54 protein-coding genes and 1 pseudogene (2 of these 55 cut by a window edge) are annotated in these 55,914 nt (G+C 64.8%); 29 read left to right on the forward strand and 26 right to left on the reverse strand.

From position 1 onward, the window contains the following. Positions 1–25: the end of a 2-dehydropantoate 2-reductase gene (panE, locus tag BJ6T_RS24480; RefSeq protein WP_014495168.1), read on the forward strand. Its footprint begins 905 nt before the window's first position; only the last 25 of its 930 coding nucleotides appear in the window; the start codon falls outside the window, past its left edge; it ends in the stop codon at positions 23–25. Here the strand turns inward: panE and recG are convergent. Further along, on the reverse strand, positions 22–2,130 hold the full coding sequence (gene recG, locus BJ6T_RS24485) for an ATP-dependent DNA helicase RecG (protein ID WP_014495169.1): 2,109 nt from the start codon (positions 2,128–2,130) through the stop codon (positions 22–24). The genes panE and recG overlap by 4 nt on opposite strands. Positions 2,131–2,316: 186 nt before the next feature. On the opposite strand from recG, the gene BJ6T_RS24490 reads away from it, so the two are divergent. The 3 genes from BJ6T_RS24490 (at position 2,317) to BJ6T_RS24500 (ending at position 7,549) form a co-directional block, all read left to right on the forward strand. Further along, positions 2,317–2,607, forward strand: a complete 291-nt coding sequence (locus BJ6T_RS24490; protein WP_014495170.1) for an FAD assembly factor SdhE — start codon at positions 2,317–2,319, stop codon at positions 2,605–2,607. Next, positions 2,604–6,122, forward strand: a complete 3,519-nt coding sequence (mfd, locus tag BJ6T_RS24495) for a transcription-repair coupling factor (protein WP_014495171.1) — start codon at positions 2,604–2,606, stop codon at positions 6,120–6,122. Before BJ6T_RS24490 ends, mfd begins: the two co-directional genes overlap by 4 nt. A 296-nt stretch (positions 6,123–6,418) precedes the next feature. Next, the gene (locus BJ6T_RS24500; RefSeq protein WP_014495172.1) at positions 6,419–7,549 is read left to right on the forward strand and encodes an acyl-CoA desaturase; all 1,131 of its coding nucleotides are present in this window, start codon (positions 6,419–6,421) and stop codon (positions 7,547–7,549) included. A gap of 121 nt (positions 7,550–7,670) precedes the next feature. Here the strand turns inward: BJ6T_RS24500 and BJ6T_RS24505 are convergent, their stop codons facing one another. From BJ6T_RS24505 to BJ6T_RS24515, 3 genes are all read right to left on the reverse strand, one after another. Next, positions 7,671–8,894, reverse strand: a complete 1,224-nt coding sequence (locus BJ6T_RS24505; RefSeq protein ID WP_014495173.1) for a hypothetical protein — start codon at positions 8,892–8,894, stop codon at positions 7,671–7,673. A gap of 84 nt (positions 8,895–8,978) precedes the next feature. Further along, the gene (locus BJ6T_RS24510; RefSeq protein ID WP_014495174.1) at positions 8,979–10,481 is read right to left on the reverse strand and encodes a class I adenylate-forming enzyme family protein; all 1,503 of its coding nucleotides are present in this window, start codon (positions 10,479–10,481) and stop codon (positions 8,979–8,981) included. 4 nt (positions 10,482–10,485) lie between these two features. Then, positions 10,486–12,333 (reverse strand): extracellular solute-binding protein, encoded by a 1,848-nt coding sequence (locus BJ6T_RS24515; protein WP_014495175.1) that lies wholly within the window; start codon positions 12,331–12,333, stop codon positions 10,486–10,488. A gap of 272 nt (positions 12,334–12,605) precedes the next feature. Here BJ6T_RS24515 and BJ6T_RS24520 point away from each other — a divergent pair, with 272 nt between their 5' ends. Continuing rightward, positions 12,606–13,427: an invasion associated locus B family protein gene (locus tag BJ6T_RS24520; protein ID WP_014495176.1), complete on the forward strand. Its 822-nt coding sequence runs from the start codon at positions 12,606–12,608 to the stop codon at positions 13,425–13,427. Between the two features lie 91 nt (positions 13,428–13,518). Here BJ6T_RS24520 and hspQ read toward each other — a convergent pair whose 3' ends face one another. Then, positions 13,519–13,851: a heat shock protein HspQ gene (hspQ, locus tag BJ6T_RS24525; RefSeq protein WP_014495177.1), complete on the reverse strand. Its 333-nt coding sequence runs from the start codon at positions 13,849–13,851 to the stop codon at positions 13,519–13,521. 106 nt (positions 13,852–13,957) lie between these two features. Between hspQ and BJ6T_RS24530 the strand changes: the two genes are divergently transcribed. Continuing rightward, positions 13,958–14,911: an AEC family transporter gene (locus tag BJ6T_RS24530; protein WP_014495178.1), complete on the forward strand. Its 954-nt coding sequence runs from the start codon at positions 13,958–13,960 to the stop codon at positions 14,909–14,911. Between the two features lie 6 nt (positions 14,912–14,917). On the opposite strand, the gene BJ6T_RS24535 is transcribed toward BJ6T_RS24530, so the two are convergent. Next, the gene (locus BJ6T_RS24535) at positions 14,918–16,102 is read right to left on the reverse strand and encodes a UbiH/UbiF family hydroxylase (RefSeq protein WP_028169498.1); all 1,185 of its coding nucleotides are present in this window, start codon (positions 16,100–16,102) and stop codon (positions 14,918–14,920) included. Positions 16,103–16,189: 87 nt separating this feature from the next. On the opposite strand from BJ6T_RS24535, the gene pcsA reads away from it, so the two are divergent. From pcsA to BJ6T_RS24550, 3 genes are all read left to right on the forward strand, one after another. Continuing rightward, positions 16,190–16,957, forward strand: a complete 768-nt coding sequence (pcsA, locus tag BJ6T_RS24540) for a phosphatidylcholine synthase (RefSeq protein ID WP_028169499.1) — start codon at positions 16,190–16,192, stop codon at positions 16,955–16,957. Beyond that, on the forward strand, positions 16,954–17,688 hold the full coding sequence (locus BJ6T_RS24545) for a TerC family protein (RefSeq protein ID WP_028169500.1): 735 nt from the start codon (positions 16,954–16,956) through the stop codon (positions 17,686–17,688). The genes pcsA and BJ6T_RS24545 overlap by 4 nt, the downstream gene beginning before the upstream one ends. A 75-nt stretch (positions 17,689–17,763) precedes the next feature. Continuing rightward, positions 17,764–18,738, forward strand: a complete 975-nt coding sequence (locus BJ6T_RS24550) for a quinone oxidoreductase family protein (protein ID WP_014495182.1) — start codon at positions 17,764–17,766, stop codon at positions 18,736–18,738. 57 nt (positions 18,739–18,795) lie between these two features. Here BJ6T_RS24550 and BJ6T_RS24555 read toward each other — a convergent pair whose 3' ends face one another. The 4 genes from BJ6T_RS24555 to BJ6T_RS47395 form a co-directional block, all read right to left on the reverse strand. Beyond that, positions 18,796–19,986: an acetylornithine transaminase gene (locus tag BJ6T_RS24555; protein ID WP_014495183.1), complete on the reverse strand. Its 1,191-nt coding sequence runs from the start codon at positions 19,984–19,986 to the stop codon at positions 18,796–18,798. A gap of 251 nt (positions 19,987–20,237) precedes the next feature. Next, positions 20,238–21,341, reverse strand: coding sequence for an acyltransferase family protein (locus BJ6T_RS24560; RefSeq protein WP_014495184.1), 1,104 nt, complete (start codon positions 21,339–21,341; stop codon positions 20,238–20,240). After that, a complete protein-coding gene (locus tag BJ6T_RS47390) occupies positions 21,338–22,399 on the reverse strand; it encodes an SGNH/GDSL hydrolase family protein (protein WP_014495185.1) in 1,062 nt (353 codons plus the stop codon). The genes BJ6T_RS24560 and BJ6T_RS47390 overlap by 4 nt, the downstream gene beginning before the upstream one ends. Position 22,400: 1 nt before the next feature. Then, on the reverse strand, positions 22,401–22,565 hold the full coding sequence (locus BJ6T_RS47395) for a hypothetical protein (protein ID WP_014495186.1): 165 nt from the start codon (positions 22,563–22,565) through the stop codon (positions 22,401–22,403). A gap of 346 nt (positions 22,566–22,911) precedes the next feature. Between BJ6T_RS47395 and BJ6T_RS24570 the strand changes: the two genes are divergently transcribed. The 4 genes and pseudogenes from BJ6T_RS24570 to BJ6T_RS49185 all read left to right on the forward strand — a co-directional run. Further along, positions 22,912–23,868, forward strand: a complete 957-nt coding sequence (locus BJ6T_RS24570) for a hypothetical protein (protein ID WP_014495187.1) — start codon at positions 22,912–22,914, stop codon at positions 23,866–23,868. Between the two features lie 156 nt (positions 23,869–24,024). Further along, the gene (locus tag BJ6T_RS24575) at positions 24,025–24,456 is read left to right on the forward strand and encodes a MerR family transcriptional regulator (protein ID WP_014495188.1); all 432 of its coding nucleotides are present in this window, start codon (positions 24,025–24,027) and stop codon (positions 24,454–24,456) included. Continuing rightward, a complete protein-coding gene (locus BJ6T_RS24580) occupies positions 24,389–24,808 on the forward strand; it encodes a carboxymuconolactone decarboxylase family protein (RefSeq protein ID WP_014495189.1) in 420 nt (139 codons plus the stop codon). The genes BJ6T_RS24575 and BJ6T_RS24580 overlap by 68 nt, the downstream gene beginning before the upstream one ends. Then, positions 24,805–24,930 (forward strand): annotated as a pseudogene (locus BJ6T_RS49185) (hypothetical protein); the annotation flags it as partial. The gene BJ6T_RS24580 and the pseudogene BJ6T_RS49185, both read left to right, overlap by 4 nt. A 99-nt stretch (positions 24,931–25,029) precedes the next feature. On the opposite strand, the gene rimO reads toward BJ6T_RS49185, so the two are convergent. After that, positions 25,030–26,349 (reverse strand): 30S ribosomal protein S12 methylthiotransferase RimO, encoded by a 1,320-nt coding sequence (gene rimO, locus BJ6T_RS24585; protein WP_014495190.1) that lies wholly within the window; start codon positions 26,347–26,349, stop codon positions 25,030–25,032. 217 nt (positions 26,350–26,566) lie between these two features. On the opposite strand from rimO, the gene BJ6T_RS24590 reads away from it, so the two are divergent. From BJ6T_RS24590 to BJ6T_RS45880, 6 genes are all read left to right on the forward strand, one after another. Beyond that, on the forward strand, positions 26,567–27,130 hold the full coding sequence (locus tag BJ6T_RS24590) for a hypothetical protein (RefSeq protein WP_014495191.1): 564 nt from the start codon (positions 26,567–26,569) through the stop codon (positions 27,128–27,130). Positions 27,131–27,363: 233 nt separating this feature from the next. Next, positions 27,364–27,954: an ANTAR domain-containing response regulator gene (locus BJ6T_RS24595; RefSeq protein ID WP_014495192.1), complete on the forward strand. Its 591-nt coding sequence runs from the start codon at positions 27,364–27,366 to the stop codon at positions 27,952–27,954. Continuing rightward, positions 27,951–29,114, forward strand: coding sequence for a CmpA/NrtA family ABC transporter substrate-binding protein (locus BJ6T_RS24600; protein ID WP_014495193.1), 1,164 nt, complete (start codon positions 27,951–27,953; stop codon positions 29,112–29,114). The genes BJ6T_RS24595 and BJ6T_RS24600 overlap by 4 nt, the downstream gene beginning before the upstream one ends. A 333-nt stretch (positions 29,115–29,447) precedes the next feature. Beyond that, positions 29,448–31,229 (forward strand): NirA family protein, encoded by a 1,782-nt coding sequence (locus tag BJ6T_RS24605; protein WP_014495194.1) that lies wholly within the window; start codon positions 29,448–29,450, stop codon positions 31,227–31,229. After that, a complete protein-coding gene (locus tag BJ6T_RS24610) occupies positions 31,226–32,833 on the forward strand; it encodes a sulfite reductase subunit alpha (RefSeq protein WP_014495195.1) in 1,608 nt (535 codons plus the stop codon). Before BJ6T_RS24605 ends, BJ6T_RS24610 begins: the two co-directional genes overlap by 4 nt. A 331-nt stretch (positions 32,834–33,164) precedes the next feature. Then, entirely contained in the window at positions 33,165–33,317 is a 153-nt protein-coding gene (locus tag BJ6T_RS45880) for a hypothetical protein (protein ID WP_014495196.1), read from the forward strand. On the opposite strand, the gene BJ6T_RS24615 is transcribed toward BJ6T_RS45880, so the two are convergent. The 3 genes from BJ6T_RS24615 to pxpB are packed head-to-tail and all read right to left on the reverse strand — an operon-like array spanning position 33,318 to position 35,886. Next, a complete protein-coding gene (locus BJ6T_RS24615) occupies positions 33,318–34,088 on the reverse strand; it encodes a LamB/YcsF family protein (RefSeq protein WP_014495197.1) in 771 nt (256 codons plus the stop codon). It lies immediately after the preceding gene. Between the two features lie 32 nt (positions 34,089–34,120). Continuing rightward, a complete protein-coding gene (locus tag BJ6T_RS24620) occupies positions 34,121–35,158 on the reverse strand; it encodes a 5-oxoprolinase subunit C family protein (protein WP_014495198.1) in 1,038 nt (345 codons plus the stop codon). Next, on the reverse strand, positions 35,155–35,886 hold the full coding sequence (gene pxpB, locus BJ6T_RS24625; RefSeq protein ID WP_014495199.1) for a 5-oxoprolinase subunit PxpB: 732 nt from the start codon (positions 35,884–35,886) through the stop codon (positions 35,155–35,157). The genes BJ6T_RS24620 and pxpB overlap by 4 nt, the downstream gene beginning before the upstream one ends. 258 nt (positions 35,887–36,144) lie before the next feature. Between pxpB and BJ6T_RS24630 the strand changes: the two genes are divergently transcribed. Both BJ6T_RS24630 and BJ6T_RS24635 read left to right on the forward strand, forming a co-directional pair. Then, on the forward strand, positions 36,145–36,843 hold the full coding sequence (locus BJ6T_RS24630; protein WP_014495200.1) for a ribonuclease activity regulator RraA: 699 nt from the start codon (positions 36,145–36,147) through the stop codon (positions 36,841–36,843). Positions 36,844–36,861: 18 nt separating this feature from the next. Continuing rightward, the gene (locus BJ6T_RS24635; protein ID WP_014495201.1) at positions 36,862–37,266 is read left to right on the forward strand and encodes a (R)-mandelonitrile lyase; all 405 of its coding nucleotides are present in this window, start codon (positions 36,862–36,864) and stop codon (positions 37,264–37,266) included. A 139-nt stretch (positions 37,267–37,405) separates the two neighbouring features. Here the strand turns inward: BJ6T_RS24635 and BJ6T_RS24640 are convergent, their stop codons facing one another. The 3 genes from BJ6T_RS24640 to BJ6T_RS24650 form a co-directional block, all read right to left on the reverse strand. Beyond that, complete coding sequence (locus BJ6T_RS24640) at positions 37,406–37,762, reverse strand: hypothetical protein (protein WP_028169502.1); 357 nt, start codon at positions 37,760–37,762, stop codon at positions 37,406–37,408. 185 nt (positions 37,763–37,947) lie between these two features. Then, entirely contained in the window at positions 37,948–38,841 is an 894-nt protein-coding gene (locus BJ6T_RS24645; protein ID WP_014495203.1) for a DUF2147 domain-containing protein, read from the reverse strand. A gap of 265 nt (positions 38,842–39,106) precedes the next feature. Next, positions 39,107–39,889 (reverse strand): transporter substrate-binding domain-containing protein, encoded by a 783-nt coding sequence (locus BJ6T_RS24650; protein ID WP_028169504.1) that lies wholly within the window; start codon positions 39,887–39,889, stop codon positions 39,107–39,109. Positions 39,890–40,002: 113 nt separating this feature from the next. Here BJ6T_RS24650 and BJ6T_RS24655 point away from each other — a divergent pair, with 113 nt between their 5' ends. Further along, positions 40,003–40,506 (forward strand): DUF1993 domain-containing protein, encoded by a 504-nt coding sequence (locus BJ6T_RS24655; protein WP_028169505.1) that lies wholly within the window; start codon positions 40,003–40,005, stop codon positions 40,504–40,506. Here BJ6T_RS24655 and BJ6T_RS47400 read toward each other — a convergent pair. The 6 genes from BJ6T_RS47400 to BJ6T_RS24685 form a co-directional block, all read right to left on the reverse strand. Continuing rightward, a complete protein-coding gene (locus BJ6T_RS47400; RefSeq protein ID WP_014495206.1) occupies positions 40,503–41,012 on the reverse strand; it encodes a hypothetical protein in 510 nt (169 codons plus the stop codon). The two genes, BJ6T_RS24655 and BJ6T_RS47400, sit on opposite strands and share 4 nt — an antisense overlap. 168 nt (positions 41,013–41,180) lie before the next feature. Further along, entirely contained in the window at positions 41,181–42,170 is a 990-nt protein-coding gene (locus BJ6T_RS24665; protein ID WP_014495207.1) for a hydroxyacid dehydrogenase, read from the reverse strand. A 34-nt stretch (positions 42,171–42,204) separates the two neighbouring features. After that, on the reverse strand, positions 42,205–43,305 hold the full coding sequence (locus BJ6T_RS24670; protein ID WP_014495208.1) for an ABC transporter ATP-binding protein: 1,101 nt from the start codon (positions 43,303–43,305) through the stop codon (positions 42,205–42,207). 20 nt (positions 43,306–43,325) lie between these two features. Next, positions 43,326–44,237 (reverse strand): carbohydrate ABC transporter permease, encoded by a 912-nt coding sequence (locus tag BJ6T_RS24675; protein ID WP_014495209.1) that lies wholly within the window; start codon positions 44,235–44,237, stop codon positions 43,326–43,328. After that, positions 44,237–45,175 carry a carbohydrate ABC transporter permease gene (locus BJ6T_RS24680; RefSeq protein ID WP_014495210.1) on the reverse strand — a complete coding sequence of 313 codons (939 nt, stop codon included), beginning with the start codon at positions 45,173–45,175 and terminating at the stop codon, positions 44,237–44,239. Before BJ6T_RS24680 ends, BJ6T_RS24675 begins: the two co-directional genes overlap by 1 nt. A 131-nt stretch (positions 45,176–45,306) precedes the next feature. Beyond that, complete coding sequence (locus tag BJ6T_RS24685; protein ID WP_014495211.1) at positions 45,307–46,647, reverse strand: ABC transporter substrate-binding protein; 1,341 nt, start codon at positions 46,645–46,647, stop codon at positions 45,307–45,309. Between the two features lie 484 nt (positions 46,648–47,131). On the opposite strand from BJ6T_RS24685, the gene BJ6T_RS24690 reads away from it, so the two are divergent. Both BJ6T_RS24690 and BJ6T_RS24695 read left to right on the forward strand, forming a co-directional pair. Further along, positions 47,132–47,944, forward strand: coding sequence for a Spy/CpxP family protein refolding chaperone (locus BJ6T_RS24690; protein WP_014495212.1), 813 nt, complete (start codon positions 47,132–47,134; stop codon positions 47,942–47,944). A gap of 111 nt (positions 47,945–48,055) precedes the next feature. After that, positions 48,056–48,433 carry a response regulator gene (locus BJ6T_RS24695; protein ID WP_014495213.1) on the forward strand — a complete coding sequence of 126 codons (378 nt, stop codon included), beginning with the start codon at positions 48,056–48,058 and terminating at the stop codon, positions 48,431–48,433. A 79-nt stretch (positions 48,434–48,512) separates the two neighbouring features. On the opposite strand, the gene BJ6T_RS47405 is transcribed toward BJ6T_RS24695, so the two are convergent. From BJ6T_RS47405 to glk, 3 genes are all read right to left on the reverse strand, one after another. Beyond that, complete coding sequence (locus BJ6T_RS47405; RefSeq protein WP_167541703.1) at positions 48,513–48,668, reverse strand: hypothetical protein; 156 nt, start codon at positions 48,666–48,668, stop codon at positions 48,513–48,515. 145 nt (positions 48,669–48,813) lie between these two features. Further along, entirely contained in the window at positions 48,814–49,017 is a 204-nt protein-coding gene (locus BJ6T_RS24700; RefSeq protein WP_014495215.1) for a hypothetical protein, read from the reverse strand. Between the two features lie 151 nt (positions 49,018–49,168). After that, positions 49,169–50,155, reverse strand: a complete 987-nt coding sequence (gene glk / locus BJ6T_RS24705) for a glucokinase (RefSeq protein ID WP_014495216.1) — start codon at positions 50,153–50,155, stop codon at positions 49,169–49,171. Between the two features lie 257 nt (positions 50,156–50,412). Between glk and pncA the strand changes: the two genes are divergently transcribed. The 5 genes from pncA to BJ6T_RS24730 all read left to right on the forward strand — a co-directional run. Continuing rightward, the gene (pncA, locus tag BJ6T_RS24710) at positions 50,413–51,039 is read left to right on the forward strand and encodes a bifunctional nicotinamidase/pyrazinamidase (protein WP_039229379.1); all 627 of its coding nucleotides are present in this window, start codon (positions 50,413–50,415) and stop codon (positions 51,037–51,039) included. A gap of 16 nt (positions 51,040–51,055) precedes the next feature. Continuing rightward, a complete protein-coding gene (locus tag BJ6T_RS24715; protein WP_014495218.1) occupies positions 51,056–52,171 on the forward strand; it encodes an alpha/beta fold hydrolase in 1,116 nt (371 codons plus the stop codon). A gap of 151 nt (positions 52,172–52,322) precedes the next feature. After that, positions 52,323–54,356 carry an NAD(+) synthase gene (locus tag BJ6T_RS24720; RefSeq protein ID WP_014495219.1) on the forward strand — a complete coding sequence of 678 codons (2,034 nt, stop codon included), beginning with the start codon at positions 52,323–52,325 and terminating at the stop codon, positions 54,354–54,356. Positions 54,357–54,830: 474 nt separating this feature from the next. Then, positions 54,831–55,646, forward strand: a complete 816-nt coding sequence (locus tag BJ6T_RS24725; RefSeq protein WP_014495220.1) for a sugar phosphate isomerase/epimerase family protein — start codon at positions 54,831–54,833, stop codon at positions 55,644–55,646. A 30-nt stretch (positions 55,647–55,676) separates the two neighbouring features. Next, a protein-coding gene (locus tag BJ6T_RS24730) for an ABC transporter substrate-binding protein (protein ID WP_014495221.1) crosses the window boundary here: on the forward strand, positions 55,677–55,914 show its 5' portion. It continues 1,400 nt past the right edge of the window; only the first 238 of its 1,638 coding nucleotides appear in the window; the start codon lies at positions 55,677–55,679; its stop codon lies off the right edge, out of view.

Genomic DNA, 55,914 nt, shown 5'->3' on the forward strand with positions numbered 1-55,914 from the left:
CGGGCGCCGAAGAGCAGCAGGCTAACCTGCCCCGATCAGCGGGATCGCTTCGTCCCGCTCATAGAGATACAGCAGGCACCGCAGCGCCTCGCCGCGCTCGCCCTTCAGCTTCGGATCGTCCTTCAGGATCCGCAGCGCCTCGTCTCTGGCCTGGGTGATGAGCTGGCCGTGCACCTCCGACCGCGCGATGCGGTAGCCGGGCAAGCCGCTCTGGCGGACGCCCAGCACGTCGCCTTCGCCGCGCAGCTTCAAATCCTCCTCGGCGATGCGGAAGCCGTCGGTGGTCTCGCGGATGACCTTCAGCCGTGCCTTGGACATTTCGCCGAGCGGCTCCGAGTAGAGAAGGAGGCAGGTCGAGGCTTCCGAGCCGCGCCCGATGCGGCCGCGCAGCTGGTGCAGCTGGGCCAAGCCAAACCGTTCGGCGTTCTCGATCACCATGATGGTCGCGGCCGGCACGTCGACGCCGACCTCGACAACGGTGGTCGCAACCAGAAGGCCGATCTCGTGGGCTGCGAACTGGCCCATCACGCGGTCCTTCTCGGTGCCCTTCATCTGGCCGTGGACGAGGCCGACGCGGTCGCCGAAGCGCTTTTGCAGGCTCTCGAAGCGCTTGGTCGCATTGGTCAGGTGCTCGGTGCCTTCGGCCTCGGATTCCTCGACCAGCGGGCAGATCCAGTAGACCAGCTTGCCCGCCTGCAACGCGCGGCCGATGCTATCGGTGACCTCGTCGAGGCGGCTCATCGAGATGGTGCGGGTCTCGATCGGCTGGCGGCCGGCGGGCTTTTCGCGGAGCTCGCTGATGTCCATGTCGCCGAAATAGGTCAGCACCAGCGTGCGCGGGATCGGCGTCGCGCTCAGCACCAGCACGTCGACGGCGGCGCCCTTCGAGGTCAGCGCGAGGCGTTCGCGCACGCCGAAACGATGCTGCTCGTCGACGACGGCCAGGGCGAGATCGTTGAAGATCACGTCGTCCTGGATCAGCGCGTGGGTGCCGACGAGGAGATTGATCTCGCCGGCTTCGAGTTGCGCCAACAGCTCGCGCCGCTCCTTGCCCTTCTCGCGGCCGGTGAGGATGGCCACGCGCAGCCCTGCGCGCTCCGCGAGCGGGGCGATGGTCTTGATGTGCTGCCGCGCCAAGATTTCCGTCGGCGCCATCAGCGCGGCTTGCTTGCCGACTTCGGCGACGGCGGCGGCCGCCAGCAGCGCCACGACGGTCTTGCCCGAGCCGACATCGCCCTGAAGCAGGCGCAGCATGCGCACGGGCTGTTTCAGATCCTCGGCGATGGCGGCCGCGGCGTTGCGCTGGGACGGGGTCAGGGCATAGGGCAGGGCGTCGATGATCTTGTTGCGCAAGTGGCCGTCGCCGGCATTGCGGACGCCGGCGGGACGGCGCAATTGCGCGCGGATCAGGGCCAGCGCGAGCTGGCCGGCCAACAGCTCGTCGAAGGCGAGGCGCGACCAGTAGGGCTTTTCGGGTAGGATGTCGGTGAGCTCGACCGGTTGATGCACGCGGCTGAGCGCCTCGGTGACCGTCGGAAAACTGCAGCGGCGCATCACCTCCGGGCTGATCCATTCCGGCAAAGCGGGCAGCTTCTGCAGCGCTTGGGCGACCGCGCGTCGCAGCGAGCCGAGCGCCAGACCCGTGGTCAGCGGATAGACCGGGTCGATGCCGGAGAGTTTTGCGATCGCCTCCTCGTCGAGCACGCGGTCGGGATGCACGATCTGCGGGATGCCGTCATACATCTGGAGCGTGCCCGAGACGTAGCGCTTCTCGCCAACAGGCAGCAGTTTTTCGACGTAGCCGGGCTTGGCGCGGAAGAAGGTCAGCACGACGTCGCCGGTGTCGTCGCTTGCGTAGACGAGATAGGGCGCGCGAGCGTTGCGCGGCGGAGGCGGGCGATGGCGATCGATGGTGACCTCCAGCGTCACCATGGTTCCCTGGACCGCGTCGCGGATCTTTGGCCGCGCGCGGCGGTCGATGACCTGGCTCGGCAAATGCAGCAGCAGGTCAACCAGGCGCGGCGTCTCATTGCGGCTGAGCAGGTACTGCAGCAGCTTGTCCTGCTTCGGGCCGACGCCGGGCAGGCTGGTCACGGGAGCAAACAGCGGATTGAGCAGGCTGGGGCGCATGGATGCGAATCTAGGATCGTTTTGGCCCCTCATGCCGGGCTTTGTGCCGGGCATCCACGGCTTTTTTCGTGGCGCTCGCGCGGGCAGCGGGCCATGCCAAATCGAGGGCTGACAGGGGCGGTCCGAGTGGCTATATCACCCCGGCCCGGCACGTCCGGGCTTTCTGCGTTTGACTGGATCTGAGACATGACGGGAACGACACGATCGAGCAACGGGCTGGACGATCGCCGCAAGCGGCTTCTGTTCCGCTGCTGGCACCGCGGCACGCGCGAGATGGACCTGATCCTGGGCCGCTTCGCGGATGCCGAGATCGGCAATCTGACCGACGCGGAGCTGTCCGAGCTCGAGACCCTGCTCGACGAGTCCGATCCCGATCTCTATGCCGCCATCACCGGTGACAAGGTGCTGCCAGCCGATGTCGCCGGCGCGCTGTTTGCCCGCATCAAGGCGTTCCCGATTACGGACGGCGATTTATGAAACAGGGGATGAAGTCGCCGGCCGAGCTGCTTACGCCCGGCCGCGCGCTGACGCTCGCCAATGTTGCCGAGGGCGCCGAGGGCCTCGTCATCTCCGATCTCGCCCGCGCCATCGCCGCGCGGCCGAAGAAGCCGGCCGTCAGCCTCGCCGTGGTCTGCCGCGACGGTGGGCGGATGCAGCAGCTCGAGCGCGCGCTGCAATTCTTCGCGCCCGACTTGCCGGTGCTGACCTTTCCGGCCTGGGACTGCCAGCCCTATGACCGCGTCTCGCCGCATGGCGGCATCCTCGCGCAGCGCCTGACCACGCTCGCGCGGCTTGCGCCGCTGACCGGCAGCGACAAGCCGCTGATCGTGCTCACCACGGTGAACGCCATCGTGCAGCGCGTCCCTGCGCGCGAACTCGTTGCCGCGCAGGCGCTGTCGGTTGCGCCGGGCAACGTGGTGCCGATGGACAGCATCGTCGCCTGGCTCGAGCACAACGGCTACAACCGCTCCTCGACCGTGCGCGAGCCCGGCGAATATGCCGTGCGCGGCGGCATCCTGGACCTGTTTCCGGCCGGCCTCGACCAGCCGGTCCGCTTCGACTTCTTCGGCGACAGCCTGGAATCGATCCGCTCCTTCGACGCCGAGACCCAGCGGACGATGCTCGACATGCGCTCGCTCGACCTCGTGCCGATCTCGGAATTCCAGCTCGTCACCGACACCATCCGCCGCTTCCGCATGGGCTATGTCGCCGAGTTCGGCGCGCCCGAGCGCGACGACGCGCTGTACGAGGCCGTCAGCGAGGGCCGCCGCCATCCCGGCATGGAGCACTGGTTGCCGCTGTTCCAGGACCGGATGGACACGCTGTTCGACTATCTGCAAGGCGCAGCCATCGCCATCGAGCCGCAGGCCGAGGACGCCGTCCGCGAGCGTTTCAAGCAGATCCAGGATTACTACGAAGCCCGCCGCGATGCGATGGAGCATCCCGGCGGCGGCGCCATCTACAAGCCGCTGCCGCCTGACAGGCTCTATCTCACCGACGAGGAATGGACCAGGCGCGAAAGCGAGATGTCGCTGGTGCGGCTGACGCAGTTTTCGGTTCCGGCCGATGGTGCGACGATCGTCGATGCCGGCGCGCGCAAGGGCCGGGACTTCGCACCCGAACGCAATGACGCCACCGTCAACGTGTTCGAGTCCGTCGTCAGCCACGTGATGGCGCTGCATGCGAGCCGCAAGAAGGTCGTGATCGCGCTGTGGAGCGAGGGATCGCGCGACCGCATGACCTCGATGCTGCGCGACCACAAGCTGACCCATACCACCAGCGTCAACAGCTGGCGGACGGTGCAGGCGACCCCGCGCAACGAGACCATGCTCGCCGTGCTCGGCCTGGAAAGCGGTTTCGAGACCGACGAGATCGCGCTGATCAGCGAGCAGGACATCCTTGGCGACCGCCTGGTCCGACCCCGCAAGGCGAGCCGCAAGCTCGACAATTTCATCTCGGAGGTGACGAGCCTTGCCGCGGGCGACATCGTCGTCCACGTCGATCACGGCATCGGCCGCTTCATCGGCCTCCAGACTCTCGACGTCGCCGGCGCGCCCCACGATTGCCTCGAGCTGCACTATGCGGCCGAGACAAAACTGTTCCTTCCCGTCGAGAACATCGAGCTGTTGTCGCGCTACGGCTCCGACCAGACCACGGTCGAGCTGGATCGTCTGGGCGGAAGCGGCTGGCAGACCCGCAAGGCAAAGCTCAAGAACCGCATCCGCGAGATCGCGGGCGAGCTGATCAAGATCGCCGCGGCGCGCCATCTGCACGAGGCGCCAAAGCTGCCGGTGCAGCCGGGCCTCTATGATGAGTTCTGCGCACGCTTCCCCTATGACGAGACCGAGGACCAGCTCGGCGCCATCGAATCGACCTTGAAGGACCTCGAGCTCGGCCGTCCGATGGACCGGCTGATCTGCGGCGACGTCGGCTTCGGCAAGACCGAGGTGGCCTTGCGCGCGGCCTTTGCCGTGGCGCTCGAAGGCAAGCAGGTCGCGGTCGTGGTGCCGACCACGCTGTTGGCGCGCCAGCACGCAAGAACCTTCACCGAGCGCTTCAAGGGCTTTCCGGTGAATGTGGCGCAGGCCTCGCGCCTGATCCCGACCAAGGAGTTGAACCTGGTCAAGAAGGGGATCGCCGACGGCTCGGTCGACATCGTCGTCGGCACCCACGCGCTGCTCGGCAAGGCGATCAAGTTCCGCGATCTCGGCCTCGTCATCGTCGACGAGGAGCAGCATTTTGGCGTCACCCACAAGGAACGGCTGAAGGCGCTTCGCTCCGAGGTGCACGTGCTGACGCTGTCGGCGACGCCGATCCCGCGCACGCTTCAACTGGCGTTGACCGGCGTCCGCGAGCTCTCGATCATCGCATCGCCCCCGGTCGACCGTCTCGCGGTGCGCACCTTCGTCGCTCCGCACGATCCGCTGATGATCCGGGAGGCGCTGCTGCGCGAGCGCTATCGCGGCGGCCAGGCGTTCTACGTGGTGCCGCGCATCGACGACCTCGCCGAGGTCAAGGACTTCCTCGACAAGAGCGTGCCGGAGATGAAGGTCGCGGTCGCGCACGGCCAGATGCCGCCCGCGGTGATCGAGGACATCATGACCGCCTTCTACGACGGCAAGTTCGACATCCTGCTATCGACCACCATCGTGGAATCCGGCCTCGACATTCCCAATGCCAACACCCTGATCGTGCACCGTGCCGACATGTTCGGCCTGGCGCAACTCTATCAGCTCCGCGGCCGCGTCGGCCGTTCCAAGCTGCGGGCCTATGCGCTGTTCACGCTGCCGGCGCAGCAGAAGATCACCGCGCAGGCCGAGCGCCGGCTCACCGTGCTGCAGTCGCTGGAGACGCTGGGCGCGGGCTTCCAGCTCGCCTCGCACGACCTCGACATCCGCGGCGCCGGCAACCTGCTCGGCGAGGAGCAGTCCGGCCACATCAAGGAAGTCGGCTTCGAGCTCTACCAGTCGATGCTGGAGGAGGCGATCGTCAATCTCAAGGCCGGCGTGTCCGAGCCCGCCGCCGATCGCTGGTCGCCCTCGATCACCATCGGCATGCCCGTGCTCATTCCGGAAGACTATGTCGGCGACCTCTCGGTGCGGCTGTCGCTGTACCGGCGGCTCGCCGATCTCGACACCGAGGAGGAGATCGAGAACTTTGGCGCGGAGATGCGCGACCGTTTCGGCGTGCTGCCGGACGAGGTGCGCTATCTGTTCAAGGTCGCCGCGATCAAGGCGTTCTGCCGCACGGCCAATGTCGGGAAGATCGACGCCGGCCCGAAGGGTGCCGTCATCGCCTTCCGCGATAATTCGTTCGCCCATCCCGACCGCCTGGTGTCGTTCATCCGCAGCTACGGCCAAGCCGCCAAGGTGCGGCCGGACATGAAGGTGGTGTTCCTGCAGGACTGGGAGACGCCGGAAGAGCGTCTCGCCGGCACCACCGAGATCATGCGGCAGCTGGCACAGCTCGCGCAGAGCAAGAAAGCGGCGTAATTGTTGCGAGCGCCACTGGAGCGGTACTTGAATACAAAACAGCGGCATATGGCCACTTGCGGAATGATCGAACGACAGCCATGTTCGATTCGTCGAGTTCGGCCGACGATTTGGCCTCGCGGCTGATAGCGTGCCTGACTGATGACCTGATTCGTGTGACCCGCGACTGGTTTACCGGCCGCGGGTTTTTTGTACCGCAAAGCGGGGCTGCCCCGCCCATTGAAACTTCTGAGGTCGCGAGCGTGTCTATCAATATCGATTCAGGCCAGGAACACGGTGACGAACACGACGACGTCATGTATCCGCAGGTCCTGCCGTTCATATTGGTCCACGCGGGCTGCGTCGCGGCGATCTGGTCGGGCGTCTCGTGGCAAGCCGTAGCCATTTGCGCGGTTCTGTACTGGTTGCGCATGTTTGCGATCACCGCCGGGTATCACCGGTATTTCTCGCATCGGGCTTACGCGACCAGCCGGGTGTTTCAGTTCATCCTGGCCTTCCTGGCCCAGAGCAGCGCTCAGAAAAGCGTCCTCTGGTGGGCTGCCAAGCATCGTCATCATCATCTTCACTCGGATACGGCGCAGGACGTGCATTCGCCCCGGCACAAGGGCTTCCTCTACAGTCATCTCGGCTGGATCTTCTACCGGCAGCACGATGCAACCGACCTGGTGAAAGTATCGGATCTGGCGTCGTATCCCGAGTTGATGTGGCTGCACAAACTGGAGCTTCTGCCGGCATTCGTGCTCGCCGGCCTCTGCTTCCTCATTGCGGGGTGGTCAGGGCTCGTGGTCGGCTTCCTCTGGAGCACCGTGCTGGTTTATCACGCCACGTTCTGCATCAACTCCCTCGCACATGTTCACGGCCACAGGCGGTATGTGACCGGCGACGATTCCCGCAACAACTGGCTGCTCGCTCTCGTCACGATGGGTGAGGGGTGGCACAACAATCACCACGCCTATCAGGCCAGTGCGCGACAGGGCTTCCACTGGTACGAGATCGATCTCACCTATTATATCCTGGTGGCCTTGTCCTGGCTCGGGATTGTCCGGGATCTCAAGATGCCGCCCAAGCAGGTCCTGCGCAATGAGCATCGGTTGGGATCACGCGTGGTCAAGCAGGCGGCCGAGCAGCTCGCCGCTCGCTTCAATCCTGAGCACATCGCGTCGGCGATCAGGACGTCGATCCATGAGACCGAATTGTCGGTGCGGGATGCGATCCACCTGTTGCAGCACCGTGCCGATCTGCGGTTGGCCAGCATGCCGACGCGCGACCAGTTGCTGGCCGAAGCTCAGCGCATGTTCGCGAAGACGATGTCGCTGGACGACATCGTCGACCGGGCTCACGAGCTCCTGAACGAAACTGTCGGCTTTCTCCTGGCCACTCCTGCTCCCGCTCTGGCGACCAGTGCTCAATCAGGGACGAAGGGGTAGCGGCTAACGCGCGCTATCGTAGGGTGGGGAAAGCGGAGCGTGCCCACGAGTTTCGTCGTTGTTGAAAATGGTGGGCACGGCGCTGCGCGCCTTTGCCCACCCCACGGCAGCGAGGCTGTGGTTACGACGCCGCCCGTGATGCGTCCGCCGACAGCCGCGCCAGCAGCGACCTTGCCGTATCCGACGGCGACAGTGAATCGACACTGACGACGGGATCGCTGCGCATCTCGTGCTTGCCATTGGAGGTGTGCCGCATCACCGCCGACAGGCGGCGCGCGATCATGTGGGCGGTGCGGAAGTCGGTCTCCGCGAACACGACGATGACGGAGCCGTCTTTCTGTGCCACGCCAAAATCCATCTGGCGCATCAGGCGGCTCAGGATCCGCGCGGCGTCGAGCTGGGCGCGGGAATTGCCGGGCTCGAAGGCGAAGCGCGCCACGGAGAGGCCGCCGCCGCGGGCAAGAGCCTGCTCGACCGCCTTAGCGAAATCGCGGGCAAAAGCTTCCACCGTGAGCAGACCGCTGCGCGGATCGAGCCAGCCGCCGGCATCGATCGAGCGCAGCGTGCGGCTCAGCTGCGCTTCCATCGCGTGCTGGCGGATCAGCGGCAGCGCGTTGGCGGCGACCTTCGCCGGCTCGCCCGGGATCAGCTCGAGATTGGGCAGGTCGTAAGTCTGCGCGAGCTGGTGCGCGGTGACGACCACGGGCAAGCTGCGGAATCGGGTGTCTTCGGCGAGCACCGTGAGGAAGGCGTCGGTGACGCGCGCGGTAAAACCTTCGGCGAGCACGACGCCATCGATATCGCGAGTGTTGAGATGCTTGGCCGCGGCCTCGATCGAGAGCGCGCCGACGACCCCGACGCGTTCGCCGAGTGCGACGGAGAGCGCAGGATAGGCTGCGCCGCGGCCGATCAGGAGCACCGTTGCATCGCGTACCGGATCCCCCTCCGGCAACCCGACTTTCGCGTCCGGCAGCCGGCGCAGAACCGTTGCGTGGAGAGTACGTACGCGCAGCGCGGCGCGGAGCCGCGCGACGAGGCGGTCGGAATTGCCGCCGCGCGAGGAGAAGGGCAGGGCGTTCTGCGGCAGCGTGCCCGCAGCGTCGAGCGCCACGAACGGCAGGTAGGGCGATTGGTCCGCGATCGTCCTGGCGAGCGTCGCCAGGTGGGGCTCGTGCCCGCCATGCATCGCGGCGAGAACCGCGGCCGGCTGCACCTGCTCGACCGCGCGCGCCGCGCTGGCCCAGTCGGCGTCGACGACGGGAAACAGACGGGCCTCGTCCAGGGCCGCAATGAAAGGCGGCCGCTGGGCGTTGGACACAAACAGAATCGGGCCCGCCTGGGACATCGCAAACTCTGATCACGCAACAGATGCTGCGCAATCTAGTCCGGCTGCCTTAATGCAGCGTCAATGGAAGGGCCGAAACTGCGCTTAAACCGGCCCGGAGCGGTCGCGAAAAGCCTCGACCATCAGGGGGTTAAGCCCGAGCTCATTGAGCGCTTCGCGGGCGCGGGCATTGTCTTGCGCCCGTCCTGCGAGCCGGTGACCCGAGAGCCGGTCGGGCAGCGCAGTGAGCAGCGCGCCCTGGCCGAGCCGGCGCGCCCATTCCTGGAGGTCGTTGGACAGGAAGCGATAGCCGCCGACGGCCATGATGCCGGAGGGCGGCGCGGTGATGCAGATCGCGCCGCTCGGACGGTCGAGCCGCGCGGCATAGCCGGTGTCGACATAATCGCGCGGCGGCTGCGCAGTCAGCGTGTCGCCGACCGGCTGCGGCGGGGCGTAGGCTGCGATCGGCACCATCGCTCCGCGCAGGCCGAGCGTGCCCCTGGGCGTCAGCAGGATTTCGCCGGCGATGGAGGAACCGGACTGCTCGCGCGGGGCGCCGTGCGGCCCGGGCATCACCGCAACAGGCATGCCGTCCTCGCCGCGGCGGGCGCCGAACAGCCCGGCCTCGCCGAACAGATAGACGTCGGTCAGCGGTGCGTGCGGCGCGATCCAGGCATCGCTCGCCGCCACCTGCTCGGGCGCGCGCCAGAGGCCGATGACATTGCGCAAGCTCGGCATCCGCGCCGCGAGGTCGGCATCGCCGAGCCGCAGCGCGAGCTGCGCGGGGGCGATCAGCACCTCGCATTCGTGCGCGTTGATCTGCTGTTCCAGCACGTCGCTCTCGAAGGGATGATGCAGCGCCAGCGTGCCGCCGCAGAGCAGCCACACCGCGAGCGAGGAGGCGAGGCCCGCGAACGACATCGGCGTGAACGCCGCCATCACGGTCGCGCCCTGCTTGATGTCGGCCTCCAGCGACATCGCGAGCCCGCCGGCGATCAGGCTGAAATGCGGCCGCGGCACCGGGCGAAAGCCTTCCGCGGTGACGTCAAAGGAGATCATCGCCGCCTTGCGGCCGTCCTGGATCACGGCGCGCGTGGTGCCGGGCGGGCGGGCCAGCACGTCGTCGAGCGAGGCCATGCCCTCGGGCAGGTCGGCGCCGAAACCGCAGACGTAACGGATCGAGAAGGCCTCCGCGGCGGCGTGCATCGCGAGGTCGGAATAGCTGACGCCGTCGACCTTGCTCATGGTGACGATGGCGCGCGCCGCGGTGCGGTTCAGCGCGGCGGTCAGTTCCGCATGGCGCCAGAGCAGCGGCAGCACGGCGACGACGAGCCCGGCGCGATGCGCGGCGAGCACCGTCAGCACGAACTCGACCGTAGCCGGCAGCTGGATCGCGATGACGGAATTGGCCGGCAGGCCCGATTCGACGAAATGCGCCGACAGGGCCTCGATGGCGGTGTCGGCCTCGGCGTAGGTCATCCGCCGCGGCTGGTGGCCGGTCACGCGGCCCTTGTTGAGGGGATCGAGCAGGGCGGGCGCGTGCGGCTGCCGCATCAGCGTGCGCTGAAACAGCGTGTCGAGCGTCGGCGATACGGCTGGCTGATTCACGGCGTCACTTCGCTTGCGGCTGCCCCTTCGACCACCAGGTCTCCGGCAGGTAGCCGGACAGCGAGGTGGCCTTTGGCCGTTCTATCCGATTCCAGCGCGCGATCCATTGCTCGGATACGTTAAACAGCGGGATTGTATAGAAACCGGAGATCAAGGCGCGGTCGAGCGCCCGCACCGCCGAGACGAAGGCCGTGTGATCACGGGCCTCAAGGAGAGCGTCGATCATGGCATCGACGGCGGGATTTTTGGCGCCCATGTAGTTGCGGGTGCCCGGATTGTCGGCGGCCGCACTCCCCCAATAGAAATACTGCTCGTTGCCGGGCGACAGCGACTGGTCCCAGCGGTTCTGGATCATGTCGAACTCGTAGCCGAGCCTGCGCTGGTCGAACTGCACGGGATCGACCGCGCGAACGCTCGGCTCGATGCCGGCGCGCTTGAGGTCGCGCTGGAACGCGAGCGCGATGCGCTCCTGGTCGCGGGTCGTCACCAGCATCTCGAAGGTGAAGGGGGCTTTTGTCGCGTGGTTACGCAGCACAGTGCCGTCGAGATCGTAGCCGGCGTCCGACAGGAGCTTGAGTGCTGCGCGCAGCGTCGTCCGGTCGCGTCCCGAGCCGTCGGTGACGGGCAGGCGGTAGCTGCCGTCCATGACGTCGGGCGGAATCCGTGTGGTGAAGGGTTTCAGCAGCTCGCGTTCGCGCGCGTCCGCAGGCCGGCCATAGGCCGACAGGTCGGAGCCTGCGAAATAGCCGGCAACCCGCGAATAGAGTCCGAAGAAGTAGTTGCGGTTGACCAGCTCGAAATCGAACAGCAGCGTCAGTGCCTGGCGTACGCGGATGTCGGCAAAGATCGGACGGCGCGTGTTGAACACCAGGAATTCGGAAGGCTGCGGCACGCCGGGCCTGATGGTGTCGCGGATCACTTCGCCGCTTTTGGCGGCTGGAAAGTCGTAACCGTCGTGCCAGCGCAGCGGCTCGTGCTCGACGCGGAAATCATAGAGGCCGCGCTTGAAGGCTTCGAACTGGCCGTTGGCCTCGCGAAAATAGTCGAGCCTGATCTCGTCGAAATTGTAGAGCCCGCGATTGATGGGCAGGTCGCGGCCCCAATAGTCGGGATTGCGGGTCAAGGTCACGCTGGCGCCGGGCTTCACCGCCGTGATCCGGTACGGGCCCGAGCCGATCGGGCCGGTCAGCGTCGTCTCCTCGAAGGTCGCGACATCCACGGCATGCTTCGGCAGGATCGGCATCAGGCCGAGGATCAGCGGCAATTCCCGGTCGTTGGCGCCAGCGAGGTCGAAGCGGACGGTGAGAGGGGCGGGCGCCTCGGCCTTGGCGACCTTGGCGTAATATTGCCGATGGTTGGGGCGGCCGTGATCGCGCAGCAGTTGCCAGGAGAACAGCACATCCTCCGCCAGGACCGGCTTGCCGTCGGAGAAGCGGGCGCGGGGATCGAGGCGGAACGTGACGAAGCTCCGCGCGTCGTCGGTCTCGACCGATCTGGCGAGCAGGCCGTAGAGCGTGAACGGCTCGTCGTTGCCGCGCGCGAGCAGGCTCTCGACCACGTAGTTCCGCACCGGCTGCACGGCCAGTCCCTTGACGATGAAGGGATTGAGGCTGTCGAAGGTGCCGAGAATGCCCCAGGTCAGCCGGCCGCCCTTGGGGGCATCAGGGTTGGCGTAGGGCATGTGGGTGAAATCGGCCGGCATCGCCGGCTTGCCGTGCATCGCGATGGCATGGGCTTCCTCAGCCCGTGCGCCGCTTGCTGGGAGCGCGGAGGCGACGACGATGGCGAGAAGACAGAGGCGGATGCCAAGGCTCTCAAGAAGGCCCTCGAGAAGGCGCTGGAACATGGACATCGGCACACGCTGATTCGAGGACCTGCGGGCCTGAATCCTATCACAAGGAATTTCACGGATCGCAGGCCTGGGAGCGGTTCAAGGCGAGGCCAAAGACGCTTGTCGGCATTGATCTTTTCGTCGGCCACGTTAAGAAGGCACGCAATCGCGCAAGAGCGTCGAGCCCGTCACTTATCCGCCTCAATTGACGGGGAGAGAGCCGCGCCCAACGCGGCTAGGTTCGTCGCTTCGGAGCGGTTCGGGCACTTCCCGTTCAGAAAGGGTTTTCCGCAATGAATTTCCGTTACTTGGCCGCGTCCGTCCGGCCGCGCGGGCGACTTCTCGCCTTGTTGACGGCGACGGCATTGGCCGTTCCGTTTGCCGCCGAGGCCCAGACCCCGGCGCCGGCCCCCGGTGCCCCCGCCGCGCCCAAGGCGGCGCCGAAAGCTGCTCCGAAGGCTGCCCCCAAGGCTCCGGCACCGGCTGCCCAGGCACCCGCCCAGCCGGCTCCCGCGCCGGGCGCTCCGGCGCAGCAGGGCGCCGCCCAGCCGGCCGATCAGCAGATCCAGCTGATCTACGCCCCCTGGACCAAGTTCTGCCTCAAGGGCCAGGACGCCAACGCCAAGCAGGTCTGCTTCACCGGCAAGGACGGCCGTATCGAGTCGGGCCAGCCGGTCATCGCGGCCGTGATCATCGAGCCGGAAGGCGAACCCAAGAAGATCCTGCGCGTGACGCTGCCGCTCGGCATGCAACTCGTGCACGGCACCCGCATCATCGTGGACAACAATCCGCCGTTGCAGAGTCCCTACGTGATCTGCTTCCAGAATGGCTGCATGTCCGACTACGAGGCCACGCCCGAGCTCATCGGCAACATGAAGAAGGGCCAGAACCTCGTTGTCCAGGCGATCAATGCGAACGGCGCGCCCTTGACGCTGCCGCTGCCGCTCGCCGGCGAATTCCAGAAGGCCTATGACGGTCCGCCGACCGACCCGAAGGTGTTCGAGGAAACCCAGAAGAAGCTTCAGGAAGAGCTTCAGAAGAAGGCCGACGAGCAGCGCAAGAAGCTCGAGCAGAACGGTGGCGCGCCCGGCGCGGCTCCGACCGGTCAGAAGTAAGCGGGCTCAAATCCCGGACATGAAAAAGGCGCTCGGTTCGAGCGCCTTTTTGCTGGCCGCTTGATGGCGGCAAAACTCAGTTCAAGTTGGCTCAGTTCAGCGACGGATTGCGCGGGCGGTAGCCGCCGGTTTTGTCCTTGATGAAGATCTCGGCAACCTGGGAATGGCGGATCGGCTCGCCGGAATCATCCGGCACAAGGTTCTGCTCGGAGACGTAGGCGACGTATTCCGACTCCGCGTTCTCCGCGAGCAGATGGTAGAACGGCTGGTCCTTGTGAGGCCGCACCTCTTCGGGAATCGACAGCCACCACTCCTCGGTGTTGTTGAATTCCGGATCGATGTCGAAAATCACCCCCCGGAACGAGAAGATCCGGTGGCGAACGACCTGTCCGATCTGAAATTTGGCGGTCCTCGCTTTAATCATTCCCCGTCGATAGACCAGGATTGTGGCCGATGCTAGTGCCCTGACCTGGAATTAACCTTCGACTAAGGGGTGGATAGCCCCCAAATCTTCAGAAAACACTTTATCAATGATCGATATCCTCAATCTGGCGCTACCTTATTTCGGCTTGATCTTTGTCGGATACGCGTGTGGCAAGGCCAAGTCGCTGCCGGAATCAGGCCTCGCCTGGATGAACTTCTTCCTGCTCTACGTGTCGCTTCCGGCGTTGCTGTTCGCGATCATGTCGAAAACGCCGTTTGCGGAATTGAACAACCCGCCGTTCCTGGTCGCGACCACGCTGTCCACGGTTGCGGCATTCACCCTGGCGCTGGTGGTTGGCAAGGTTTTGGGACGGCTGACGCTGCGCGAGGCGACGCTTGCGGGCCTCTCCGGCGGCTATGGCAATATCGGCTACATGGGGCCGGGGCTGGCGCTCGCCGTGCTTGGGCCGAAGGCCTCGGCGCCGACCGCGCTGATCTTCTGCTGCGACAGCATCTTTCTGTTCACGATCGTGCCGCTGCTGATTGAGCTCTCCGACCGCGACCATCCCTCCCTGGTCCATGCCTTCGGCGTGGTGCTGAAGCAGATCGTGCTCAACCCGCTGATCATGTCGGCCTGCTTTGGCGCGGCCGTGGCGGCGCTTCATATCGAGCTGCCGGTCGCACTCGACCGCACCATCACGTTCCTTCAGAACGCAGCCGCACCGACCGCGCTGTTCGTGCTCGGCGTGACCGTGGCGCTCCGCCCGTTCGACCGGGTGCCGTGGGAGGTGCCGGGCGTGATCGCGGTGAAGCTCTTGATCCACCCGCTCGCCGCGTTCGGCCTGATGCTGGCGTTCGGACCGTTCGCGCAGCCCTGGGCCGCCACCGCCGTGCTGATGGCCTCGCTGCCGCCGGCGCTCAATGTGTTTGTGATTGCCCGGCAGAACGACGCCTGGATCGAATCCGCATCCGTCGCGGTGCTGCTCGGGACCTTCGCATCCGTCGTCACGCTGACCAGCGTGATGTGGGCGATCCGGACCGGCCGGCTGGCGTTTCCGTAAGCGAGCCTACCGCCGCCACGTCGGGGTCAGGCCCTCGCGCATGGCGAAGCGCCGCAGCGGGCCGATGGCGCCGAGCAGATGCATGCCGACCGCGCGGACCGGCTGGAGCGGCAGGAAATCGTTGAGCAGGGAGCGGTTGGCGATGTCGATCGCGAACGTGCGGCTCAGAATGTCCGGACGCCGCGCCCGGTCGTAGCGCTTGAGCACGTCGGGCGCGCCGGGATCCTGGCCCGCGGCGATGGCTTCGCCCGCGAGCCTGGCGATGTCAGCGGCATCGCGCAGGCCAAGGTTGAGGCCCTGGGCGCCGATCGGCGGGACCACATGGGCCGCTTCGCCGACCAGCGCGATGCGGTCGCACCCGAAGGATTTTGGACGCTCGATCGCCAGCGGGAACAGGTTGCGGCCTGGCTCGACCGTCATGCGTCCCAAAATGGAATGCGACTGCTTCTCGATCGCGGCGGACAGCTCCGCGTCGCTCAAGCCGCGAAGCCGCTCGGCCTCGGCGGGGGCCGAGACCCAGACGATGCTGGAGCGATCGCCGGGCAGGGGCACGAACACGCAAGGTCCATGCGGCGTGTGGAACTCGGTCGAGACGTTGCGATGCGGGCGCGCGTGGCCGACGTTGAAGGTCAGCGCGGTCTGCGTCAGGTCGCGCCGCGTCACCGCGATGCCGGCGGCTTCCCGGCACAGCGAGTGCCGGCCGTCGGCGCCGACCACGAGCCGGGCCGAGAGGAATTCACCGGACGCCGTGCGGACCGCGACGTCGTCGGCTTCGATGACGACGCTTTCGGCCTCGTCATCGCAACGGACGAGGTTGGGCAACTCGGCCGCGCGTTCTTCCATCGCCAGCATCAGCGAGCGGTTGTCGATATTGTAGCCGAAGGCTTCGAGCGCGATTTCGTGGCAGGAGAACCGGACCTCCGGCGCCCGGAACAGGCGGCCGGTGTCGTCGACGAGGCGCATGATTTCGAGCGCGGCCGCCTTGCCCTTGCAGCGCGGCCAGACGTCGAGGCCCTCCAGGAGATCGACGGAGGCGCCGAGCAGGGCGGTGGTGCGGTTGTCGGCATAGGGCACGCGCCGCGCCACCAGCGCGGTCCGCGCGCCGGCCTGCGCCAGCGCGATGGCGGCCGCCAGTCCCGCCGGTCCGCCGCCGATCACGGCCGCGTCATGGTGTGTCGATGCATCTGTCATGGAACGACAATTGACATGCTGCGCGGCAAATTCAAGCCCGGCTATATTTCCTTGATTTTGTGGCGAATTGTGCGACTGCGCGCCGCAATGGCGGATGTGCAAACCGGTCTCATTCTGATAGCAGAAGCCATGGATACCCAAGAGGATTCCCTGAAGCCGAGACCGGCGATCCGCGCCGCGGCCTTCTCGGTGCACATCTTCACCGCATTCGGCGCGGCCATCGCGCTGTTGGCGATGCTGGAGGCCGTGCGCGAGCATTGGGCGGCGATGTTTCAGTGGCTGGGCGTCGCCCTGATCATCGATGCGATCGACGGGCCGATCGCCCGCCGGCTCAAGGTCAAGGATGTGCAGCCGAACTGGTCGGGAGACGTGCTCGATCTCGTGGTCGACTTCGTCACCTATGTCTTCGTGCCAGCCTATGCGATCGTGGCGAGCGGGCTGCTGCTGCCGGTGGCGGCCCCGCTGCTCGGCATCGCCATCATCGTCACCAGCGCACTTTATTTCGCCGATCTGCGCATGAAGGCGGACGACAATCATTTCCGCGGCTTTCCGGCGCTGTGGAATGCGGCGGCATTCTACCTGTTCCTGCTGCACTGGCCGCCGCTGTGGTCGACCCTGCTGGTCGCTGCGCTTGTCGTGCTGACCTTCGTGCCGTTCCACGTGCTGCATCCGGTCCGGGTCGTGCGGCTGCGCTGGCTGACGATGTCGCTGATCGCGATCTGGGCCGTGCTCGGCCTCTACGTGCTGGAGATGGATTTTCGCGTCGGCACCGGCGTGACCATCGTGCTCTGCGCCATCGCGCTCTGGATCAGCTTCAGCGACGCATTGATCCGCCTGGCAAGATCCTTCGCATGATGCACCTCCTCACTAGTCCTGAAGCCTGGGCCGCGCTACTCACCTTGACCGCGCTCGAGATCGTGCTCGGCATCGACAACGTCATCTTCCTGTCGGTGATCGTGTCGCGCATCCCCGAGAAGCAGGCTCACCGTGCCCGCCAGATCGGGCTCGGGCTGGCGCTGATCTTCCGCATCATCCTGCTCAGTCTGCTGGTCTGGCTGATCGGCCTGACCGCGCCGGTGTTTTCGTTTTCAGGTTACGGCTTCTCCTGGCGCGATCTCATCCTGATCGGCGGCGGCCTGTTCCTGATCGCCAAGGCGACGCACGAGATCCACGCCGAGGTCGAAGCCGATGACGGTAAGGGCGACCGGGAGTCCGGTGGCAACGCGTTCTTCTGGGTGATCGTCCAGATCATCGTCATCGACATCGTGTTCTCGCTGGACTCGATCATCACCGCGATCGGCATGGCGCAGGACATCGAGATCATGATCGCGGCGGTCGTGATCGCCTGCCTGGTCATGTATATTTCGTCGGGACCGGTGTCGCGATTCGTCGCGGAGCATCCGACCACCAAGATGCTGGCGCTGGCGTTCCTGGTGCTGATCGGCGTCGCCCTGGTCGCGGACGGATTCCAATTCCACATTCCGCGCGGCTACATCTATTTCGCAATAGCGTTCTCGGCGGCGGTGGAATTCTTCAACGTGCTGGCGAAGCGCAACCGCAGGAAAGTCCGCAAGCCGTCCGTTTAACCGTTCCAGCCGGCGCCGAGTTGACAAGGCCGGCGCGATGTCTTTCGTTGGGCCGCGAGAAGAGGAGGTCAGGTGATGACCAAAGCCGTCCGTGTGCACAAGGTCGGAGGCCCCGAAGCCCTGGTCTATGAGAGCGTCGATGTCCCGGCGCCGGCTTCCGGCGAGGTGCGCATCCGCCAGCATGCGGTCGGGCTGAACTTCATCGACGTCTATTATCGCACCGGCCTCTACAAGGCGCCGGGGCTGCCTTTCATCGCCGGCAACGAGGCGTCGGGCGAGGTCATCGCCGTCGGGCCCGGCGTCACGCATTTCCATCCCGGCGATCGCGTGGCCTACTACCACAATCTCGGTGCCTATACCGGCGAGCGCAACATCCCCTGGGAGAAGCTGGTCAAGCTGCCCGACCACATCACGCACGAGCAGGGCGCCGTGCTGATGCTGAAGGGGCTGACGGTCTGGTATCTCCTGCACAAGACCTTCAAGGTCGAGCCGCACCATCGCGTGCTGATCCATGCCGCGGCCGGCGGCATCGGCTTGCTCGCCTGCCAATGGGCGAGGGCGCTCGGCGCCCACGTCATCGGCACGGTCGGCTCGCGCGAGAAGGCGGAGCTGGCGGAGGCCAATGGCTGCGACCACGTCATCCTCTACAACGAGGAGGATTTCGTCGCGCGCGTGAAGCAGATCAGCCGCAACGAGGGCTGCGACGTCGTCTATGACGGCGTCGGCAAGGCGACGTTCCCGGGCTCGCTGTCCTGCCTGAAGCCGCGCGGCATGTTCGTCTCGTTCGGCAATGCCTCGGGCCCCGTGCCGCCGTTCTCGATCGCCGAGCTCAACAATCACGGCTCGCTGTTTGCGACGCGGCCGAAGCTCAACGACTACGTCGGCACGCGCAAGGAGCTGCTGGAAGGCGCCGACACGCTGTTCGCCGCCGTCATCAACGGCAAGCTGCACGTGCCGATCAATCACGCCTACGCGCTCAAGGACGCCGCCAAGGCGCATATCGATCTCGAAAGCCGCAAGACCACCGGCGCGTCGATCCTGAAGCCGTAGCAAGTAGCTCCATCAAAGTCGTGGCCGGGACAAGCCCGGCCATGACGGCGAGGGCGTTTACGCCACGCGTCTTGCCGCGCCGGTCCTGGTCAAAATCCCGTCGAGACAATCGATCATCTCGGCGATCTCTCCCTTCGTGACGTTCAGCGCCGGCATGAAGCGCAGCGTGTCGAGCTGCGGCGCGTTCAGGAGCACGCCGGCCTCGAACGCCTGCGCGACGATGCTAGGTGCGATCGGCAGCTTGAGGTCGAGCGCGAGCAGGAGGCCACGTCCCCGCACGCCGCCGAGGCCGTGCCGGGCCGAGACCTTCTGCAACTCGCTTTCGAGCAGCAGGCCGGTCTCGGTGACCGCCTTCAGGAAGTCCGGCTTGCTGACCTCCTCCAGCACCGCGAGCCCCGCCGCGCACATGATCGGGTTGCCGTTGAAGGTCCCGCCCTGATCGCCGTGCTCGAAGCAGGAGGCACGTTCAGTCGCCAGCAGGGCCGCGAGCGGCACGCCGCCGCCGATGCCCTTGCCGAGCGTCATGATGTCGGGCGCGATGCCGGTGTGCTCGTAGTGGAAGAGTTTGCCGGTCCGGCCCATGCCGGTCTGGATCTCGTCAAAAATGAGCAGCAGGCCGTGCGCCTCGGTGAGCGCGCGCAGCTCCTTCAGGAACTGATCGGTCGCGGGCCACACGCCGGACTCGCCCTGGATCGGCTCCAGCATCACCGCGACGGTATTGTCGTTGATCAGCTCCTCGACCGAGGCGATGTCGTTCAGCTTCGCCTTCTTGAAGCCGGCGACCTTCGGCTCGAACAGCGGCTCGAACGCCTTCTTGCCCGAAGCCGACATCGTCGCAAGTGTCCGGCCGTGGAAGCCGCCTGCGAAGCTGATGATCTCGAACGCGCCGTTCCTGTGCAGGCTGCCGTATTTGCGCGCGAGCTTGATCGCGCCCTCGTTGGCTTCCGCGCCCGAGTTGGCAAAGAACACCTGGTCGAACGCGCTGTTTGCGACAAGCCGCTCGGCAAGCCTCAGGCTCGGCTCGTTGTAGAACGCCGGGCTAGGCGTCAGCAGCCGCTTGGCCTGCGCGGAAACCGCATCGGCGATCGCGGGCGGGGAGTGACCGAGGCAGTTGACGGCCCAGCCCTGCACGAAATCGAGATAGCGCTTGCGGCTGTCGTCCCAGAGGTAGGAGCCCGCGCCGCGGACGAACACGGCCTTGGGCCGTGCGGTGATGTCCATCAGCGCGTCATAGGGATGCGTGGTCATGTCGAACTCCTCTGCAGGCGGGTGGAAATGGAGCGCAAAAAGCAAAAAGGCCGCACCTTGCGGGTGCGGCCTTTGCGAAAACTCGGCTGAATTCTACTGGTTCAGCGGCGTCGTCGGACATGGCGCACCCTCTCGTCGTCGCGGAAGCGACGGCGGAGCATTTCGGTGCGCTGATGGGTCCGAGCGTTGATCATGGGGCGCGTCCCTACAGCCGAAGGCCAGGGCTTGTCAAGCCCATGCTCGGGCAGCGTTCAACCCTCAACGGCCGCGCGAGCGTCGCGTTCACGAGCATCGAGCGATGGTCGCTGGCCGGCACTGTAGGACGGTCTCGCCTCAAGGGTCGGCGCCTCCACCCCGACGGCCATCAGTGCCGTGACGATGATTGTCAGGGCAACGTACAGGATCAAACCTGCGGAGCTCTCTGCTGCGCCGAGGCGGTCCAGCGCTGCCAGCGCGAGCAGGTGGAACAGATAGACCGAGTAGGAGATGCGGCCGAGGAAGAGGCTTGCGCTGACAAGGGATGGCCGGCCCGCAAGACGCGGCGCGAATGCAAGCGCGGCCACGATCGCGGCGGCGCCGAACGCGGATGCGTAGAGGTGGAACAGCGCCTCGAGCGCGAGCGACGCCTGGCCGGCAAGCCGAAGCGTGAGCGCGAAGGCGGCGCTGCCGACGACGAGGAGCGTCATCCCCGCGCGCACTGGGGTGACCGCGCGCAGCAGACGGCCGTCCGAGACGGCAAGATACAGGACAAAGCCCCAGGCGATGGCATCGACGCGGAACGCGACAACACGGCGTACCTCCGGACCCCAGTCGGCCCAATCCCCGAAGGCGAAGCGGACAATCGTGACCACTCCGATATAGATCAGCGCGGCTGGAAGCGCCGTCCGCCGGCGACCGGGGACAAACGCCGACGCAATCAGCAAGAGAACGGGAAAGGTCACATAGAACCATTCCTCGACCGACAGGCTCCAGGCGATCGCGAAATAATCGTGATCGTTGGCTTGCCCGACCAGGTTCTGCACATAGAAGGTGTAACGAACGAAATCCGCGCTGAACGTTTGGCGCGCCGTGATCGAGACGAGAACGAGTGCGATCAGGTAGGGCGGCACAGTGCGCATCCATCGCCGCACGAGGAAGACGCCGAGATTGCGCAGGCGGAAGGAGCTTGCGGCCACCATCAAAATCTGTGGGGCCAGGACGTAGCCGGACAGCACGAAGAAGATTTCGACGCCGAGAATCGAGATGGTTTCCGCGGCCGGCGCGCTGGCGGAGCTGGCCATGAAAAAATGCGGGATGGCGACGGAGAAGGCGGCGATGCCGCGCAACAGATCGAGCGAAGCGATCCGACCCGTCACGTTGCAATCCCGCAGGCCTTGAGGCCGCGCAAGGTTGCATCCGCGAGCGCCTTGTTGCCGGCGGCGCTGAAATGACCGCTGTCCGTGCGCAGCATTCCCGTTCGTGAATACGCGTCCTTCAGTTCGGGCGAGGGATCGACGATGCAGATGCCGGGCTGGCTGCCGACGGCTTCCATCATCATCGTCAGGCTGCGTCCAAGCTCGCCCTGAATGTCGGGCGACGGAATGAGCAGGAGCACAAAGCGATTGTTGCGGACGGCGGCTTCACGGGCAAATGTTTGGATCAGCGACACGCCGAGACGCCGCAAGGCGGCCATGTCTTCCCGCGGCGAAGCAAGGCTTGCGGCATTGAATTGCTCGGTGCGGGTCAACTTGCGATAGATCGCAGTCGCCACATGGAACGAGAACGGAAAGGCGAGCGGAGTCCACTCGGCGGCGGGCATGTCGCTGGTGATGGCATCGCGGATCGCGGCGACGTCGGCTGCGGGGCGGGGGATCAGCACGAGGCGGTCTTTTTCAAGCACGAATCTCGGCTTGGTCAGGCTGGCCCGCGGAGAATGATCATCCGACAGCGAGAAGAAGGCCGGGGACGAGGCCCCGGCGCCGACGAGCATGAGTTCGATGAGCCCGAGGATGACGATCGAATCCGAACGTGAATGCTCACGATACAGCAGCAATGTCTGGTCGATACTGAAGCCGCCGATGCCGTGATTATCGATCTGGCAGCCCAAGGCTTGCGAGACCAGATATGGCCAGGTTTCTGCGGCGGCGACATCCGGGCTCTGGGTGAATGACCCGCCCCATGCAGAGCCGCAAGTTGCGGCGCCGACCTTCGGCACGGGCTGTGTCGGAAGTTCGCCTTGCCGGGGCCAGCCGGTGAACGAGCCCTCGCGCTCATGGGGCACCATCGCGGCGATCTCGGCATCGAGCCGCCATGGCTTGTAGAGCAGGTATGGATTGCCGCGCGCGATCGAGGCGAGCCCGAAGCCGAAGAACATCATGTCGGCGATGGCCGCAAACAGCGCGAGTCCGATGGCGCGCCGGACGATCGGAGCCATCTTAGAAATACTTGTAGTGGAAACGCGACGTAACGGCCTCGTCCGAGAGCAGAAGCAGCGCGCCAAGCACAAGGGCAAGCACGGCGAGGGCCAGCAGGGCGCGGTTTTTCGACAGGCGTTTCGCGACCCCCGACGGGGGGGCTGGAGGGGCTTGATCGTCGATCATGATGCAGTCCGGGCGGAGATCTCGGTCGCTGTTAGCGCGACTCAACGTAAAGTTCAATCACTGCGATAGTTGCGGTCGGGCCGTTTTCTGCGGTCGGAGGCTGCCGTACCCCGCGGAATCGACGGCGCGGTTGCGATCGGCAACCGCCCGCTCCGGGTCGCTTCGCCGAGCGTGGCTCACTCAGCATGTTGATCGCGCCAATCTGCACTCCGCAATAGATTGGATGTCATTTGATTGCCGTACAGAAACCATTGCGCCTCTAGCGCGTTTGTGATCGAAGGACGCGACTTGGTTCGAACCGAATGCATCACGGGTCAGACCAAGAAGGCGGGACCAACCAGATAGTTTGAAGACCTTGTCCGATACGCCTTACCCGATCGACCTCGACAGCATTCGCGGCGCGTTTCCGCCGGGCATCGAGGCGCCATCCCTGCTGGTCGACTTTGCCGATTGGCTGAACGGGCGCCCGTGGGGCAGCGTCGGCCGTTTCTCCCTGCAAGGCCAGTTCTCCGATCAGGCGCCGATCTTCGACGGCAGTCCCTTGCGCGACAGGTTTTCACTGTTCATGCGGCTGCCGGATGGCTCGGCCGTCGGTGGCTGGTATGGCGCAGGGCTTGATCGCGACAACCCGCCGATCGTGGGGCTGGGCTCCGAGGGCGACTACGAGCTGCTCGCGCCGAGCCTCGACGGCTTGCTGGCGAAGCTGACGTCGCAGCAATTCGACAAGGCCTGGAGCGATCTCAACCCGCATGACGAGGTCGAGTGCCAGACGGACGAGCTCGCGCGATGGCTTGCCGGACAGCCGATCGGCGACAAGGCCGCGTGTGACGACGGTGCTGCAGAGCTTCCCGACTTTCGCGGCTTCGTGGAAAAATGGAGCCGGGATCGCGAGGACTATTGGGCCAATCACCGCCTGATGGCTGAGCTCGGCTGGCGGCTCGCCGCGCATCTGCCCAGGGGCAAGAAGCCCTGGGACAAGACGCATTTCGAGGTCGCGATCGTCGGCAAGCAGTACGAGGCGCGCGTCCTTTCGCACGGACCGCAGCCGTTCGAGGAGGCCGCCTCGGTCGAATCCCTGCTGCGCGATCTGCGCGAGGAAATGCGGAAGGCGCAGCCCGAACTCGGGCTGTGGTACGCGATGAAATTCGGCCTCTATGTCGACGGCCGCGTCATGCCGAACTTCGAATACGATGTGCGACCGATCATCGGCGGCGAGCCGGCGCAGCTCTCCGAGGCAATGGCCGATCTCGCGCGCGCACCAAGGCCAGAGCGCTGGGTGCCGAAATGGCTGGCGACATCCTGAAGCTCGGAATCCCGCGATGCTGCGGCCCAGCCGGCGCGCCGAAATCTTCTGCTGTCGCGCCATCTTGACCTCGCGGGAACGGCACCTTCGATCCCCTTGACTTAGAGTGCGCTCGAAGGGGTATCTGTACGTGCGTCAGTACGAGAACGGGCACACATGAAGATCGGCGACCTCGCAAAACGAACCGGCTTGTCGGCTCACACGTTGCGTTATTATGAGCGCGTCGGGCTGCTGCCATACGCGGACCGGGATCGTTCCGGCCAGCGTGACTTTGACGCATCGATCCTCACATGGATCGCATTTCTCGGTCGGCTCAAGACCACGGGAATGCCGATCCGGGACATGTTGCGTTATGCGGCGCTTCGTGATGAAGGCGAAGCCACCGGGCCAGCCCGGCGGCAGATGCTGGAAATCCACCGGGAACAGGTTCGCACGCAGATTGCCGAACTCCAGGAATGCCTGCTCGTCCTTGATACCAAGATCGCCGGCTATGCCGGCGACGAACAGAGGACGAAGGAAGATGACGCACGCCCAAACACAAGCCGAAAGCCGCTTCGATCGCGGCCAGCGGGCCCTGTCACGCATTGACGGCAGAGCCGGCGAAAAGGTCGTTGCCTCACTCGCCGACATCGCTCCGGATTTCGCACGATACGTGATCGAGTTTCCCTTCGGCGACATTTACAGCCGCCCGGACCTCGGCCTGCGCGATCGAGAGATCGCGACGATCGCCGCACTGACGGCGCTCGGAAATGCCGCGCCTCAGCTCAAGGTGCATATCGAGGCGGGCCTGAATGTCGGGCTGTCTCGCGACGAGATCGTGGAGATCATCATGCAGATGGCCGTCTATGCGGGCTTCCCGGCAGCGGTGAACGGGCTGTTCGCAGCCAAGGAGGTGTTTTCCGCGCATGACGGACGGCAGGCGTCCGGAGAAGCGACATGACGAATTTCGAACACGATGTGCGCCCGATCGTCGTCGGCGAACCCGCAAAACTGACCGAAGCGCAGGCCGATCTCGCCCGGGCACCACGGCCCGAGCGCTGGGTGCCGAAATGGCTGGTGTGATTGTTTCCACATCGTCATTGCGAGCGCAGCAAAGCAATCCAGACTGTCTCCGCGGAGGGATTCTGGATTGCTTCGCTACGCTCGCAATGACGGAGCGCCTCAGAACCCCGCGACGCTGCCGTGCAGATCGTACTGGTCCGCGCGCTCGATCTTCGCGGTGACGATCTCGCCGACGCGCAGAGGACGGCGGCTGGAGAGATAGACCGCGCCGTCGATCTCCGGCGCGTCGGCCTTGGAGCGGCCTTTTGAAACCGTCGGGCCGACCTCGTCGATGATGATCTGCTGGCGGGTGCCGACCTTGCGCTTCAGCCGGCGCGCCGAGATCTTTTGCTGGCGGGCCATCAGCGCGTTGTAGCGCTCCTGCTTGACCTCTTCCGGCACGGGGTTCTCGATCGCATTCGACGTCGCACCCGCAACCGGCTCGTATTTGAAGCAGCCGAGGCGATCGATCTCGGCTTCATCGAGCCAGTCGAGCAGATAGGCGAAGTCGGAATCGGTCTCGCCGGGGAAGCCCACGATGAAGGTCGAGCGCAAGGCGAGGTCAGGGCATTCCTCGCGCCACCGCTTGATCCGCGCCAGCGTCTTGTCCTGCGCCGCCGGACGCTTCATCGCCTTCAGCACCTCGGGGCTCGCGTGCTGGAAGGGGATGTCGAGATAGGGCAGCACCTTGCCCTCGTTCATCAGCGCGATGACTTCGTCGACATGCGGGTAGGGGTAGACATATTGCAGCCGCACCCAGGCACCGAGTTCGCCGAGCTCGCGGGCGAGGTCGAGGAATTTGGCGCGGACCTGACGATCCTTCCACGGGCTCTCGGCATATTTGAGGTCGACACCATAGGCGGAGGTGTCCTGCGAGATCACCAGCAGCTCCTTGACGCCGGCACCGACAAGGCGCTCGGCCTCGCGCAGCACGTCATTGGCCGGACGCGAGACGAGATCGCCGCGCAGCTTCGGGATGATGCAGAAGGTGCAGCGGTTGTTGCAGCCTTCGGAAATCTTCAAATAGGCGTAGTGGCGCGGCGTCAGCTTGATGCCCTGCGGTGGCACCAAATCGAGATGCGGATTGTGGGCCGGCGGCAGCGCGCGATGCACGGCATCGAGCACGCTCTCATACTGCTGCGGACCGGTGATCGACAGCACGCCGGGATAGGCCTGCTCGATCTGCTCGGGCTCGGCGCCCATGCAACCCGTCACGATCACCTTGCCGTTCTCGGCCATGGCCTCGCCGATCGCCGAAAGCGATTCCTGCTTGGCGCTGTCCAGGAAACCGCAGGTGTTGACGATGACGACATCTGCCCCGTCATGCTTGCGCGCGAGCTCATAGCCCTCGGCACGGAGGCGCGTGATGATGCGCTCGGAATCCACCAATGCCTTGGGACACCCGAGTGACGTGAATGAAATGCGGGGCGCTCTGTCCATGGTACCGCCTGGAGCCTAGATCTGAATTGTCCGGATTTAGCGATCCAACTAATTGAACCGATGGCGAAATTCAATAACTAACCTATGCGGTGCGATGCTAAAGCAGTACTCGCGCCCGGTTCCGATCGTGCGAGTGGAGGAGCCGAGATGGATTGCTCCAACGTGCACCTTTTTGTTGTTATTCTGTTCTTGCGTAATTCCACGGAGCTAAACTGCGATGCGCCGTTTCATCTTCGGCATGGCTTTCGTTACCGCTGCCTGCGGCGCGATGTTTCCGGTGCGGGCTGAAGTCGACAAGATCATCCATGTCTGCGATCGGCAAGAACGAATGTGTCCGGAATTCAGGCCACGCGTGAAGGCACCCGATGGATGGACGAGGGACGAGGCCGCGAGTCTCAAGTACGGCGCCTCGATGTTCGTGCCCAATGGGAAGACGTTCGGCAAAGCCGAAGTGATCATCTATGCCGATGGCCGCTACAACAAGGATCGGACCGAATTGGTTCAATGGGTCGCAACGAGCGATAGGGATTGGGCGACGACATCCGGCAAGAATGCCAAGATCACCACGCTTCCCGCGGTGAACCCCAAGGTCATTATCAACCGCTACGACAATCCGTCCCTGAAGGATCAGCCGATTGAAGTGATCGCGCATTACGCCGATCTCGACAAGGACGGCAATTCCTACGTCGTGCGGCTAGCGGTCTCGGGCCTCAACGAGACGGCGGTGCTGGCCGCCGTGCCACTTCTCGACCAAATGATCGCTGGCGCGAGGATTCCGTGAGAGCGTAAGCCCAGATGGCAGCTGCCGTCGGGCGAAAGTGGGCGGCTTCGAAAGTTCACATTCGTTGTCTCAGGGACACCCGAGCGACACCAAGCTGACCTTGGGCGCAGCCGTCTGATCCATATCTGATCTGCCTGATTGACAGGCCTGAGCTAGTCCCAATTGCCCATAATTACAACCCTTTGCATGGCCCTCCGGCATGCTATGGATGAATCGCCTGACGTGAGTGAGCTATGAGCGCCGAACAGTCGCCCAAAATCGTGATTGTCGACGAAAGCCCGATCCGGGCCGCGATCCTCGAGGAGGGGTTGCGGGAGGCCGGATTCACGCAGGTCGTTCATATCCGCGAGATGCAGAGCCTGCTCGCCCGTATTTATGCGGTGGATCCCGACATCATCCTGATCGACCTGGAAAACCCCAGCCGCGACGTGCTTGAGGCGATGTTCCAGGTTAGCCGCGCCGTGAAACGGCCGATCGCGATGTTCGTGGACCAGAGCGATTCAGCCTCGATCCAGGCGTCCGTGGAGGCGGGCGTATCCGCCTACATCGTTGACGGGTTGAAGAAGGAGCGCATCAAGCCGATCCTCGACCTGTGCGTATCCCGCTTCAACGCCTTTGCAAAACTCCAGGAGGAGCTGGAGCGCACCAAGTCGCAGCTCGAGGACCGCAAGATCATCGAGAAGGCCAAGGGCATCCTGATGAAGGTCAAGGGCCTCAACGAGGACGAGGCTTATGTGCTGCTGCGCTCCACGGCGATGCGCGAGAAGAAGAAAATCGGCGAGATCGCGCAGTCGATCATCACCGCGTCGGAGATGCTGAAATGACCGGTCCCCTCCGCATCGGATTCATTCCGCTGGTCGACGCCGCCGCCCTGATCGTCGCGGTCGACAAGGGCTTTGCCGCCGCCGAAGGGCTCGAGGTCGAGCTGGTGCGCGAGGTCTCCTGGTCCAACGTGCGCGACAAACTCAATATCGGCCTGTTCGACGCCGCGCATCTGCTGGCGCCGGTGGCGATCGCGTCCTCGCTCGGGCTCGGCCACGTCAAGGTGCCGATCGCGGCGCCCTTCAACCTCGGCATCAACGGTAACGCGATCACGGTCTCGCCGGCGCTCCACGCCGCGCTGATGGAGGAGATCGACGGCGACCGTTTCGATCCGCTTGTCACGGCGAAAGCGCTGGCGAAGGTCGTCGCCAAGCGTCGCAAGCTAGGTGCCGATCCGCTGACCTTCGGCATGACTTTCCCGTTCTCGACCCACAATTACCAGCTGCGGTTCTGGATGGCGGCGGCCGGCGTCGATCCGGATGAGGATGTGCGCCTCGTGGTGCTGCCGCCGCCCTACATGGTCGATAGCCTCGCCAACGGCCATGTCGATGCGTTCTGCGTCGGCGCGCCCTGGAACTCGGTCGCGGTCGATCTCGGCATCGGCCACATCCTGCATTTCGTCTCCGACATTCTCGTGCGCGCGGCAGAGAAGGTGCTGGCGGTTCGTCAGGTCTGGGCCGACAAGCATCCGGATGTGGTGGCAGCGCTGGTGCGCGCGGCCGTGAAGGGCGCCGCGTTCATCGAGGACCCCGCGAACCTGTCTGAGGCGGCGCGGATCCTGGCGCAGCCGGAGCGGATCGGCGTCGATGCCGAAGTCATTCAGCGAACCCTCACCGGGCGCCTGAAGATTTCTCCCGACGGCACCCTCCGCGAGAGCGGTCGCTATCTCCTGGTCGGACGCGAGGGGGCAGGGCGCCCGGACCCTGTCCAGGCGGCCTGGCTCTATGCGCAGATGGTGCGCTGGGGGCAAACGGCGTTGACGCCTGACGGCGTCAAGACGGCGATGGCCGTGTTCAGGCCCGAGCTCTACGACGCAGCCCTCGGTCAGCAATCGCCCGCTGAAGCCCCCGCGGCGTTCGGGGCATTTGCGGGCCCGGCCTTCGATCCCGGCAACATCCGCGGGCATCTGGAGGCCTTCGAGGTCGGACGCTGGAAGGCTTGATTCGGTCCTGCATCGTTTTTGTGCGGAAGAGATTATCGGCTAAATTTTGAGCCGCCTGCTCGAATTTCATGAGAGTTCCGGACCGCGGTTTTCCGGGCGTGTCCGTAACCATCTGAAATAAAAGCAATTTCCATTTCATCGAAGCTGGCACGCAACTTGTATGTTGCAGTGCGGCCAGCTTGTCACAGACGCCTGCTGAGCCGAGTCCCGCAGCAACGAAGCTGACCGGACCGTTGGGTGCGCAGCCGGCTTCTTGAGCCAGCCGAGTTCCTCGCGGGTCGCGCAATTTTCCGTCGATGCCACTCGGTGGCCGCAGGAGCTTCGTTACCGCCCATGAAAATCGATACGCTCTCAGTCGACTTTTCCGACGAGCAGAAACGCTATCTCGAAGGCTTCACGACCGGTTTGCAGATCAGCCGGGTCGGCCGCGGTCTCGGCGGCAGCGCCGGCAAGGCCAATGCCGAGCCCACGGGCCCCGACGCCGTCCACATCAAGGCGCAGGACAAGGTCATTGCAGCCGGCAAGAAGCTCGCCGACCAGGAGAAGTTCAAGCGCGACGAGCATCCCTTCGATGCCTATCCGCGGCTGCGGCAGCAGGCGCTCGACAACGCGCCGCCGAGCCCCGCGGACAATTTCCGCTGGCGCTACTACGGCATCTTCTACGTCGCGCCGACGCAGGACTCCTACATGTGCCGGCTGCGTATCCCGAACGGCATCATGAAGCACTGGCAGCTGTCCGGCCTTGCCGATCTCGCCGACGATCTCTGCGGCCCGTACAGCCACGTCACGACGCGCGCCAATCTCCAGCTCCGCGAGATCCCGCCGAAGAACGCGATCAGGCTGATCGAGGGCATCCAGGACCTCGGCCTGTGCTCGCGCGGCTCCGGCGCCGACAACATCCGCAACGTGACGGGGACGCCGACCGCCGGCATCGATCCGCAGGAGCTGATCGACACGCGGCCCTATGCGCGGGAGTGGCACTACCACATCCTCAACGACCGCTCGCTCTACGGCCTGCCGCGCAAGTTCAACGTCGCCTTCGACGGCGCCGGCAGGATCGCAGTGCTGGAGGAAACCAACGACATCGCTTTCACCGCGTTCGAGGTGAAGGACGGTTTTGGCGTCGAGCCCGGTGTCTGGTTCCGCCTCGGCCTCGGCGGCATCACCGGGCACAAGGACTTTGCAAAATACTCCAACATCATCGTCAAGCCGGAGCAGGCCACCGCCGTCGCCGACGCCATCGTGCGCGTGTTCATCGATCACGGCGACCGCACCAACCGCAACAAGGCGCGGCTGAAATACGTGCTCGATGCCATGGGTCATGACGGCTTCCTCAAGCTTGTCGAGGAGCGGCTGAAGACGCCGTTCACGCGCGTGCCGGAAGAGGCGTTTGCGCCGCGGCCAGCCGCGGACCGCATGGCGCATATCGGCGTGCACAAGCAGAAGCAGGACGGCTTGAGCTGGATCGGCGTCTCGCTGACGCTCGGCAAGATCAGCTGCGATCAGATGCGGGGTCTGGCCAAAGTGGCGCGGGACCTCGGCGACGGCGAGATCCGCCTGACCGTCTGGCAGAACCTGCTGATATCGGGCGTGCGCGACGAGAATGTCGAACTCGCCATCGCGGCGATCAAGCAGATCGGGCTCGCGGTCGAGGCCTCGCATATCCGCGCCGGCCTGATCGCCTGCACCGGCAATGCCGGCTGCCGTTTCGCGGCTTCCAATACCAAGCGCAATGCCGCCGAGATCGGCGACTGGTGCGAGCCGCGCGTCGCCATGGACAAGCCGGTCAACATCCATGTCACCGGCTGCCATCATTCCTGCGCGCAGCATTACATCAGCGACATCGGCCTGATCGGGGCGCGCGTGCCGATCAACGACGAAGACACGGTGGAGGGCTATCACCTCTTCACCGGTGGCGGGTTCGGCCCTGACGCCGACGTCGGGCAGGAGGTCTATCACGACCTGAAGGCCGAGGACGCGCCGAAGACGGTCGAGGGACTGCTCAAGGCCTATATCGCTCACCGCTCGTCGCCCGACGAGACCTTCCTGTCCTTTGCGCGCCGCCATGATGGCGAAACGCTGCGCAAGCTTGCCGATGCACAGGTGTCCGCATGAACCAGATCACGCCTCCGCCGAAACTCGACATCATTCCCGCCAGCGCCCCGTTCTCCGACGCGCAGCGCTCCTGGCTCAACGGCTTCTTTGCCGGACTGCTGTCGCCTGATGTGGCCACGCCGCTGTCGGCGGAGCAGGGCGCAGCGGTCATGCAAGCCGGTGACGGCGACGACGGTGAAGCGCCGTGGCACGACCAGACCATGCCGATTGCCGACCGGATGAAGCTCGCCGAGGGCCGTCCCGTGCGCCGCAAGATGATGGCCGCGATGGCGCAGCAGGACTGCGGCCAGTGCGGCTACAATTGCCACGACTATTCGGAGGCGATCGCCACCCGTAGCGAAGCACGGCTCAATCTCTGCGTCCCCGGCGGCAAGGAAACCGCGCGGATGCTGAAGTCGCTGTATGAGGAGCTGGACAAGGCGCCGGCGGCCAAGGCGGCTGACAAGGTGGATGCGGTCGCGGCGCCGGCCGTCACGGTGACGATCGCCGAGCCCGGCCGCTCGCGCGACAATCCGGTCGCGGCGACGTTTCTGTCGCGGCGCCTGCTCAACAAGGGGAAGTCGGAGAAAGAGACCTATCACGTCGAGTTCGATCTCGCCGAGAGCAAGCTCGACTATGTCGTCGGCGACAGCTTCGGCGTGTTCGCGCGCAACGAGGTCGGCCTCGTCGATCAGATCATCGCGCTGCTCGGCGCCTCCCACACCACCAAGGTCAACGGCAAGACGCTGCGCGAGGTGCTGATCGACGACGTCTCGCTGTCGCCCGCGCCCGACACGCTGTTCGAACTGATCTCCTTCATCACCGGCGGCGCGCAGCGCGAAAAGGCGCGGGCGCTGGCGCAGGGTGAGGATCCCGATGGCGACGCCGCCACGCTCGACGTCATGGCGGCGCTCCAGAAGTTTTCGGGCACGCGGCCGCATCCGGAGGCCTTCGTCGAGGCGCTGGAGCCGCTCCAGCCGCGGCTCTATTCGATCTCCTCCTCGCACAATGCGACGCCGGGAAAACTGTCGCTGACGGTGGACTCCGTGCGTTACGTCATCGGCAAGCGCAAGCGGATCGGCGTGGCCTCGACCTTCCTCGGCGAACGCATCGCCGAGGGCGAGAAGCTCAAGGTCTATGTGCAGAAGGCGCACGGTTTCGGCCTGCCGCAGGATCCGAAGACGCCTGTCATCATGATCGGCCCCGGCACCGGCATCGCGCCGTTCCGCGCCTTCCTGCTCGATCGCAAGGCGACCGGCGCGCCCGGCAAGAACTGGCTGTTCTTCGGCCATCAGCGCAGCGATTGCGATTTCTTCTACCAGGAAGAGCTCAACGCGATGAAGACCTCGGGGCTGCTGACGCGCATGTCGCTGGCCTGGTCGCGCGACGGCGAGAAGAAATTCTACGTCCAGGACCGCATGCGCGAGGTCGGCCGCGAGGTGTGGACGTGGCTCGCGGAAGGCGCGCATCTCTACATCTGCGGCGATGCCAAGCGGATGGCCAAGGACGTCGAGCGCGCACTGGTCGATATCGTCGCGCAGTTCGGGGCACGTTCGACGGATGAGGCTGTCAGTTTTGTCGCCGAGCTCAAGAAGACGGGCCGCTTCCAGGCTGACGTCTACTAAGGCGCGAGCCGATCAGCGCAAATCGTCCCGGCAGCGCAACCGCCGGGCGTCGCGCCGCTGGGCCGCTTCTACTGTGCATGGGGTTGTTTTCGACAATTTTGTTAGGATGGGGTCTGAATGCCTTCGCCCGACTGTCATCCCACCGTCATCCGGGCCGGTTCCAGCTCGCTCGGATCTTAACGAATAAGATTCTCGGAACCCTCGGGTGAAGAGAATTTGCACCTGCGACGGGGCGCCTTCAGAGAACCTCCATCGCTATTTTCGCCGCCATCTTGCCTCCCGCCAGGGTTGATCCTTCATACTCCCGCAAATGGGGCGTTGGAGATCGACCATGCGCGAACTATCGGCGGAAGCCAGGCTGCACTTCTACGCGCGCTCGCTCTCGCGTCGGACCGGGGCGAGCATGCATCACGTTGGGCTCTACAGCGCCTTCGCGGTCATCGCGGCGATCGTGTTCGGCACGCTCTCGGTGCACCCGTTCTGATCACGCCCCGCGCTTGAACGGCGCGACCTCGATCCCCGCATCCTTCAACGCCTGACGCAGCGTGCGCGCGATGTCGACCGCGCCGTGCGTGTCGCCGTGGATGCAGACCGTGTCCGTGCGCATCTTGATCACCTTGCCCGTCACCGAGACCACCGCGCCATCCTGCACCATGCGCACCACGCGATCGGCGATCGCCTTGGCGTCGTGCAGCACCGCGCCGGGCTTCTTGCGCGAGACGAGATTGCCGTCGTCCTCATAGGCGCGGTCGGCGAACACCTCGTGCACCATCGGCAGATTGGCCTCTTCGCCGGCCTTCACCAGCTTCGAATTGGCGAGCACAACGAAGATGAGATTGGGATCGACCGCCCTAATGCCGGCGGCGATCGCCTTGGCCGTCATGTCGTCCTCGCAGGCGACGTTGGAAAGCGCGCCATGCGCCTTCACATGCGTGACCTTGTGGCCGGCCGCGGTCGCGATCGCCTGCAACGCGCCGATCTGGTAGGCGACGAGGTTCTCGATCTCGGAGGCCTTCAGGCCCGCGATCGGATGGCGGCCGAAACCGTGCAGGTCGCGGTAGCCCGGATGGGCGCCGACCGAGACGCCGCGCGCCTTGGCGAGCTCGACCGTCCGGCGCATGATGTCGGGGTCGCCAGCATGGAAGCCGCAGGCGACGTTGACCGAGCTGGCGAGGTCGATCATGGCGGCGTCGTTGCCCATCTCCCACGCGCCAAAACCCTCGCCAAGGTCGCAATTGAGATCGATCGTCTTCATGGGGTGGTCTCCGCCTCTGGTCGGCTTGTGGCTTACGGCTCCGCCGTGACCTGCCAGGTCCCGGCATCCATTGCGCTCACCGCATAGCCCGCGACATTAGCATCACTGAGCGCCTCGATGTTCAGCTCGACGGTATCGGAAGAGCGGAGGCGATCGGGCAGGTTGCGGATGAGTTGCGCGAACTTGCGCGCCTCCTCCTGCGCCTCGGCCATGGTGACCTCGAGGAAGCGGAACGCGGTTCCCGCCGAGGTCTGCGCGAGGCGGCCGACATCGGCCGTGATCACGGTTGCGATCTTCGGATAGCCGCCGGACGTGCCGCGATCCATCATCAGCGCGATCGGCGAGCCGTTGCCGGGCACCTGGATGCTGCCGTTGACGGTGCCGTCGGAGACGATGTTGTGGCCATGCAGATGCTTGATCGCGGGGCCCTCGAGCCGGTAGCCCATGCGGTCGGAGGTCGCCGAGATCTTCCACTCGCTATCGAGGAACAGCGCCTTGTTGGCGTCGTCGAACTCGTCGTCCTGCGGTCCCAGCAGGACGCGGATCGGGCCTGTTGCAGGCTTCGGCAGCTCGATGCGCAGCTCGGGCGCGCCGCTTGCTGCGTCGACTGTCAATTCATCGCCGGCCTGGAGCGGGCGCGGATAGGGGCTGCCGAGGCCCGCGCGGGCGTTCACCGCAAGACTGCCGAACACCAGTTCGCCTTTGATCCCGCCTTCGATCGCCAGATAAGTGAACGCGCCGCCGCGGGCAAAGCCCAGTGTCAGCGTCTCGCCGTCCTTGAGCGTCACCGAGGTGTCCATGGCCACCGGCTTACCGGCGACGTCCGCATTGCGCGGCGCGCCTGATATAGCGACGCGCGCGGCGCCGTCTTTGGCGGTGAACGTGGCGCCGAAGGGGCCGATCTCGACCCCGGCCGCGAACGGCTCGTTGCCGACCAGCGTGTTCGCTGCCGCCAGCGACAGACGGTCCATCGCGCCGCTGACCGTCAGGCCGTAGCGCTGCGCGCCGTGGCGGCCGCCGTCCTGGACGGAGCTTGCGGGACCGATGCTGGCCATCACGAGCCGGCTCATGCGACCACCTGCTCGGCGATGATCTCGCCAGCCTCGGCGGCGCGATCCTGTTCCTCGAAAGTCTTGTGGTCGATGGCGAAAAACGTCACGCGATCACCGGGTTCGGTGAGAAAGGTCGGATTCCGGTGGAGTTGATAGGTTCTGACAGGCGTGCGGCCGAGCAGATGCCAGCCGCTCGGCGCAGCCAGGCACTGGATCCCGGCCTGGATGCCCCCGATCGAGATCGTGCCGGCGGGCGTGAACAGCCGCGGGCTCTGCCGCCGCGACATGTGCAGGGATTTGTCGAGGCCGCTGAGATACGACCAGCCCGGGGTGAAACCGATCATGGCAACGCGGTAGTCGCCGGCGACGTGACGGGCGACGATGTCGTCGGGCGTGGTGTTCAGCGCCTTGGCGACATCCTCGAGGTCGATGCCGTGTTCGCCGCCATAGGCGACGGGAATGCGCCAGCGCCGTGCCTTCGTGGCCGGCGGCAGCGGCTGGCTGGCGAGCGCGAGCAGCTTTTCGCCGAGCGCGTCGAAGCCGATCTTGCCGGGATCGTAATGCACCAGCAGCGAGCGATAGGTCGGCACGGTCTCGGTGATGCCGTCGATGGGGCTTGCTGCGAGCGCCTTGTCGAGCGCGAGCACGCGCTCGTTGGCGGCGTCGTCGATGGTACGGCTGAATTCGACCGTGACGGCGCTGTCGCCACTGGGCAGAAGGCGGGGCGGGGGAAGCGTCGCGGCCATGAGCTGTCGAAGGGCTGTCGAAATCGGGCTTCTCAGGAAATGCGGGCTCAGCCTTGAGTTCCGCATTTCCCTGCTTCGCGTAAATGCGCCCGCAAGTCCAATAAATTAATGCAAGGGGAAACGATAAAGCGTTGTTATCGCGTCGCATAACAGCCCGGCGGCCCTGCGTTCTTGCTGGCTCTTTGGCCCTTGACGCAAGGGCTGCGGCTCGCAAGATGCGCGCGTTCTTTCCCGCCCATCCGGAGCTCGTTCTCGTCCATGTCGCTGTCCCTCGAAGCCCGCAAGACCCTCGCCGGCATCACCACTGCCACCATCACCACGGTCCTGCTGAAGAAGGGCCTGCGCAACGTCTGGATGCGCGGTGCGCGTCCGCTGCGCCCGGGCCTGCCGCGCCTGGTCGGGCCCGCCTTCACGCTGCGCTTCGTGCCGGCCCGCGAGGATCTGGCGACGCCGGAATCCTGGTCGTCGCCGATCTCGACCCGCACCGCGATCGAGGCGATGCCGGACGGCTGCATTGCCGTGGTCGATGCCATGGGCATCACCGATGCCGGCATCTTCGGCGACATCCTCTGCGCCCGCATGATGAAACGCGGCGTCACTGCGCTCGTCACCGACGGCGTGGTGCGGGACGTCGAGGGCGTGCTCGGCACCAATCTTCCGGTGTGGTGCGACGGCTATGCCGCGCCGCCGTCGGTTGCGGGCCTCACCTTCGTCGGCTGGGGCGAGCCGATCGGCTGCGGCGGCGTTGCGGTGTTCCCGAACGACATCGTGGTTGCCGACCAGGACGGCTGCGTGCTGATCCCGCAGGCGATGCTCGATCACGTGCTCAATGAGGGCGTCGAGCAGGAGCGGATGGAAGCCTGGATCGTCAACGAGGTGAACAACGGCGCGGTGCTGCCGGGCCTCTATCCCATGAACGCCGAAACCAAGGCGCGCTACGCCGCCAGCAAGAAGTAACAGGAAACGAGGTATCCCATGGAAATCACCGTCGCAGGCACGCGGCCGACCCGCCGCGCGCCCAAGGAAAATTTTACGGGCACCGTGTTGCAGGACCCCGTGATCATGGCGCCGGCGCCGGCGCGGCTGAACTGCTCGCGCGTCACCTTTGAGCCGGGCGCGCGTACCAACTGGCACCACCATCCGCTTGGGCAGACGCTCTACGTGATTTCGGGCGTCGGCCGCGTCCAGACCAAGGGTGGCCCTGTCAAGGAGATCCGTCCCGGTGACACCGTCTGGATCCCGCCGGGTGAACTGCACTGGCACGGCGCCTCGCCGAACAACAGCATGTGCCACATCGCCATGCAGGAAGCGCTCGACGGTGTCTATTCGACCTGGCTGGAGCCGGTGACCGACGCGGAGTACGGCGCGGCGCTCGGCTAATCTCCCCATGCCCCGGATGCAATGCAGCGCGTAAGCGCTGCGTTGCTGATCCGGGGCCCGGAAGTTTCCGCAGAACAAGATCTCGGGTCCCGGCTCTGCGCAGCAACGCTTCGCGCTGCAGCGCGTCCGGGACACAGAACTACATCCGCTCCGCCGTCCACGTGCCCGTGCACAGGGGGCCGCGCCATGTGCCGGAGCCTGAAGTGCCGCTGAGCCGGCCGAAGCCGACGGCGCGTTTGATCCCGTTGCTCAAGGTGACGTTGATGCTGCCGGCATCGGCCACGCGGCCGGATGCTGACACCGCAGCGCTGCTCGATGCGATCTGACCGTTGTTGATGCCGATCGAGACCGTTGCGCCGTTGCCGCAGGTCTCGGTCGATGACGAGATGTGGACATTCCATGTGCCGTCGAAAGTGCTTGTCGCTGCGCTCGCCTGGGTCAGCGGGATGGCGATGGCGACAATGCTGGCGAAGAGACCTTTGCGAAATCCGTTAATGACACGCCCCGTTGGTTGACCATGGGGGGATCGTGGCATGAGCGCGGAACCCGAACCCGCGTTGTGAGGGCTGTCACGTGCGCACGGGGCTCTGTGAGGTGGCGCACCCCGCAACGAGATCGCGGACAAAAGCAAAGGGGCCCGGATCGCGGGCCCCTTGTTCAGTTCGAGCGTCGAAGCCGGACTCAGTTCACGCGCGTCCAGGTCTGGCCGCCGCAGAACATGCCGCCGAAGGCGCAGCCCTGCACGCGCAGGCGGTCGGTGCCCTTCATTGCGATCGTGGAATCGTAGGTCGAGCCGGTGTTGGGATCGAGGATGCGGCCGGACCATTTCTGATCCTTGTTCTGGTCCTTGGCGGGCTTCATGTTGATGAGGACCTGTTCGCCGTTCTGGTTCGATTTGCTGTCGACCGAATAGCCGCAGAGATTGCTGCCGCATTGCTCGATGCGGACCTTGCCTTCCTTTTCCTCGGTGAGCCAGATGCCGAGCGGTGAATTGAGATCGCGCGCGGGCGCGCCTGCGGGAGCCGGGGGAGCGACGGCGGCGGCCTGAACGGGTGCGGCAGCCGGCGCCGGAGCGGGGGCTGGACGCGGCGCCGGGGGGGCAGCAGCCACAGTCGGGGCCGGCGGCGGTGCCACGGCGGGCGCTGCCTGCTCCTCGACCGGAGCGGGCGCCGGAGGCGGTGCGGGTGGCGGCAAGACGGCCGTTTCGGCCGGCGCGTTGCTGGCGGTTGCGGACGGCGGCGGAGCGGGCGGGGGCGGAACCGGCGGCGGCGCTGCAGCGGCCGGCGCCTGTTCGGTTGCGGGCGGCGCCACGACAGGGGCGGGAGCTGGTGCCGGAGCGGCCTGCGGTTGCGGATCAACCTTGGCCTGTTGCGGCGCCTGCTGGCCCGGGCTCGTCTCGTTCTTCTTGGCTTTTTTCGCCTTGCCCTGGCCGGTGTTGTCGTAGACGCCGGGGATCTGCACCGTGCCGCGGTCCGGATCGATGCGGATGGTGCGCCCGCCATATTCGAAAGTGTACTGCGCTTGCGCAGCGGTGCTCGCCAAAAGGAATGCGGCCGTGGCCAACAGCTTCCTCATTTCCGTCTCCTGAACAGCTGGTCCCCGCACCAACGCTTACGCGCCGGTTCGATCGCAAAAAGTGATCTAGATCACTGTCACCGTATGAGTCGTGGTCCGGCGGTGCCGGGTTCAATAAGCCCGGAACCTGCCCTCAATTTGGCCGAGACTAGCGACAGGAGGACGCGGCCGGGAGCGCCGTTCCGATGGGATCGTAACGAGGCTCTAGATTCTCTAGATTCCGTCTTCCTTACGCGAACCGCTGCCCGCTACGCCCGAAAACGCTCTAGTCGAACCAGGCGGCGTAGATCTTCCTGTAGCTGCCGTCCTCCATCGAGATGTGCAGCCATTGGTCGACGAAAGCCTTCAGCGCCATGTCGCGCTGGAGCCAGTAGGCCTTCTCCGAGAAGTCGAACGGCTTTTCGGGATGCACCGCGCAGAGCACGCCGGAATGCTGCTTCTGCTGGTAGCGGGTCTCGGAAGCGTCCGTCATCATCAAATCGGCGTTGCCCTTGGCGATCTCGTCGAAGATCACGGTGTTGTCGGAGAAGACGTTGATCTCGGCATCCTTGATGTTGGCGCGCGCGAACCGCTCGTTGGTGCCGCCCGGATTGACGATGACGCGGGTGCCCTTCTTGTCGATATCGGAGATGGTCTGGTACTTGCCGACGTCGGCGCAGCGCGCGATCGGCGTCTTGCCTTCGCGCATGATCGGCATCGAGAAGAAGCCCTTCTTCTGCCGGTCGAGCGTGACCGAGACGCCGCCCATGGCGATGTCGAACTGGTCGGCCTCGAAGTCCTTCATGAGCTTCGGCCAGGCCGTCGGCACGAATTCGACCTTGACGCCGAGCGCCTTGCCGAGTGCCTCCGCCATGTCGACGTCGAAGCCGCTGAACTGCTGCGTCGCCTTGTCCAGGTAGGTGAAAGGCTTGTAGTCACCGGTCATGCCGACGCGCAAAGTGCCGCGCTTGACGATCTCGTCGAGGCGCGACGGCGCCGGCTGCTGCGCATATGCCGAAAAGTTCGCCAGCAGGACCACGGCCAAAGCCGCCACGATTCGAACGATCATCTCTTTTCCACCCATGCCCGAGCTGTCATTGTGCAGCTCTTGAAATTTGGATTTAGACCAGATGCCCGTCGCTGGCGAGGCGGAATTGAAGGGAATTTTGGGTGACGATCTCGATGTATGACGCCTCGGTCGGCGTCTTCGTGCCGTATCTACGCAACCTGTCGGCACTGCTGGACAAGGGCGTCGCCTATGCCGAAAGCCGGAAGTTCAATCCGGCCGTCCTGCTCGGCATGCGCATGGCGCCGAACATGTACGATCTGGCGCAGCAGATAGGGGAGGCGTGCCGCCATGCCACGGTCGCGCCGGCCTTGCTGGCCGACCAAGAGCCGGTGGCGCTGCCGGCGCTGGAGCACGACATCGCCGGGCTTCAGGCGCGCATTGCGACGTCAATCGAGTTCATCGAAAGCCTGTCGCGCGCCGAGATCGACAGCGCGGTGGAACGGAATGTCTTCTTCAGGCTGAAAAACGGGACCGAGCTGCCCTTCACCGGGCGGACGCTGCTGCTGACGTTCAGCGTCCCGCAATTCTTCTTTCACGTCACGACGTCCTACGACTTGCTCCGGCATGCCGGCGTCGAGCTCGTGAAGCGGGATTTTCTCGGCCCCCGCGAGCGCTAGGCTTCGCCCTTGCGCTCGTAATCGGCGAGCGAGCTGCGGCCGGCGATCTCGCTGCGCAGCTCCTCGAAGCGCCGATGTGCCTCATCCTCGTGCGCGTCGACGAAATGCACCGCGGCTTCGCTCGTCATCGGGCCGCTGACCACGGGCGCGGACTGCTCGCCGATGGTCTCGTGGACGTAGAACTGGTCGTCATCGCCGCGATGGACCGTCCATTTCAGGCGGATCGCCACCATCGGCCCCGGACCGACCTTGCTGTAGCCGTCGGCATCGGTGTGCTCCGGCACCAGGGGCTGCTCCTCGACCACGGGATGCTCGTGCTCGTCGACCACCGCATGCTCGTCGGCGACAGGATGCTCGTCGGTGATAGGATGCTCGTCGGCGACGACCTGCTCACCGGCGACCACCATTTCGGTCTCGGTCTCGCGGACGACGAGGGCGGGCTCGGGGTGCTCCAAAATGCTGGCGATGGTGGCCAGCGCATGGTCGGTCGGGTCGATCTCTGACAAGGGTCCATCCTCCAGCTCGACGCGGCCGGCAAGTCTGTCCCACTGCCGCCGCGGCCGGACTTATTACGCGGGTTTGATTAAGGCTGAGTTGGGGCTCGATCTGCACCAAAATGGGACGCATTCTGGCGTTCCAGAGGCGGGCGGATAACCGCCCGCCTGGAGGACGGCTCAGCCGAGCACGTCCTGGTTGATGATGTTCTGCCGGATGGGATCGCCGTCCAGCACACTCAGGATATTGCGAGCTGTCTGCTCGCTCATGCGGCTCACCGCCTCGACGGTGACACCGGCGACGTGCGGGGCCATGATGACGTTGGGCAGCGCGAACAGCGCGTTGCTGATCGGCGGCGGCTCCACCTCGAACACGTCGATCCCGGCACCGGCAATCCTGCCGGAGACCAGGGCGTCGTACAGCGCGGCTTCCTTCACGATGCCGCCGCGTGCGGTGTTGATGAGATAGGATTTCGGCTTCATCCGGCCGATCCGCGCCGCATCGAACAGGCCGACGGTCTCCGGCGTCTTCGGGCAGTGGATGGTGACGAAGTCGGCGTTGGGCAGCGCTGCGTCGAGATCGGCGACGGGCTCGCAGCCAGCGGCCTTGATCTCGGCGGCAGGCTTGTATGGATCGTAGACCTGCACCTTCATTTCCATCGCCAGGCAGCGCTTGGCGGTGCGTGTGCCGATGCGGCCGAAGCCGATGACGAGCACGGTCTTGCCGTAGAGATCGAACGGCAGCATGCCGAGCCGGTCGGCCCATTTGCCGTCCTTGACGCAGGCATGCATCTCCTGCGCGCGCTTGGCCAGCGTCAGCATCATGAACAGCGCCTGCTCGGCGACCGAGGGCGAGTTGGCGCTGCCCGCGACCATCAGCGGCACCTTGCGGCGGGAGAGGGCGGGGACGTCGACGGCGTCATAGCCGACGCCGATCCGCGTCACCACTTTCATGTCGCGGGACGCCTCGAGCTCGGTCTCGCCGAAGGCGGTGGCGCCGAGCGCCACGCCATGGACCGGGGCATGGCTCTTCAGCAGTGCCTCAAAATCCTTCGCCGAGATCAGGTTTGCAAATTCGACGAGCTCGATATCGTCTCGCTGGGTGAGGAGGGCGCGGGCCTCTTGCGACAAAGTTTGTGTAACGAAGATCTTCTTCTTGTTGGTCGCCATCGCTCCCTGCCTGCTCGCATTTCTTGGACCTGCGTCACAACACGACGCCGGTGTCTTCGTTTAGCAGGTGCATATTGTTGAGGTCCATCGCCAAACGCATGGGTGCCCCGTCCTTGGCGCCGGCGTTGGGATCGACGCGGCCGCAGACCGGCGTGCCGTCGAGGCCGAAATAGACCAGGGTCTCCATCCCCATCGGCTCGGTGACGTCGAGCACGGTGTCGAAAGTCTCGACGCCCGGCCCGAGATGGGCATGCGACTCGGTGAGGTGCTCGGGCCGGAGGCCGAGCAGCAGCTTGTCGGTGCGCGGCAGCGCGTTGTAGCGCGCGGCGCGGGCCGGCGGCAGCGCAAAGGCGATGCGGTCGGTCAAACGGATCTGGAGCGCGCCGCCGACATCCTCCAGCCGGCACGGGATGAAATTCATCGCGGGCGAGCCGATGAAACCGGCGACGAAGCGCGTCGCAGGCTTGTGGTAGAGCTCGTTGGGCGTGCCGATCTGCTCGATGCGGCCCTTGTTCATCACAACGACGCGGTCAGCCAGCGTCATCGCCTCGACCTGGTCGTGAGTGACGTAGACCGTGGTGGTGCGCACCTTCTGGTGCACCTTCTTGATCTCGATCCGCATCTGCACGCGCAGCTTGGCGTCGAGATTGGACAGCGGCTCGTCGAACAGGAACACTTTCGGATTGCGCACGATGGCACGGCCCATCGCGACGCGCTGGCGCTGACCGCCGGAGAGCTGCTTCGGCTTGCGGTCGATCAGGTCGGTGATGTCGAGGAGCCGGGCGGCTTCCGTCACGCGCGCCTTGATCTCGGCCTTGGGATAGTGCTTCAGGCGCAGCCCGAACGACATGTTCTCGGCGACCGTCATGTGCGGGTAGAGCGCGTAGTTCTGGAACACCATCGCGATGTCGCGGTCCTTGGGCGGCACGTCGTTGACGACGTCGCCGCCGATCATGATGTCGCCGTCGCTGATGTCCTCGAGGCCTGCAATCATGCGCAGCGTCGTCGACTTGCCGCAGCCGGAGGGGCCGACGAGTACGATGAACTCATGGTCTGCGATATCGAGATCGATGCCGCGCACGGCTTCGACATCATCGTAACGCTTGATCACCTTCCGCAACGTAACGTCAGCCATGAAACTTCAACCTCTCGATATCAACCCTTTGTCGCACCGGCGGTCAGGCCGGCGATGTAGTAGTCCATCAGGAAGGCGTAGATGACCAGCGGCGGAGCTGCGCCGAGCAGAGCGCCGGTCATGATCTGCCCCCAGTTGAAGACGTCGCCCTTGATCAGCGTGGTGGTGATGCCGACCGGCAGCACGAACTGGTCCACCGACGTCGTGAACACGAGGGGATAGAGGAACTGGGCCCAGGAGACGGTGAAGGCGAAGATGGTCGCGGCGATCAGCCCGGGCAGCGCGACGGGAATGAATATCCGCGTCAGGGTCTGGAGCCAGGAAGCACCGTCGATGATGGCGGCCTCGTCGAGCTCCTTAGGGATCGAGGCGAAGTAGCCGATCATGATCCACGTGCAGAACGGCACGGTCAGGGTCGGGTAGATGAACAGCAGTACGTACCATCGGTTGAGCAGGGGGATCCCGGTCCACTCCTGAACGGTCGCAAATACCTTGAAGAGCGGGATGAACAGTAGGCTGTCCGGGACGAGGTAGGTCAGGAAGACCCCGGTCGCCAGCGTCGCCGAGCCCCAGAACTTCATCCGCGCCAGCGCAAATGCAGCAGGGATGCTGATCACCATGGTGACGATCACCACCACGATCGACACCATCGCCGAATTCCAGAAGAAACGGAGGAACTGGTTGGATGTCAGCAACTCGACGTAGTTCGAGAGCGTTGGATGGAAAACCCACCAGGGGTTGGTGGCCGCCGAGATTTCTGCGCTCGTCTTCAGCGAAGTGATCAGCATGTAGAGCGGCGGCGTCAACGAGAAGATCGCAAACAGCACCAGGAAGAAATAGGACCAACGCAGCGCCCAGGTGCGGTCGCGGCTCATGCTGCCGTATTTGACCTTGCGCCGGGGGCCGGCCTTGTCGATTGCGACTGTGCTCATCAGGCTTCATTCCCGCGTTTGGAGACGTCGCGCAGGATGAAGATGGCCGCGACGGCGAGGATTGGGACCATGAAGAGCGAGACGCTGGCGCCGAGCGGTATGTCGCTGCTCTCGATGCCGACCCGGAACGCGTAGGTTGCAAAGATCTGGGTCTGGTCGAGCGGGCCCCCCGAGGTCAGGATGCGCACGATATCGAAGTTGGCGAAGGTGACGATCAGCGAGAACAGCGTCGTGATCGCAATGATGTTGCGCATCATCGGCAGCGTCACGTACCAGATGCGCTGCCACCAATTGGCGCCGTCGATCGCGGCCGCCTCGTAGAGCTGATCGGGCACCGATTTCAGCGCCGCCAGGTACATGATCATGAAGAACGGCGCGCCATACCAGACATTGACGAGAATGACGGAGAAGCGCGCCCAGGCGGCGTCGCCAAGCCAGGGAATGGGACCGATGCCGAAGAAGGAGAGCGTGTAGTTGAACGCGCTGTAGGAGGGGTCGAACAGCCAGAGCCAGGCCAGCGTGCTCATTGCTGGCGGAATGACCCAGGGCACCAGCAACATACCGCGCCATTTGCGCTGCCCCTTGGCGGGAATATTGTGAACGAAGTGCGCGACGATGAAGCCGATCAGCGCTTTAAAGATGACGGCCGTAATCGCGAAGATGCAGGATTGCTTCACCACCATCCAGAACGTTTCGCGCTTGAACAGGAAGGTGAAATTGCCGAAGCCGACGAACTTCTGCATCGACTTGTTCAGCGTCGACAGGTGAGCCGAGTAGAGGGCAGGATAGAGCACGAGCAACGCAATCAGCAGGATCAGCGGCAGCGTCAGGAAAAACGCCACGGTCGATTTTCGCCTCAACGCATTGTGCAGGCTCCCTCCCTTGCGTGCGCTCGTCGTGCGAGCGGCGCGAGCGTGCTGAACGACGACATCAGCCATGACCGAACCTTCCTTTCAGAATGTCTGTTCGCGAAGCCGGCCGCTCGGTCGGCTTCATCGGATCAACATCGAACGGCGGATTGTGCTGGCCGCTCACGCCGGAGGCGTGAACAGCCGTTGCACATCCCGGTTCAGGTTCGCATGAAGCCTTCGCACTCGCCCTCGGCCCAGGCGAGCGTGGTCTCCATCTTCTCTCCCTGCGCAAAGCGGAGCGCCATCTTGGTCAGGACCGCCTGTGCGTAGATCTGCTGGGCGATCTTTGGCGGTGCAGGAGAGGCCGCAATCGACAGCGTCTGATGATTGTGGGGGTTGGGATAGTGATAGAGCGTTCCTTTCGGCGGCTCTACCTCGGCCCACGTCTTCAACGTGGTCATGTTCGCATAGGCGGGCAGGTCGTAGCCGCCGCTGGCAGAGACGAACTTCTCGATCGACGACGCCTGCGACAAATGGGTGAGCAGGCTCTTGGCCGCTTCCTTGTTCTTGGAGAAGTTCCAGAGGCCCCAGTAGTACGGCAGATAGGGCGCAAAGCGGCCTTTCGGGCCGGCCGGGAAGCCGTGCGTCCAGCATTGCTCGGCGACCTGCGGTGCGTCGCGCTTGGCCACCGCCCAGGCGCTTGGCGGATTCATGATGAGGGCGCCCCGGCCAGAGATCAGCCATTTGTTGTTCGAGGCGTCATCCCAGGATGGTGCGTCCGGTGGCAGAAACGCGATCAGCTTCTTGTAATATTCGAGCGCCTGACGGACCTGATCGGTCTTTACCGTGGGCTCGCCCTTGGCGTTGACGAGTTCGGCGCCGAACGACTGGAAGATCGCACCCGCCGTGTCGACACTGTCGGTGGTTTCGCCGAGGCCGATGCCGAAGGCGAAGCCGCCCTTCTGACAAGCTTCGGCGGCCTTGAGGAATGTCTCCATGGTCCAGCTGTCCGCTTTCGGCGGTGCGCCCGCGGGGTACAATTCCTGAACATCGATACCCGCGTACTTCTTCATCAGATCAATGCGGGTGCAAGGCCCCTTGATCTGGCTCCCGGGGGTGGCGGGGACGGCAAGCCATTTGCCGGCCGCCTGTCCGAGATATTTCACGGTGCCGTTCACTTCACCGTTCTGCTTGATCGCCGGCTCCACAACGTCGTTCACGGGCTCGAGCTGTTCGGAATAGGCGTGCGGCCACCAGGTGTACATCTGAAGAATATCGTGACCGGACTTCGCCTGCGCTTCGGCTGCAACGGTCAACTCGATCTTCTTGTTGTTGCTGGTGATGTAGTCGATGGAAACCTCGACCTTCTCCTTTGCGGCCCACTCGTTGACGAGAGCCCTGGAGGAGTCGTTGGCGCCGGGCACCCAGTGGTCCCAGAGGCCGATGGAGAGTTTGCCGGCGGCGTAAGCGCCGCGGACATAGGGCGCTGTGATCAGCGCCGCGGAGGACATTGCAGTGGCAGCTACAAATTGACGTCGCGTCAGTGTCTTGCGTGACATCTCGTTTCCTCACCTGGATGTTTTATCGTTCTCGCGTTTCCTCTGGCATTCCGAGTTTTGTTTTTGATTGTTTGTTCGCGTTTCTTGGTGCTAGCGCCTCGCCGTGAAAGCGCGCGAAGCGCAGCAAATTGGTAGCGCGATCAGATCATGATTGATCGCGTCTGTCGAGGAAGCCGAACGGCTCGCCGTCTAGAACTAACGTTGCGCCCGGGAACGCGGCAACTCCGTCTCGCGACGCGCACCGGAGGTAAACCTCGGAGGCGCATTTTGCGACGCACACTTCGGGGCAAGGAGCGCGGGACATCTCGTGCGCAATTACGCCGCAGTTTCGAATAAGCCTTCATAACCGCTTCGCGCCAAACAGTTTTCGGGCGTGGACAGCAATTGGCTGCGGCTGGACCGCGAAGCGGCGAAAACGATAGAGTTGCAACCGGCGGGTGGCCCCCGCCCGGACAGGACAATCGGATCGACGATGGAGACCAGAATGATCAACCCGGCGCCGCCTGCGCGGCTTCACCTGCGGCGATGGTTCGCGCTGGGCTCCGTGCTCGCGGTGCTGCTCGGCGCCGCCGCGGTGGCGCAGGCGCAAGGCCTGGTCAAGGGCGTTCAGGATGGGGCCGCGGCCGGCAACAAGGCGGCCGGACCGGTTGGTGGCGTGCTGGGCGGTGCGATCGGCGGCGTGGTCGGTGTCTTCACCGGCGTGCTCGGCGTCGGTAACAACAACCAGCCGGCTCCGGCCGCCAAGGACGCGAGCAAGGATTCCAAGCAGCCGGGCGCCGCCAAGGACAAGGATGCCAAGAGCACCAAGGAGACCGCCAAGGCAGGCAAGGCAGCCAAGGCGAGCAAGGAAGCCAAGAACGCGCCGCAAGACAACAAGGACAACAAAGACAACAAGGACAATAAGGACGTCACCGTCCTCACCCAGCCCGGCGCGCCGCAACAGACCGCCGAGCAGATCGTCGCCAACAGCGATTCCTATATCGAGCGGATCAAGACCGAGTTGAACCTGACGCCCGATCAGGAGAAGCACTGGTTCGGCTTCTCGAGCGCCATGCACTATCTGGGGCATAATGGCGCGGAGCGGCTCAACCTGCGGATCGCCCGCGCCAAGCGGGATCCGCCTGACGACATCATCGAGCAGATGCGCAACGAGTCGCAATTCCTGATCGACCGCGCCGCCGACCAGCGCAACGTCGCCGATGCCGCCGAGCCGCTTTATTCGAGCCTCGACGACAAGCAGAAGGAGGTCTTCATCCAGGAGATGGTGCGCCTCAGCCACGAGCGCGGGCTGGATTAATCAAGTTGAATCCGATTGCGGGCGTCTGAATTAACGGCGCCCGCCACGAATTCGTGAATCCTCTCCGCATTTCGGGTATGGTTAGCTTCGTAAGCTGACTGCGGGGTTGATATGGCGGACGGACTCTCCGTTTTCCTGGTCGAAGACGAGGCGTTGATCCGGATGATGATCGCCGACATGGTGGAGGAACTCGGCCACCATGTCGTCGCGGAAGCGGACAATGTCCGCGACGCGAGCGCCTTCGCAATGACCGCGCAATACGATTTCGCCATCCTCGACATCAATCTGAAGGGCCTCTACGTCGATCCCGTCGCCGACCTGATCGAGCGCCGCGGCAAGCCGTTTCTGTTCGCCACCGGCTACGGGCCGGAGTTGCTGCCGTCCTTGCTCCGGCGGCGGCCGATCCTGCGCAAGCCGATTTCCCTCGACCAGCTCAAGGTGATGATCGATTCGCTGTTTCCGGACGCGGTCGCCAAAACTCCTCACTGAGAAGGCGCCGTACTGAGATCGCCAACGAAAATGGCCGCCCGTGAGGGGCGGCCATTTGGCGAAAGAATGTGTCGTGGTCTCAGATCAGACCGGCGCTGAGGTCGATGCCGCGCACCATCGCGCCGAACGAGGCGACCAGGCCCATGCAGCAGAACAGCAAGATGATCTTGAACGAAGAATCGGCAAAACGGGTTTCGACGGCGACCGGGATCGCGGCAAGCGAAATCATGCTCATGTTCATTCCCCCTTTGTTGACCCCTGAATTGCATCAGGTAGGGGAAGCTCCTAGAGCAAAAAGTTTGACGCGAGCTTGCGGGGGATCGTTAACGGAATCGCCATCGCTCGCGCGTCTGCGCGAGTAGTAAGCGGTCCCGCAAGTCTCAGTTGCGGCCGTTCTTCAGCACGGTGGCGATGGTATGGGCCGTCATGGCGGCACGATCTGAGGCGCGTTGCGCGGCCAGCCGGTCGCGCGCCTTTTCCTCGATCAGGAGCTCGATCAGGGCCAGCCGCTTGTCATCGTCGTCCGCCTCGGTCAGCAGACGGTGATAGCGGTGATAGTCGAAACCGAAGTCCTGCTTACGCATGTCACGCCCCCGCAACTACGCCACACACTCAGGGAATTGTTTCCCATCGGACACAGTCGGGCAAGCGCGATCCTGCGTGGAACCGCGCCTTGGCTGCAATCAGCTGTGTATAGTTAACGGACTGGACAGCGTCGAAGCCGATCGCGGCTCATCAATCCGGATTGTGGTCGGCGAACATCTTCAACCCGACGAAGCTCGCGTCCGGTTTCGTCACCAGCCTGGTCGGGATGTTGCGCAAATAGTCCTGGAAGCGTCCCTTGGCTTCGAAGCGCGCACGGAAAGCGGAGGCCGCGAGGAACTCGGGGAAGCGCGGCACGATCCCGCCGGCGATGTAGACGCCGCCGCGGGCGCCGAAGGTCACCGCGAGATTGCCTGCGACCGAGCCGAGGATGGCGCAAAACATCTCCAGCGTCGCGCGGCTGAGTTCGCAACTGCCCTCCAGGGCTGCCTTGGTGATGGCGGCGGCGTCGCGGTGCGGCACCTGGGCGCCGTCGACCTCCGCCAGCGCCTCATAGAGGCTCTGCAGACCGGAGCCCGAAAGCGCGCCGCGCTCGATGGAGACATGGCCGAAACGTCGGCGCAAGCAAGCGATCACGCGTTCCTCGCGCTCGTTTTCCGCCGGCAAAGTGGCGTGGCCTGCCTCGGTGACGACCGCCAGCCGGGCGCCGTGGCGTTCGACCAGACAGGAGACGCCAAAGCCGGTTCCAGGCCCAACCACCAGCAGCGGCTCTCCGGGGAGGCCGTCCTGGCCCCCGAGCGGGATCAGATCGGCAGGCTTCAGGGCGGGCAGGGACCAGGCCACGACCTCGAAATCATTGAGCACATGCACGCTCTCGAAGCCGAGGGCGGGCTGGAGCTCGTTGCCGTCAATGACCCACGGACTGTTGGTCATGACGCAGCGGTTGTTGGTCACGGGACCCGCGACGGCCAGCACGGCTCGTTTGGGCTGCTTGCCGCCGGACCGGCGCGCAAGGACGTCGGCGATGGCTTCCCGGACGGTCGGGAAGTCAGCGACCTTCACATAGTCGATGGGCCCGGCCTGGTCGCCGCTGTCCGATCCGCTTTCGCTCAGCGCAAAGCGCGCATTGGTGCCGCCGATATCGGCGAGAAGAATTTGTCCTGTCTTGCCGATACTCATGATTTTGTGGCTGCCGCGCCGCGCAGGCTCGCGGGAACCGTTTCCTCCGCTCCATCCGATCCGCAATTTGCGAACGTCTCTAGAATCCGTCCTTGGGTGAGCCTAGTCAACTCGGACAACGCCAAACCGTTGCATCCCGGGTACGACGGGCGCGATATCACCGCATGTGTCGGTGGTTGCGAAGCCGCGCGGGAAGATCGACATTGGACGGAGCGTTCGGCGCCCGTCGCGCCGGACGGCTGGAACGGGACCTTGCGATGCAGATTTCCGACCGCGATGTGCTGCTGGTGATCGACGTGCAGAACGACTTTTGCACCGGCGGAGCGCTCGCCGTTCCCGGCGGCGAGAAGGTTGTCCCGGCGATCAACCGAATTGCCGCAAATTTCACCAATGTGGTGCTGACCCAGGACTGGCATCCAGGCGACCACGTCTCGTTCGCACCGAACCATGCGGGCAAGCAGCCGTTCCAGACGATTGAGCTCGACTACGGCACCCAGGTGCTGTGGCCGTCGCACTGCGTGCAAGGCACGGTGGGCGCTGAATTCCATGGTGAGCTCGAAATTTCCAGGGCAAACCTCGTCGTGCGCAAAGGTTTTCGTCGCGGCATCGATTCCTATTCGGCGCTGTTCGAGAACGACCACCGGACGCCGACGGGCCTGCTCGGCTATTTGCGCGAGCGCGAGCTGAAGACCGTCTTCGTCGCCGGTCTGGCGCTGGATTTCTGTGTTCGCTTCTCGGCGGAAGATGCCCGCAAGGCGGGGTTCGAGGTCGCCGTCATCGAGGACGCATGCCGCGGCATCGATCTCGACGGCTCTGTGGTCGCGACCCATCGGAGTTTTCGCGAGCGCGGTATTTCGATCGTCAGCCTGGAGGCCTTGCTGTGAGAACCTTGAGATAGTCATGGTGGAGAAGAGCGGCAAACCGCTGGTCGGATCGGATGGTCCTGCGGATGATCCACTGCTGTGGCCATTTGCGGCGGCGCGGCTCGCGATGGACGCCTGCTTCTGGTGGCTGGAGCGCGGTCCGGCGGAACAGGACGCGACCAATCTGCCGTGGACGACACCGAGCACGGTCGCCTTGGAGCTTGCGACCATGCGCCTGCGCGATTGCACGCGGACGCGATCCGGCCAGCCGGCGCTGGTCTGCGCCCCCTATGCGCTGCATCGGGCCCTGATCGCCGACTTCGCACCGGGCCACAGCGTGGTGCAGTCGCTGCAGAATGGCGGCATCGATCGGGTCTACCTCACCGATTGGCGCTCGGCCTCGCCGGACATGCGCTATCTCTCGATCGACAACTATCTCGGCGATCTCAACGTCGCCGTCGACGAAATCGGCGCGCCGATCGATCTCGTCGGCCTGTGCCAGGGCGGCTGGCTGTCGCTGCTCTATGCGGCGCGCTTTCCCGCCAAGGTGCGGCGGCTGGTGCTGGTGGGGGCGCCCGTCGATCTCTCGATCGATTCCGCGCTGTCCCGGCTAGCTCGCAATGCGCCTGAGGCGCTCTACGACCAGCTCGTGGCGCGCGGCGGCGGCAATGTCAGCGGCGACGAGATGCTGCGCTTCTGGACGAAGGCGCCGAGCCGCGACGACATTGCGGCGGCGTTGCAGAGGGATCTCTCGGACGAGGAGGGCGCGGCACTGCTCGCGCGTTTCGACCGCTGGAATACCGAGACGCTCAACCTGCCCGGCACCTATTATCTGGAGATCGTCAACCGGATATTCCGGGAGAATCGGATTGCCGGTGGCAACTTCACGGCGCTCGGCCGGGAGGTTGATCTGAGGGACGTCAAGGCGCCGGTCTTCCTGCTGGCCGGGCTCGATGACGACGTCGTGCCGGCCAGACAGGCGCTTGCGACCGCCGGTCTGCTCGGAACGCCGCCGGCCTTCATTGCCGCGGCCTCCGAGCCCAGCAATCATCTCGGCCTGTTCATGGGGGCGCGCACCCACGCCCATGCCTGGCCCCGGATCGCCGAGTGGCTGCGCGACGACCTCTCCGGAGTGCTGGCCCGCAGCGCCTGACTTTGTCAGGTGCCTTGGCACGGCCGGGCCGGCGAACACGCAAATCCGTTATGCATGACGGCGGATGGCCTGCACGGGGCCCGGTCGATGGGCTACATATCATGGGGAACTGGCGGCTGCGGCCGCGACAAGATTAAGGGTACCGCGCTCGATGAGCTTCCACTCGATCTACGCCCACGGATTTGCGCGCGTGGCGGCCTGCGTCACCACCTCCCATGTGGCCGATCCCTCGGCCAATGCGAAGGCGATCCTGGCTGCGGCAAGCGCTTGCCATGAACAGTCGGTGGCAGTTGCCGTGTTTCCGGAGCTATGCCTGTCCGGCTACGCGATCGAGGATCTCGTCAAGCAGGACCCGCTGCTCGATGCTGTCGAGCGCGGGCTCGCGGCCATCGTCGAGGCGTCCTCGGCGCTGATGACCGTCCTGATCGTCGGCGCGCCGCTGCGCTTTGGTCATCGCATCTACAATTGCGCCGTCGTCATTCATCGCGGCAACGTCCTTGGTGTCGTGCCCAAGTCTTATCTGCCGACCTATCGCGAATTCTACGAGGGACGGCATTTCGCCTCCGGCGCCGGCATCGCCGGAGAGACTATCGCGTTTGGAGGGCTGCACGCACCGTTCGGCGTGGACCTCCTGTTCGCGGCCGAGGATGTTCCAGGCCTGATCATCGGCGTCGAGATCTGCGAGGACATGTGGATTCCGGTGACGCCGGCATCCGAACTCGCGCTTGCCGGCGCCAGCGTGCTGATCAATCTATCAGGCAGCCCGATCACGATCGGCCGGGCGCGCTCGCGCGCACTGCTGTGCCAATCGACGTCGGCGCGTTGTCTCGCGGCCTACGTCTATTCCGCCGCCGGGGCAGGGGAATCGACCACGGACCTGGCCTGGGACGGCCAGACCTCGATCTATGAGAACGGTGTGTTGCTGGCCGAGGGCGAGCGGTTCCGCCAGGACGGCCAGATCACGCTGGCCGACGTCGATCTCGATCTGCTCAGGCAGGAACGCGCACTGATGGGCACGTTCGACGATAATCGCCGGCAACGCGAAGCCTTTTTCCGGAGGATCACCTTCGCCCTGAAGCCGCCGGCCACCGACATCGGCTTCCTGCGCAAGATCGAGCGCTTCCCGTTCGTGCCGAGCGACGAGGCCCTGCTCGAGCAGGATTGCTACGAGGCCTACAACATCCAGGTCGCCGGCCTCGTGCAGCGCATGCGCGCGACCGGAACCAAGCGCGTGGTGATCGGCGTCTCGGGCGGGCTCGATTCCACCCACGCCCTGATCGTCGCCGCCAAGGCGGTCGACCTGCTCGGACTGCCGCGCAGCAACATCCTGGCCTACACGATGCCGGGCTTTGCCACCGGCAGCGAGAGCAAGACCAACGCACTGGCGTTGATGAAGGCGTTGCAGACGGAGTGGCAGGAGCTCGACATCCGCCCCACGGCGACGCAAATGCTGAAGGACATCGGTCATCCCTTCGGCAAGGGGGAGAAGGTCTACGACATCACGTTCGAGAACGTGCAGGCGGGCCTGCGCACGGACTATTTGTTCCGGCTCGCCAACCATCATGGTGGCATCGTCATCGGAACCGGCGATCTCTCGGAGCTCGCGCTCGGCTGGTGCACCTACGGCGTCGGCGACCAGATGGCACATTATAATGTCAACGCCGGGGTGCCGAAGACGCTGATCCAGCATTTGATCCGCTGGGTGATCGCTTCAAAACAGTTCAGCGACGACGTCAACCGGACTCTGGCGTCGATCCTGTCGGCCGAAATCTCGCCCGAGCTGGTTCCGGTCAAGCCCGGCGAGAAGCCGCAGAGCACGGAAGCCTCCATCGGCCCCTATGAGCTGCAGGATTTCAACCTGTTCTACACGCTGCGGTTCGGCATGCGGCCGTCCAAGATCGCCTTCATGGCGCAGCACGCCTGGAATGATGTCGCCAGGGGCGAATGGCCGCCGGCGTTCCCGACCGATAAGCGCAGGGCCTATGATCTGCCGGAGATCCGGCGCTGGCTGGAAGTGTTCCTGCGCCGCTTCTTCGCCTTCAGCCAGTTCAAGCGCTCGGCGATGCCAAATGGGCCGAAGGTCTCGGCCGGCGGCTCATTGTCGCCACGCGGCGACTGGCGCGCGCCGTCGGATTCAAGCGCGGCGGCATGGCTCGAGGATCTCGAGCGGAACGTTCCGAAGTGATTGAGCAAAACCACTGATCGGGCAGGGTAGCTCCAGAACGACTTCGCGCCGCGCGGCTCATAAAGCCGGCGGCGCGAAATTACGTTCAATCTAGAAAGTTCCGAGGTCCGGAGTGCCTAGGAGTCCGGACCTCGTCACCTTGCCCCAGCCTTTGATCCCCCGCCCCATGCGGTCCCCCAACCCCATGTAGCGCGATCAGAGGTGATGCCCCTGGATGGCCGCCGATCGATGCGCGCGATGTACGCGAAGTATGGTTAGGATTCCATTCCGTGTCACTACGGACACGAACGCGCTTGATGCTGCACGCTGGTGCATTCGTCCGCATCTGCTGCGATCACCGCTGCCTGAATTCGATGCAGGCGGTCGGCGGGGATGTCCACATGAGCGCATCGCCGCGGCACCTGCATTTCACGGGCCTGTCACTTAACTGGTCTAGCGCTGCTCCCGTCATCGCTGACAGTCAAGGAGCAAGCCATGTCGAAGCCGGTGTTGGGCGCCGCACTATCCATCAAATCGATCCCCGCCCACCGCGATTGGCTTCTGGAACGGCAGCGCGATCTCGAAATCCAGGATTTTTTCCGCGCGGATTTGCTCGACGGCGATTGGCGGAATGCGGCCAGCGAGATCAAGCAGATGCTCTCGGGTCATACCGGCCGGCTCGGCATCCACGGCCCGTTCTGGGGCTTCAAGATCGACAGCCATGATCCCTTGATCCGCAAGGCGGTGACGAAGCGCCTGCTTCAGGGCCTCGATGCCGCGGAATTCCTCGGCGCGACGCAGATGGTGATCCATTCGCCGTTCACGACCTGGGACCACAACAATCTCGACCTCTATGCCGATAACCGCAGCAATCTCGTTGAACGCGTCAAGACGACGCTTGCCGAGGTGATTGCGCGCGCCGAGACGATCGGCTGCGAAGTCGTCATCGAGAACATCGAGGACAAGGATCCGCGCGACCGCGTGCGCCTCGCCAAGGCGCTCGAAAGCAGCAAGGTCCGCGTCTCCCTCGACACCGGCCACGCCAACTACGCCCACATCTCCACCGGCGCGCCGCCGGTCGATTACTACGTCGAAACCGCCGGCGACATGCTGACGCATGTGCACCTCCAGGACACCGACGGCTTTGCCGACCGGCACTGGGCGCCGGGCGAAGGCAACATCCCGTGGGTGGCCGTGTTCCGCGCGCTGTGCCGGCTGACGTCCAACCCGCGGCTGATCCTCGAACTCCGCAATCACGACGACGTTCGCGCCGGCGCAGCCCATCTGGCCGCGCTCGGTCTCGCTGAATAACCGGCATCACAAAGGTCAGGGCTTATCGTCATGAGCAAACTCACCCGTCGCAACATCCTGAAGTCCGGCGGCGCTGCCGCGGGCACGCTTCTCCTGCCGCGCTTCGCGATCGGGCAGGCCGACAACCGTCCGTCGGTGACGATCGCCGTGCAGAAGGTGACGAATTCGAACGTGCTCGACGTGCTGCGTGAGCAATCGAACGTCGGCGAGCGCGTGTTCTTCTCCTCGATCTGGGAGGGCCTGATCTCCAAGAACTGGCGCGGCAGCC

The sequence above is a fragment of the Bradyrhizobium japonicum USDA 6 genome (genome assembly GCF_000284375.1).
GTDB classification, from domain to species: Bacteria; Pseudomonadota; Alphaproteobacteria; order Rhizobiales; family Xanthobacteraceae; genus Bradyrhizobium; species Bradyrhizobium japonicum.

Excerpts from the sequence above, each read along its gene's own strand:
- pxpB (WP_014495199.1), bottom strand. The coding sequence starts at position 35,886 with ATGGCCGCGACGCTTCCCCCGCCCCGCCTTCTGCCCAGTGGCGACAGC.
- BJ6T_RS24515 (WP_014495175.1), bottom strand. The coding sequence starts at position 12,333 with ATGTCCATGTTCCAGCGCCTTCTCGAGGGCCTTCTTGAGAGCCTTGGC.
- BJ6T_RS24615 (WP_014495197.1), bottom strand. The coding sequence starts at position 34,088 with ATGAAGACGATCGATCTCAATTGCGACCTTGGCGAGGGTTTTGGCGCG.
- BJ6T_RS24685 (WP_014495211.1), bottom strand. The coding sequence starts at position 46,647 with ATGTCACGCAAGACACTGACGCGACGTCAATTTGTAGCTGCCACTGCA.
- BJ6T_RS24695 (WP_014495213.1), top strand. The coding sequence starts at position 48,056 with ATGGCGGACGGACTCTCCGTTTTCCTGGTCGAAGACGAGGCGTTGATC.
- rimO (WP_014495190.1), bottom strand. The coding sequence starts at position 26,349 with ATGGACAGAGCGCCCCGCATTTCATTCACGTCACTCGGGTGTCCCAAG.
- BJ6T_RS24500 (WP_014495172.1), top strand. The coding sequence starts at position 6,419 with ATGTATCCGCAGGTCCTGCCGTTCATATTGGTCCACGCGGGCTGCGTC.
- BJ6T_RS24580 (WP_014495189.1), top strand. The coding sequence starts at position 24,389 with ATGACGCACGCCCAAACACAAGCCGAAAGCCGCTTCGATCGCGGCCAG.
- BJ6T_RS24720 (WP_014495219.1), top strand. The coding sequence starts at position 52,323 with ATGAGCTTCCACTCGATCTACGCCCACGGATTTGCGCGCGTGGCGGCC.
- BJ6T_RS24575 (WP_014495188.1), top strand. The coding sequence starts at position 24,025 with ATGAAGATCGGCGACCTCGCAAAACGAACCGGCTTGTCGGCTCACACG.
- glk (WP_014495216.1), bottom strand. The coding sequence starts at position 50,155 with ATGAGTATCGGCAAGACAGGACAAATTCTTCTCGCCGATATCGGCGGC.
- BJ6T_RS24605 (WP_014495194.1), top strand. The coding sequence starts at position 29,448 with ATGAAAATCGATACGCTCTCAGTCGACTTTTCCGACGAGCAGAAACGC.
- BJ6T_RS24715 (WP_014495218.1), top strand. The coding sequence starts at position 51,056 with ATGGTGGAGAAGAGCGGCAAACCGCTGGTCGGATCGGATGGTCCTGCG.
- BJ6T_RS24590 (WP_014495191.1), top strand. The coding sequence starts at position 26,567 with ATGCGCCGTTTCATCTTCGGCATGGCTTTCGTTACCGCTGCCTGCGGC.
- BJ6T_RS24530 (WP_014495178.1), top strand. The coding sequence starts at position 13,958 with ATGATCGATATCCTCAATCTGGCGCTACCTTATTTCGGCTTGATCTTT.
- BJ6T_RS24665 (WP_014495207.1), bottom strand. The coding sequence starts at position 42,170 with ATGGCGACCAACAAGAAGAAGATCTTCGTTACACAAACTTTGTCGCAA.
- BJ6T_RS24725 (WP_014495220.1), top strand. The coding sequence starts at position 54,831 with ATGTCGAAGCCGGTGTTGGGCGCCGCACTATCCATCAAATCGATCCCC.
- BJ6T_RS24620 (WP_014495198.1), bottom strand. The coding sequence starts at position 35,158 with ATGAGCCGGCTCGTGATGGCCAGCATCGGTCCCGCAAGCTCCGTCCAG.
- BJ6T_RS24645 (WP_014495203.1), bottom strand. The coding sequence starts at position 38,841 with ATGAGGAAGCTGTTGGCCACGGCCGCATTCCTTTTGGCGAGCACCGCT.
- BJ6T_RS24650 (WP_028169504.1), bottom strand. The coding sequence starts at position 39,889 with ATGATCGTTCGAATCGTGGCGGCTTTGGCCGTGGTCCTGCTGGCGAAC.
- BJ6T_RS47395 (WP_014495186.1), bottom strand. The coding sequence starts at position 22,565 with ATGATCGACGATCAAGCCCCTCCAGCCCCCCCGTCGGGGGTCGCGAAA.
- BJ6T_RS24635 (WP_014495201.1), top strand. The coding sequence starts at position 36,862 with ATGGAAATCACCGTCGCAGGCACGCGGCCGACCCGCCGCGCGCCCAAG.
- BJ6T_RS24505 (WP_014495173.1), bottom strand. The coding sequence starts at position 8,894 with ATGTCCCAGGCGGGCCCGATTCTGTTTGTGTCCAACGCCCAGCGGCCG.
- mfd (WP_014495171.1), top strand. The coding sequence starts at position 2,604 with ATGAAACAGGGGATGAAGTCGCCGGCCGAGCTGCTTACGCCCGGCCGC.
- BJ6T_RS24520 (WP_014495176.1), top strand. The coding sequence starts at position 12,606 with ATGAATTTCCGTTACTTGGCCGCGTCCGTCCGGCCGCGCGGGCGACTT.
- BJ6T_RS24680 (WP_014495210.1), bottom strand. The coding sequence starts at position 45,175 with ATGGCTGATGTCGTCGTTCAGCACGCTCGCGCCGCTCGCACGACGAGC.
- hspQ (WP_014495177.1), bottom strand. The coding sequence starts at position 13,851 with ATGATTAAAGCGAGGACCGCCAAATTTCAGATCGGACAGGTCGTTCGC.
- BJ6T_RS24535 (WP_028169498.1), bottom strand. The coding sequence starts at position 16,102 with ATGACAGATGCATCGACACACCATGACGCGGCCGTGATCGGCGGCGGA.
- BJ6T_RS24600 (WP_014495193.1), top strand. The coding sequence starts at position 27,951 with ATGACCGGTCCCCTCCGCATCGGATTCATTCCGCTGGTCGACGCCGCC.
- pcsA (WP_028169499.1), top strand. The coding sequence starts at position 16,190 with ATGGCGGATGTGCAAACCGGTCTCATTCTGATAGCAGAAGCCATGGAT.
- BJ6T_RS24655 (WP_028169505.1), top strand. The coding sequence starts at position 40,003 with ATGTATGACGCCTCGGTCGGCGTCTTCGTGCCGTATCTACGCAACCTG.
- BJ6T_RS24630 (WP_014495200.1), top strand. The coding sequence starts at position 36,145 with ATGTCGCTGTCCCTCGAAGCCCGCAAGACCCTCGCCGGCATCACCACT.
- BJ6T_RS24545 (WP_028169500.1), top strand. The coding sequence starts at position 16,954 with ATGATGCACCTCCTCACTAGTCCTGAAGCCTGGGCCGCGCTACTCACC.
- BJ6T_RS24490 (WP_014495170.1), top strand. The coding sequence starts at position 2,317 with ATGACGGGAACGACACGATCGAGCAACGGGCTGGACGATCGCCGCAAG.
- pncA (WP_039229379.1), top strand. The coding sequence starts at position 50,413 with ATGCAGATTTCCGACCGCGATGTGCTGCTGGTGATCGACGTGCAGAAC.
- recG (WP_014495169.1), bottom strand. The coding sequence starts at position 2,130 with ATGCGCCCCAGCCTGCTCAATCCGCTGTTTGCTCCCGTGACCAGCCTG.
- BJ6T_RS47405 (WP_167541703.1), bottom strand. The coding sequence starts at position 48,668 with ATGAGCATGATTTCGCTTGCCGCGATCCCGGTCGCCGTCGAAACCCGT.
- BJ6T_RS24670 (WP_014495208.1), bottom strand. The coding sequence starts at position 43,305 with ATGGCTGACGTTACGTTGCGGAAGGTGATCAAGCGTTACGATGATGTC.
- BJ6T_RS47390 (WP_014495185.1), bottom strand. The coding sequence starts at position 22,399 with ATGGCTCCGATCGTCCGGCGCGCCATCGGACTCGCGCTGTTTGCGGCC.
- BJ6T_RS24610 (WP_014495195.1), top strand. The coding sequence starts at position 31,226 with ATGAACCAGATCACGCCTCCGCCGAAACTCGACATCATTCCCGCCAGC.
- BJ6T_RS45880 (WP_014495196.1), top strand. The coding sequence starts at position 33,165 with ATGCGCGAACTATCGGCGGAAGCCAGGCTGCACTTCTACGCGCGCTCG.
- BJ6T_RS24690 (WP_014495212.1), top strand. The coding sequence starts at position 47,132 with ATGATCAACCCGGCGCCGCCTGCGCGGCTTCACCTGCGGCGATGGTTC.
- BJ6T_RS24550 (WP_014495182.1), top strand. The coding sequence starts at position 17,764 with ATGACCAAAGCCGTCCGTGTGCACAAGGTCGGAGGCCCCGAAGCCCTG.
- BJ6T_RS24675 (WP_014495209.1), bottom strand. The coding sequence starts at position 44,237 with ATGAGCACAGTCGCAATCGACAAGGCCGGCCCCCGGCGCAAGGTCAAA.
- BJ6T_RS24555 (WP_014495183.1), bottom strand. The coding sequence starts at position 19,986 with ATGACCACGCATCCCTATGACGCGCTGATGGACATCACCGCACGGCCC.
- BJ6T_RS24595 (WP_014495192.1), top strand. The coding sequence starts at position 27,364 with ATGAGCGCCGAACAGTCGCCCAAAATCGTGATTGTCGACGAAAGCCCG.
- BJ6T_RS24700 (WP_014495215.1), bottom strand. The coding sequence starts at position 49,017 with ATGCGTAAGCAGGACTTCGGTTTCGACTATCACCGCTATCACCGTCTG.